Consider the following 57,056-nt stretch of genomic DNA (forward strand, 5'->3'; position numbering starts at 1 on the left):
CATCTAATATTTTCGGCTGATTTGGAATCGCGCTGCTATATATAATGAAACCTTACGTCTCATTATGGTTTCATCAATATAGTATTTTGATGAAATAACGTGGCTTCTATTTGTGATGCTGGCTCAACGGGTGAAACCATTTGGCTGGCAATAGAGCTGGTCAGGCCGAGATGGCCATCCTATCTGTATCCAGCAGATCGCGAACGGCGCTGATGATGGGGTCTTGAGTGCGGTTGGCGAGATGAGCGAAGAGAACGCGTGTCGATTTGCGGACTTCTCGCAGCAGAGCGATCTCTCCACTCGGGGGTTCGGTTCCTGCGCTGCTGACGTGAACCAGACCGATGCCAGCACCGCTTGCGATCAAGGCGCGTGTAATAGTCTCATCATCGACATTGATGATCCGGGCGGGTTGAATGCGGTTTTCCTTAAACAGGCGCTCCGCGATGCGTCCACAACACGAACTATAAGTGGGGTAGATCCAAGGCATAGCCTCCAGCTTGTCCCAGTCAAGGTCCGGACCCGGCGGGACCAGATCAGGAGCGGCCGCAAGGTAGACGCTGAAACGCGATATTTCGAGGGTTTCAAGGTCATTCTGGGCTTCGTCAGGGTCGATAAAGAAACCTGCATCCAGGCGACCATTACGGATATCGTCCAACACACTTGAAGATGTGCCATGTTGCAGGGCAACTTCGAGATCTGGAAAGTTCTTTGAAAGATCAGCGAGCAGGCGGCTCACCTCGGTCGACCCCAGGTTGCGCCCGGCGCCGACTCGCAGCTGGCCGGCCAAACGCCCACGCAACCGCGAGGCCTCTTCCAGAAATTTCTGATGATTATCAAGCAGCTGCCTAGCCTCTACCAGAAGCCGCTGTCCGTCGGTGGTGACACTCATCCCGCGCGGTGTACGCTGGAATAGTGTCAGGCCCAGCGTGTCTTCCATCGTTTTGATATGGGCGCTGACGGCCGGTTGACTGCGAAACAACAGCTCGGACGCGCGCGTGATACTGCCTTCCCTTGCCACTGTGACAAAGGTCTTGAGTTGACTGATATCCATGGTTACCCCTTCAAATGCCATAGGGCGCATCGAATGCCTGCGCCTCTATTAGATGGCGCGCCACCACCCCTGGCTGACGCGCGCGAGACAACTTTTATGCCCTCTTTGCGAGAAGTCAAAACAGAAACACCCGCAATGGATGAGTTGGGCTGTATTCCGCCGGTTAGGAGAGAAACGTCATGGCGAGCGCCTTTTTGCCTGCCCTGGATTGCGAGGGGTTCAAAACATTCCTAGCATGAGGCCGACCCGTAACAGTCAGATAACAGTCCGCGCGTTGTTGTTGTCAGCCGACGATCGCTGCACTGTTGCCCATCTTGCGCCAAAGGCTATTCAATGTGGGTTTGGTATTCTCGGTCTCGCGGTACAGACGAACCGAAATTGGCGTGACAAACGACTCTCCGCCGGCAAGCGCCAGACGCCCATCGCTCAATTCATCCTCGCACAGCTTGCGCGGCAGCCAGCCAAGGCCGAACCCCTCCAGGATCATCGCCTTGACCGAGTTCGCGAGAGAGTTCTGGTTTACAACCAGCAGATTTGGAGGCGAGATTTGCTGGCGCAAGGTGTGATCCAGAACCGATCTCAGCGCGGATGCGCTGCCATAAGACAGCAGCGGAATCTGTCGTTTGGTATCGCGGCCGAGGTGGAAAAGCGGGTGTCCACCTGCATCCGTTTTTGACACCGGGATGAATTCATCCTCTGATAGCGTCAAGTAATCGCATTTGCTGACCTCCAGCGGCGACAGGAAATCCATTGCGGGATGCCAGTAGGTCAGGATCACGTCGCAATAGCGCTGCTGCAAGGCAGTGACGAATTGATCTGCCGCCCAACTGGTGGAGTTGAGATCGACATCCAACCCGCCGGCCTCCATCAACGGTTCGATATGGTCCCGGAAATGGGTCATGTAAAGCGACTGAGATGACGCAAAGCGGATGACATTTTCCCCCGCAGCGTCAATCGTTTGGCAGCGTTCCAGCGTCTCGGAGTAGGTGCGTAGGATGATTTTGGCCTGCGATAGAAACACATCCCCAGCAGGCGTCAGCGACAGCGGGAAGGTCTGTCGATTGATCAGCTTCACACCAACCTCATCCTCCAGGGCGCGGATACGCCTGGAGAATGCGGGTTGGCTGACATTCCGCTCTTCTGCAGCACGCGAAAAATTCTTGTGCGTTGTCAGCGCTTCAAAGTCTCTGAGCCAGATTATATCCAACTTGCCTAGGTCCGTTCTGGGGTCATCCAGTGGGCCGGGGGTCCCGGTGTTTAGCCGTCGAGCCGGTTCTCTTCGACCGCGTGGCAGGCAACGGTGCTGCCATCTGCTTGCCGTAATGGACGCGGACGCGACTCGCGACATCTAGCATTCGCAAATGCGCAGCGCGTTTGAAAGGGGCAACCTTGAGGCAAGTTGATGGGTGTCGGGATTTCGCCCTGCAGCCGGATGTGACTTGGCCCTTCATCCTTGAGTTGTGGCACCGCGGACAACAGCGCCTTGGTGTAGGGGTGTTTGGGGTTTTCAAACAATGTCCGGGTATCGGCCAACTCACACAGCGTACCAAGATAGAGCACCGCAACGCGCGTCCCGAAATGCTCCACCACACTGAGGTCGTGCGTGATGAAGAAATAGGTCAGTCCCCGCTGGTCCTTGGCTTCCAGCATCAGGTTCAGAACCTGTGCCTGGATCGAGACATCCAGTGCCGAAATCGGTTCATCCGCGATGATGAACTCGGGGTCGACAGTCAATGCCCGGGCGATTGCGATCCGCTGGCGCTGGCCGCCCGAGAATTCATGCGGATAGCGGCTGGACCAGCTCGGATCCACACCAACAGACCGCATGACCTCCGACACTTTATCACGCACTTCGCCACGCGACAGCGACGGATTGTGGTGGCGAACGGGTTCTTCCAACGCCTGCTGGATAGTCATGCGCGGATTCAGGGAGGCATAGGGATTCTGAAAGATCATTTGCATCTTCTTGCGCAGGGGCATCATTTCCCCGCGGGAGCGATCGTCGATCCGTTCACCATCATAGTGGATTTCGCCGCCGCTAGGCGTCAGCAGCCCGGCAACCAGCCGCGCTACAGTAGATTTTCCGCAGCCGGATTCACCAACAATACACAGCGCTTCGCCACGGTCGGCGGTGAGCGAGACATTGTTGACCGCATGCACCGCGCGTTTCTCACGGGTGATGCGACCACCGCGCAGCTTGATGGTTTCTAGAAACCCGCGGTCCAATTCAAAGCGTTTCTCAAGATTCTTCAGCTCAAGCAAAGGTTTGCTGTCTTGTATCTGGGTTGTCATACGCTTGCCTCCTCAAGGCTGGTATTCTGCAGGCGGGAGACTTCGTGGCAGGCGACCTCGACCTGGCGATAGCTTACTGTTTCCGGCAACACCTTGCGGCAGTGGTCGACAGCATATTCGCAGCGAGGGCTGAAGGGACAGCCGGGGGGGATGGATGTCAGCCCTGGCATGTTGCCCGGGATCTGTTTCAGTCGTTGGCCGGGCAGGGTCTGTTGCGGCAACGCGTTGATCAGCCCTTGGGTATAGGGGTGTTGCGGGTCGTTGATGATCTCGCGCGTCGGACCTGCCTCGATCAGACGACCGGCGTACATGACGAGGGTGCGCTCGGTCATCTGACTGACCACGCCAAGATCATGAGTGATCAGGATCAGGCCCACCTTGTTGGACTGGCAGAGTTCCAGCAGCAACTCCATGATGTCCGCCTGAATTGTCACATCCAGCGCAGTTGTCGGTTCATCTGCGATGATCAGCTCCGGATCCAGAAGCAGCGCCATCGCAATGATGATCCGTTGCCGCATGCCGCCGGACAGCTCGTGGGGATATTGGTTCAGTCGTTCTTCGGGCGAGGGGATATAGACCTCCCGCAACTTCAGAATAGCGATCTGTTCCGCTTCAGACTGGCTGAGCGAGCGGTGCGCCTTGAGCGTTTCGACCATTTGCTGGCCGATCGTCAGGACCGGGTTCAGAGTGACCATCGGATCCTGAAAGATCATCGCCATGCGATTGCCACGGATCGTACGCATCTCGGCGTCGGACAGTTTGACGATATCCTTGCCACCAAAAAGGATCTCACCACTGTCGATATATCCGGGCCGGCTGAGAAGGTTCATCAGAGAGAAACCGGTGATGGATTTACCGGCCCCGGATTCACCTACGATGCCCAGACGCTCGCCTTTTCCAAGGTCGAAGGAAATCTGGTTCAATGCGGTGACGGTGTGATCACGCATCGCAAATTTGACCGTGAGGTCGCGAACGGAAAGCAACGACATCGCTATTATCCTTTGTAGAGTTTCGGGTTCAGCACGTCACGCATCCAGTCACCCAAGAGGTTGATGACAAGAACGAGGACAACGAGCACCACACCGGGGATGGCGGTGATCCACCAGCTGCCGGAGAAGATATAGTCAAAACCGGAGGAGATCAGCGATCCGAGCGAGGGCTGACTGGGGGGCATCCCAAGACCCAGGAAGCTGAGTGACGCCTCGGAAATAATCGCATTCGCCACCTGCACCGTCGAAATCACAAAGATCGGCGACAGCGAGTTCGGCAGAATATGCCGCACCATAATCCGCATCGGGCCGAAGCCCAGCACGCGGGCGCTGTCGATATATTCCTTCTTTTTCTCAGCAAGAACAGTGGCGCGTACCGTTCGGGCATATTGCGGCCATTCGGCGACGCCGATCACTGCAATCAGGAAGTAGATCGCATATTGGTTGAAGGTCTCACTGCCAAACATCGCCTGTGTCACCGCGAGGAAGATGATAGCGACCATCAACGTCGAGAAAGACAGCTGGATATCGGCAAAGCGCATCAGAAGGCTGTCGAGCCGCCCACCAACATAGCCGGCCACCAACCCGATTGAGATCCCGAGGAAGGCTTGCAAGGCGACGGCGCAAAGACCGATCAGCAGGGACAGGCGGGTGCCGTAGAGGATCGTCGACCACAGATCCCGTCCCTGATCATCGGTGCCAAACACGAACTGGGGGTCGGCTCCATCAATCCAGGCTGGCGGGTATTCGCTGTTCATAATGTCGATCTGGGCCGGATCATAGGGATCAAACGGTGCCAGCACCGGTGCCAGGATCGAGGCGAGGGTGATGACCATGAACACCGCAAAGGATACCATCGCCACGGGGTTGCGCCGGAAGCTGTAGCCCATGTTGGAGTTCCACAGGCGACTAAACCGCGACGGGGTGGTTTGGTTTGTACTAAGGCTGCTCATGCGCCCATCCTCGCAATATTGACTGTTGGATTGACGAGCCCATAGATCAGGTCGACGATTGTGTTGGTCACCACAAAGATGAAGCCCACAATGATGAGATATGCCACGATCAACGGGGTATCGACGCGGTTCACCGCCTCAAGGAACATGAACCCCATGCCTGGCCACTGGAAGACGGTCTCCGTCAGAATAGTGTAGGCGACCATAGTTCCGATCTGCACACCACCAACGGTGATCACCGGCAACAAGGTATTCTTCAGCGCATGCACAAAATAGATGCGTCCGGGGCGGATGCCCTTGGCGCGGGCATATTTCACGTATTCGCTTTGCAGCACTTCCATCATCTCAGCCCGGATCAGGCGTACGAACAGCGGCAGCATGATCGATGCCAGCGCGACTGAAGGCAGCAGGATGTGCACCCAGCCATCTGCGGTCGCAAAATTAGTTTCCCAATAGCCAAAGACATGCACCACATCGCCCCGCCCGTAAGATGGGAACCATCCGAGTTCCACCGAGAAGACAAAAATCATCAGGATTGCGGTCAGGAAAACCGGGATCGAGATACCGACAATCGAGACTCCCATGATCAAGCGGCTGAAGAACGCATTCGGTTTGATCGCTGTATAAACGCCCAAGGGTACGGAGAGGCCGACGATGATCAGGGTTGCACCCATAACCAGTTCCAAAGTGGCGGGCAGCTTCTTCAGGATCACGTCGAGTGCGGGTTCTTTGAAGAAATAGCTGGTGCCGAGGTCGCCCTGAAGGGCATTTCCAAGAAATCGGATGTACTGTGTCACGAAACTGTCGTTCAGACCCAATTCGTCGCGCAGTTGCTGGCGGACCTCTTCCGAAACGGACTGACCGACCAGTTCGCGCAGGGGGTCGCCGAGATTGTCCTGGATGGCAAAGCCGATCAGCGAGATGGCAAACATCACCGCGATAGCCTGAAACACGCGTTTCACGAGGTAGGCGAGCATGTTGGAGTTACCTTGTATCAGTCACTTGTTGATGGGCACAACGCCATTGACGCCCGACGGGCGGCAGGGACATGCCCATAAAGAAGTGGTGAAAATCTGGGAATTGGTGGCAAATCGGCCGGGGCAGCGACGCCGCCCCGGCCTAAGAGTTATCAGTCTACTTTCAGATCGCCGAAGTAGGGGAAGTTCAGAGCGTTCACGATCTTTTCAGCGTGGACACCATCACGAGCACCCCAGGCCAGATTCTGCCAGTGCAGCGGAATGAAGGCCGCGTCTTCATAAAGGATGCCTTCCAGTTTGCGCAGCAGTTCGCCACGTTTCGCCTGATCGGTTGTCGCATTGGCTTCAGCCATCAGAGCATCGGCTTCCGGGTTGCAGTAGTTGCCGGAATTGTACTGACCGTTGCCGGTGGCTTCGTCCGGGCAATGCGTCAGGAACTGGTGGAAGTTCGCGGAGTCTTCGGTGTCGGAGTGCCAGCCGATCATCATCATGTCGGCAGCGCGTTCGTCAAATGTCGGCCAGTACTGCGCTTTGGGCATGGTCTGCAGGTCAACTTTGATGTTGATCTTTGCCAGCATCGAAGCAACGGCCTGAGCGATTTTATCGTCGTTCACATAGCGGTTGTTCGGCGCCATCATGGTGACCGAGAAACCATCGGCGTAACCAGCTTCGGCCATCAGAGCCTTGGCTTTTTCAACGTCAAAGCGCGGGGTCAGGCTCTCGTCATAGCCGAGATAGCCGGCCGGGCTTGCCTGGGCGCCAACGGTGCCAAAGCCGCGCATAATGCGATCCACGATGCCGGCGTTGTTCACCGCATAGTCGATCGCCTTGCGAACACGTGCGTCTTTGAACGCTTCAACACGGTTCTGGTTCAGTTGGAACGTGATGATACGGGTGCCGGGTTCGGTGATCAGGGTGGTGCCTTCGTGTTCTTCGACACGCTTCAGATCAGTTGGCGGAACCGGTGCGATAAAATCAACGTCACCAGACAGCAGGGCTGCGACACGTGTCGGGTCTTCCTTGATGGGCGTCAGGATAATCTTGTCGACGTTGCCTTCGGAAGCGGTGTCCCAGTAGCCATCAAAGCGATCAAAGACGACTTTCACGCCCTGTTCACGCTCGGTGACAGTGAAGGGGCCGGTGCCGGACAGGTTGCGCGATGCAAAGCTGTCGCCGTGCTTGACCAGTTCGGCCTTTTCTTTGCCATCCTCGGTGGTGCCGGAGTAAAACTGGCTGTCCATCGGGAAGATGTAGGTCGCCGTGTGCAGGACCAGCGGATACGGCTCGGAGGTCTTCAGGTCGAAAGTCAGCTCGTCGATGACTTCGACGTCAGTGAAAGACGCGAAGATACCCTTGAAATCGGGGCTGGACTTCAGACGATCAAACGTCCAGTCAACATCTGCCGAGGTCAGCGGGTTGCCGCTGTGGAACGTGACACCGTCGCGCAGCTTGAACCGCATGGTGGTTTCATCGATCTGCTCCCAGCTTTCTGCCAGCCGCGGAGCGAACTGCAGATCCTTGGTCCAGCGGACCAGCGGATCAAATACCATATGCGACAGCTGCAGCGTTCCGCCGGAAAGCTGCTCATGCGGATCCAGCGAAACCGGATCAGCGTCATAGGCGACCTTGATGGTCACCTCGGCCATCGCGGCCGTGCTCAGGGTTGCCGTCAGAGTGGCAACAGCGAGCGTACTCGCAAAATGTTTCATTATTCGTCCTCCCGTTACTGTATTGTTACTTCATCGGTATCGCAGGGGTCGCGAACAATCCAATGCCGATTGCAAAGCGGCTATGCAAAATGCGTATAGCTTGTTTTTCAAAAATATTTCAAAAGCTTATGGGGCATTTGTTGGCTCAATCACCTCGGCGGATGCGCATTCTGCATAGCAAGAACCTATCAGAGGGTGGACGGGAATCGGCGGTTCTGACTGCTATACTGAGCACCCCAGCGGCGAAAAACAGCGCATCGAGGTGACGCATTGGCGCAGAAGACCGCCGGCCGAATCGAGATAAGAAAAACGACCTGAACTAAGAGAATCGGAGTTCCCTCTGGAGCGGAGAGCGCGGGTCGTTCCATGGTGGCATTGGAAACAGTCGCACGAAATTTCGTCGTTTGTACGCCGCAGACGCCCATTAACAGTCCGTTAATATGGTTAAGGCGCCAAATATTTGCCCGCAGCGCCGAATAAACCTATCAGCTTTTAGTCAAATCGTTCCAACCAGTGTGAAAGAGAGCCCACAATGGCAAATGTATTCGTTGCGTCGTTTCCAGGCGCATCTTCACTGAGTAACTATCTGGCCTTTGACAGCTTTGAAACCTCGCGCGACTCTTTCGGTACCGTTGTTTCTGCCACCGAGCTTGAACAGACGGGCGCCGATGGATCCGTGCTGCGCCTCGGCGGGGATTTTTCCAGCGAGGACCAGGCGGATTGGCAGATCTACTCGATGGACCACTCCCTGAACGGCGCCCCAATCGTATCAGTTTCCAATATCTCGATGACCTTTGATCGCTTTGCCTCACTGCCTGCCGACGATTTGGCCCGTGAGCTGCTCTCTGGTGACGACGAGATCACTGCCCTCCTCAACAGCAATGTGACTGCCATCCGTACCTATGGCGGCGGCGATCGCATTTCACTTGGCGCCGGAAACGACACGGTCGCTGCCGGCGGGGGTAATGATTTCGTGACGGGTGGTCTGGGGATCGACAACCTCCGCGGAGGCTCCGGTGCAGATACGCTCCACGGGAACGGCGGCGACGATATCCTGCGCGGCGGCATCGGCCGTGACCGTATCTTTGGCGGTCTTGGTGACGATTTCATCGGGGGCGGCCGGGGCAACGATCGTTTGATCGGTGGGGCTGGCAACGACACGATGCGTGGCGGCGCCGGTGTGGACCGCCTATTTGGCGGGGCCGGTGATGACGTGATGACCGGCGGAGCGGGGGCGGATATATTTATCTTCAATGAGGGCGATCACACTGATCGCATCACCGATTTTGAGGCGGGGGTGGACCGCATCAAGCTTGGCCGCGGAGCGGAGAGCATGCAGGATGTCGATTTTGGTCAGGTCGGCGATGACGCAGCAATCTATTTTGCCGATGTCACCGTGATCGTCGAAAACATGACATACACAGAGTTGCAGGACGCCGATCACTTCTTGTTCTGATATAATGACGCTCCAAGCTTCGCGCCTGGAGAGCGGTTCAGCAGATCAAGATGACAGATTCCAGGTAGACCCGAGGAGGTAAATGATGACTAGTGTTAAACGTAACCTGATTGCTGCGGCGCTGCTTTGCACTTTACCTGCGGTGACATCCGCAGACCCGTTGCCGCGCAGTGCAAAAATTGCCAATCCGCAGAAAATTGCAAAAATATACTCGGGAAAGACTGAACTCTGGACCAACAACTGCGGCGGAGGCATCTATTTCGCACCGGGCGGTCAGGCGCGCGCCTGGTGTGCCGACCAAAGCGACAACCTGGGCGCAGGAACCTGGGCGGTCGATGCAAACGGGCAGATGTGCCAGGATCTCGTTTGGTACTACCCAAGCGGACGCCGTGCCGGAGCCAGCGCGAACGACAAATCCTGCATCAGCCATGTGGTTGACGCCTGGGGTGTCATCTGGCGAAGCTGGCCGAACGATCCCGAATGGTGGCCGATGGGGAAAGATGCGGGTCTCGTCCGTGGATATAAATTCCAGGCCCAGGTTCAACAGACCCGGTCCAAACTGGGGTTCTGATTGATCCGGGTAAGAAGCCGTTTCAGGGGTCAGCCAAAAAAAGGGCCGACCCCTCGCTTTTGACTTGCACCCCCGCGCCGCTACGCTTAAACCCCGCCGCAGTGGACCGATAGCTCAGCTGGATAGAGTACTTGACTACGAATCAAGGGGTCGGGGGTTCGAATCCTCCTCGGTCCGCCACTTTCCCCATTTGTATGACGTCAGAGGTGTTTGACTTTTCCGTCACATCATTGACCCAACAGAGTCCCGGCCGAACTCTTCCGCCGCAACATTCACCCAGCATCCGAACACTGCTCGCTGGCGTTCCGTGTTGTCCTAAAACTTGCGCTGCGTTATTGTGCCAACATGCGTCAGCCCACAAAACAACAGTTAGATCGACATGAACGCCTCAGGGCCGATCTTCGCGTCCGGGGAAGCTCTCTCGCAAAGATCGCCCGCGAATTGGGCGTGACTGACTCTGCTGTCACTTTGGTAGGAAAAAGAATGTGTCGATCTGCGAAGATTGAGCAGGCTTTGGCGGACGCTTTGCAAACTAAGCCAGAGCAGCTTTTCCCTGATCTTTGCGAAGAGAGATAGAGCGGCCATTAGATTTGGCCCGAGAAATATGGACAGTTGAGCTAGGTGGATTTTCCGCTCCTGATCCGGCAGCGTGCTGGGACGAAGGAGCCCGAGATCGATGTCAAATCGTTGCACGCGAAGATAGGCCAGTTGACGCTGGAAAACGATTTTTTAGGCGAAGCGCTCGCCAAGGCCAGTCTGCTGAGAACGCTTGCTGTGACACGGCCAAACCAGGTCTGGGCGATGGACATTACCTACATCCCCGTGGCGCGCGGATTTGTTTATCTCGTTGCGGTGCTGGACTGGTTCAGCCGAAAGATTCTGGTCTGGCGATTGTCGACAACGCTGGAAACCGGCCCGGGCATCGAGGCTTTGAAAGATGCCTTGCGCGGTCATGGCAAGCCCGAGATCATGAACACGGATCAGGGCAGCCAGTTCACGTCCATCGACTTCATCAAGACGCTGAAGGACGCGGGCATCCAGATCAGCATGGATGGCAAAGGTGCGTGGCGGGACAACGTCTTTGTCGAACGGCTGTGGCGGACGATCAAATACGAGGAGGTCTACCTGCGCGCGTATGAAAGCGTGTCAGCAGCCCGCGAGAGCCTGTGCCGATATCTGGCGTTCTATAACAGCAGGAGGCCGCACTCATCGCTGGACGGGCAGACGCCCGATCAGGCCTATCTCAAACCGTTGCGACAAATCCCGGTCGCAGCATAATCGAGCGGGAAATCTACCTACGAAACGGCCGGAAACTGTTCAAACGACCCGAACCACCTCTGCTTAGGGTGTCCAGTCGCTTGAAGAACCTTAGAATGCGTTGCAGCTGTGCGGCTCCTTTGACTTAGAACGCTCGCTAAGCTTGCTGCAGCGCAGTAAAGCGCAAGTGATTACCTACGTTCTGAATGGTCAACAACTGAACAGCACGATGGATGTCGGCTTCAGGCATTTCGTGAACCCTTGGTTTGCAACCGCAAGCTGTGACCAATTCCATGGTGGATATCCTCAATTATGGACCGTCTCGCTGAATCTACCAGTCTGATGTGCAGACTCCGACCCCGAAGCTGGCGCCCCGGTGTCGGAATACTTGGTATATTGAGACCTGAGCTTATTCGGCTGCTTTAAGCTCGGTGTCGATTTCGATGGTCAGCTGGCCCACCGGGATGCTGCTGCCGACGCCGAAATCTGCCGGGTCGATTGTGCCCGACGCGGAGAATGCCACCCAGTCGCCTTTGTAGTAATCAAAGAACTGACCGACCGGATGCGCGCCAAGGTGTGTCAGGCGGGCCTCAAGCACCACCGGTTTGGTGACACCGTGCAAGGTCAGATCGCCGGTAATCTCGGCTGTATCCTCACCGGTGAGTTTTACACCGGTGCTGGTAAAGGTGATCTCCGGATAGGTGCCTGCGTCCAGGAAATCCGGACTTTTGGCATGTTGATCAAGCGCTTCGACGCCGGAGAAGAAGCTGTCCGTTGCGATGGCCGCTGTGACGCTGGCGGTCTCCGGGTTTGCAGGATCCAGTTCCAGCGTGCCGCTGACCGCAGTGAATTCGCCGTGCTGCATTGAGACGCCGGCGTGGTTCCAGCCCACGCGAACCTCAGTGTGGCCAGGATCTGTCTTGTAAGTTGCTGCAGCGGCTGCGCCTGTCATGATGGCAAGAGCGGCGAGGGTGCTGAGAAGGTGGATTTTGGTCATTGCGTATCCTTTCCGTTGGACGTGAAGTTAAAGGGGTTGTGAATCAAAACATGCCGTTGCCGTGGGCGAATTCGGCGGGGATTTCCTGCACCGCGTCCCAATGCTCGGCGATCAGCCCGTCCTCGACGCGCCAGAGGTCATAGAAAGCGGTGGGTTTGCCGTCGTAGATGCCTGCAGCTTGGGTCATTACGAAATTGCCTTCAGCCACCACGTTGTGCAGTTCGGTGTAGCCGAAGGAGATTTCGTTCTCGGCCAAATAGGCGATGAACCCCTTCAGCCCGTCGCGGGTGTCTGGCACATAAGGATTGTGCTGCATGTAATCGGCGCGGATGTAGTCGTCGATCCTGGCAAGGTCGCCGCCCATCAGCACGTCGGTGACGAGGCCGGTAACCAGTGCCTTGTTGGCTTCGGTCTTGTCCAGATCTGTGATTTCGGTGGTGCCATCAATCATGGAACGGCCGCTGGCGGTTTCAGTCACTTCATCCTGGATCGCATCCCAATGCTCAACCAGTTTACCGTCTTCAAAGCGGAACAGGTCGATGATCACCTTGGGGCCGAAGAATTCCGCTGTCTGATGGATCACCACAAAGCTGTCATCACCGAACACCCGGATGGGGTTGACCTGCACGGGCGGATCCAGCGTTTCAAGGAAGTCCACAAAGCCCAACAGCCCTTCGCGCCCATCGGCGGCTTGCGGGTTGTGCTGGATGTAATCCTCGGCGACATGCGCGCGGATAAACTCGCGGTCGCCTTTAGCGAGGCCCTGCTCAAGAAGAGTCCGGGCGGTGGCCTTGTTTTCTGCGGGATCAGCGGCTGCAGAGGTTGCTACGGCTGCGGCCAGCACCGCTGTTGTTGCCGCTTTCTCGAAAATGGTCATTCAAGTCTCCTTCGTGGCTGTTGCCTGAGTCGGTCACATAAGTTACTATTAAGAAGTGTAGTTCCTATGTGGAAGAAGGCACTTTTTAGTAACTAAGGAAAATCCATGAAGCGGCGTGAGGAAATCGAACGAGAGCTGGGTCTGGATCTTTGCCCGATCCGAACCGTGCTGGCGCAGATCAGCGGCAAATGGAGCCTGCTGGTGATCCTGTTGCTGCGGGACGGGGAATACCGGTTTTCAGAAATTCAACGGGCAATCCCCGATGTTTCGCAGCGGATGCTGACCCAGACCCTGCGGCAGCTAGAACGCGATGGGCTGGTGGCGCGCAAGGTCACACCGGTGATCCCGCCGCGGGTTGACTATGCCATTACCGAGCTGGGCCGATCCTTGTTTGACCCTATCGGCGCGATGGCCGCCTGGGCGGTAGAGAAGCACCCGGAAATCATGACTGCACGGGAACGCTACGACAACGCAGGATAGGGCCGGGGCTGCGGCCCCGGCCGCCCGTTCAGGTGAACACCACTTGGATATCGGTGTATTCTGCCAGTCCTTCCTCGCCGAATTCCACGCCGAGCCCCGAGGATTTCACCCCGCCGAATGGCGCGTTGGGCTGGATTGCCCCGTGCTTGTTGATCCAGACTGAGCCGCACTCCAGTCGTGCCGCCACTGTTCGCGCCTTGGCAATATCGCTGGACCAGACCGATCCGCCCAGCCCGTTGGGGCTGTCATTGGCGGCTGCAATCGCCTCCTCAACGTCGCGGAATTTGATAACCGGCAGGGCTGGACCGAACTGCTCCTCATCCACCAGCGCATCACCATTGGTAAGACCGGCAATGATGGTCGGCTCAAAAAACAGCCCTTCACCAGGGTTGCCGCCCAGCAGCAGTTGGCCTTTATCGCGGGCCGCTGCTACGAGACGGGACACCTTGGCGTGCTGCATGGGATTCTGCAGCGGGCCAAGGATGGAGGACTCGTCGGATCCCGGACCCACCGGAATGGTGCGGGCAAATTCCACCAGCGCGGCGCAGACTGCATCGTGAATGTCTTCATGCACATAAAGGCGCTTCAGCGCGGCGCAGGTCTGGCCGTTGTTGATGAAGGCGCCCCAGAACAGCCCCTCGGCGATTGCTTGCGGATCGGCGTCCGGCAGCACGATGCCCGCGTCATTGCCGCCCATTTCCAGCGTCAGCCGCTTCATCGTCGGCGCGGCCGAGGCCATGATCTTCGCGCCCGTTGCACAAGAGCCGGTGAAGACAATTTTGCGGATCCCCGGATGGGCAGACATTGCTGCCCCCAGATTGTCAGCCTGGTCGTCGCTGGCGACACAATTTAGGACTCCCGCAGGCAGCACCTCGTTCAGCAAAGCCACAAGCCGCAGGGTGCTGAGCGGAGTCAGCGGGGAGGGTTTTATCACCACTGTATTGCCGGTCCGCAGCGCGGGCAGAATGTGCCAAATCGCAATCATCACCGGGTAGTTCCAAGGGGTGATCGAGCCGACGACACCAAGCGGTTTGCGATGCAGCTCAATCCGACCTTCGGCGTCTTCCTGCAGAACTTTGACCGGCAGCGACAGCTGAGCGGTGTAACCGGCCCAGGCCTGAGCTCCGCCCATCTCAAAACGTGATCCGAGGCCATTGAGCGGCTTGCCCTGTTCGGCGGTGATTAGCTGCGCGAGCTCCTCAGCGTGCTCCGCGATCTTGTCCGTGACGGCTTCGCAATAGCGCCGCAGTTCGGTGTCGGGCAGCTGCGACCAGCTGGCAAAGGCCTCCTGCGCGGCTGCTACCGCACGGTCTAGGTCCGCCAGTGTTCCGTTTGGTGCTCGGCCTGCCAGCCCGCCTGCCGGGTTGGCAACGTCGAAACTGGCGGCAGCTGGCGCGGGCGCGCCGCCGATTGTCATCTCAAATGTCATAGGGTGTCCTCCTTGGCTGCAGGTCAGGCGGCGGGCATGAAATAGTCCATATGGACCTTCCAGCCGTCGTCACCGTTCTGCCAGACAACCACATAGGCCAGATGGATATCGCCTGCGCCCTCGGCCCGCGGCGTCAGTACCACGCGGCCTGTCTCAATCGCGCTGCAGCCTTCTTGCTGCACCGATGTTGTTGAGAGCTGGGCCAACTTCATGTCTTGCACCGCACCCAGGAAGTAGGCTGAGGCACCGTCGCGCCCGGTAAAGGTTCCGATCCCCTGGCCAATCACCACCGGGTCGGCGGTGTAGTAGCCCTCCACCAGCGCGGCGACATCGCCAGCGGCAAAGTCCGCCTCGAACTGGCGCGACTTCTCGGCGATCACGTCTTTCAGGGTTGCAGTCATGGTGTAATCCTCCCTTGGATTTGCGCATGCCCTCGGCAGTCCCGGGGCGCTGACGCCAACGCTAGCCAGGGAAAGGGAGGTGCTGTATAGTGCAGATGCACTATGTGTTTGGCAGCTTGGCGCGGGATACCCGGACCTCATGAACCGCTATGATCTGAGTGAATTTGTACTGAGCCTGATGGACAAGGCCAACACCCACACGCCGCTGCATTTCCAGCAGTACATGATCGGGCTGATGCGCGGCATTACGGTGTTTGATTCCGCCTGGTGGGGCTGGTCGGTTTTCCGGGGCGGCAAGATCGCGATGGTCCATACGATGGTCAGCGGTTTGCCGGAGGGGTTCGAGCCCAAGGTCAAAGCGCATCTGGTGAATGACCCCTTTGTGCGTACCGGCCGTTCCCTGAAACGGTACGCCCGGTCGCTGTCGGTCGAGGATGCTGTGACAGATCCCGGGTTTAAGGTCTTCGCCGAGGAATTCGATCTGACCCAGATGCTGAACGGCCATTGCAAGGTGCGCGAAGGGCCGTTCAACTTTTTCATGTCGCTTTACCGGCATGGCCAGAAGCCAGCCTTTACCGACACAGAGACTGCGGATTTTCTGGCCATCCTACGGCATCTGGAGCAGGCGTTGTCGATGTGCTTACAGCTGGACCTAGGATTGCGGGTGGATCCCTGCAACGAATGGGCGCTGCTGGACCATGAGGGCGAATTGTTCTTGTGCTCTTCCGGCTTCAATGCGGCGGTGAAAGACGGGCTTGAGCCGGGGCAGAAGCCGACGGCCATGATGCGGGAACTGGCGGGTCATACTGTGATCACCCCGCCCTCCGGGACGACCTTCGGCCGCTCCCGTTACTCTGACGACCTTTGGCTGATTTCGGCACAGCCGGTCAGCCCCCTGAGCCGCCTGTCCCCGAAGGAACGCCATGTTGCGGAGCTGCTGATTTCCGGCGCGACGATGCGGGCTATTGCCGAAGACGTCGGCGTTTCGGTCAATACCGTGCGGAATCAGGCGGCCTCCGTTTACCGGAAAACTGGCGTTCACAACAAAGTCGAACTGCTCCGCTTGGCGGGCGGCCTGCCGCGCTAGAGCTGCGCCCGGCCTTTTGCGATTGAGTTGAATCCGGGACTAGACTGCTGATTTTCTGCAGCTTCTTTCTGTATCCGCAAGCGCTGCAGGGTCGAACAAAAGCCCGCAGCCGGATAGTGCATCTGCACTATGTCTGGCCCGTTCGCCCTTCCGTACCGTTTTGGAAAAGGGAGGATCACCATGACCAGAAACACATCTTTCAGCCGTCGCAGTTTCCTGGCCGGAACGGCCGCCGCAACCGGCACACTCGCGATGCCGTCCATTGCCACCGCCGCCTCCAAGAAGGTGCGGATCGGATTCATCTCGCCGCTGAGCGGACCGCGCGCCTCGTTCGGGACATCGGATCAGTGGATGGTCGACAGCATCCGCAAGCAGCTGGAGGGCGGGCTGAACTCAGGTGGCAGCTCCCATGAGGTGGAGATCATCGTGAAGGACAACCAGTCCAACATGAACCGGTCGATCTCTGCGGGCAATGAGCTGATCCTGCGCGATCAGGTCGATATGCTGCTGATCAACGACGGCGATGCGGCGGTGGCATTGGGCGAGATCGCTGATATCCACGGCATCCCGACGATGAGCACGATGCAGCCCTGGCAAGCCTGGATGTTCCCGCGCGGCTCCAACCCGGAACAGGGCTTTCCCTGGACCTTCCATTTCTTCTGGGGGGCTGATGACGCCATGAGCACCTTTGTGCGGCTTTGGGATCAGATCGACACCAACAAGAGCGTTGGCGATTTCTATCTCGACAACCCGGTCGGACAGGCCTTTGCCGATCCGGCGATGGGGTTGCCGGGCTTTATCGAGAGGGGCGGGTATTCGCGTACCGATGGCGGCATGTTCAAGATCGACGCGGATGACTATTCCGCCCAGGTCAGCCGCTTCCGCGACGCAAGCGCCGATATTGTGACTGGCTTCGGCTTCCCGCCGCATTGGATCACCTTCTGGAATCAGGCGGGGCAGGCGGGCTACACCCCAAAGGCCTGCACCTTTGCGGCGGCTTTTCTGTTCCCGCAGGCGATCGAGGCGATGGGCGCGCGCGGCGATGGCATGACGACTGAGGTCTGGTGGACCCCGAATGTGCCCTTCGCCTCTTCCTTCACGGGGCAAAGCGCCCGCGAACTGGCCGGTGCCTGGGAAGCAGACAGCAACGCGCAATGGGTGCAGACGCTGGGCTACAGCCATGCGCTGTTCGAGGTGGGTCTGAATGCGCTGGTACAGTCCGGCGCCCCCAAGGACCGCGCCGCAGTCCGCGACGTGTTTGCTGCCACAAAAATGGACACGGTTGTGGGGCCGGTGGATTTTGCCTCCAGCCCTGTCAAAAACGTGGCGAAGACCCAGCTGGCGGGCGGCCAGTGGCGCAAGTCCTCGGGCAAGCATGCGTTTGAACTGGTGATTACCGAAAACACCCTCGCGCCTGACATTCGCGTCGAAAGCGAAACCATCGCACTGCCCAAGGTCTGAGCCATGTTGGAAGCACGCAATCTCAGCAAGGCGTTTGGCGGCCTGCGGGTGATCGAGGATGTCTCGGTCACCGTCGCACCGGGCAGCTGCCTTGGGATCATGGGGGGCAATGGCGCGGGCAAGAGCACGTTCTTTGACCTCCTGACCGATGTTACACGCGCCGATGGCGGATCGGTCCATGTGGCAGGGCGGGATGTAACCGGGCTGGACACAGCCGGGCGGGTCCGTGCCGGGCTGGCACGTGCCTTTCAGGTGCCGCGCGCATTTGCCTCTCTCAGCGTTCAAGAGACACTCTATCTGGCCCAGCATGCCAGCCACGGCATCGCGCCCACGGCCGCACGGGCAAGGGTGGAGGAGATCCTGGAGATCACCGGTCTGGGACCACACCGCAACAATCCCGGCACCGCGCTGCGGTTGTTGGACCGCAAACGGCTCGAACTGGCGAAGGCACTGGCCTCTGATCCCAAAGTGATCCTGCTGGACGAGGTGTCCGGCGGGCTGACCGATCAGGAAACCGCCGAGATGGTGCTGCTGGTCAAGCGGCTGAAGGAAGCGGGGCTGGCGGTCCTGTGGATTGAGCATATCGCCCACGCACTGCAGGAAGCGTCTGACAGGATCATGATGCTGGCGCTGGGGCGCAAGCTGATTGAGGACCGCCCGGAGGCGGTTGCCGCCGACCCGCAGGTGCGCGCGCTGTATCTGGGGGCGGCGGCATGACCCTGTTGCAGATGCAGAACCTGACCGCGCGCTATGGCGATTTCCAGGCCCTGTTTGGAATTGATGCGCATGTAGCCAAGGGCGAGACCGTCGCGCTGATCGGTGCCAATGGCGCGGGAAAGACCACGCTGCTGCGGGCGATTGCAGGCTTGGGCACACGCGAGGCGGGGCAGCTGACCTTTGCCGGGCAGGACATTCTGGCGCTGGATCCCGGCGCGCTGGCGCAGCGCGGCATTGCCATGGTGCCGGAAGGCCGCCGGCTGTTTCCCAGCCTGACCGTGGCGGAAAACCTGATGATCGGCGGCGATGTCGGACGGCGCGGCCACTGGACCCTGCCGCGGGTGCTGCAGCTGTTCGACGAAATCGCGCCGATGGCGCAGCGGCCTGCAGGTCTGCTGTCGGGCGGCCAGCAGCAAATGGTGGCCATCGGCCGCGCGCTGATGACCAACCCGGAGCTTTTGCTGGTGGATGAGGCCTCCCTCGGGCTGGCGCCGGTGATTGTTGATCGGGTGTATGAGGCTTTGGCCGGCCTCAAGGCGCGCGGCACCACAATTGTGCTGGTCGAACAGGATATCCGCAGGGCGCTGGCAGCCTCTGACCGTTTCTACTGCCTGCTGGCAGGGCAAGTGTCGCTGGCAGGCGCTTCGGATGGTGCCTGTTTCGAGCAGGTGAGTCAGGCCTATTTCGGAGAGAACCAATGAGCACAGCCATAGAAATCCTGATGAACGGGCTGTTCCTGGGCGGGCTCTATGCGCTGTTCGGGCTGGGGCTGTCGCTGATCTTCGGTGTCATGCGGATTGCCAATATTGCTCATGGAGAGCTGGCCATTGCCGGCGCGCTGGCGCTGTTTACCCTCAGCGCGGCCTGGCCCGTCAGCCCATTTCTGCTGATGCCGCTGGTCTGCGCGGGCGCCTTCGCCTTTGGCTGGCTGCTGCAGACCCAGCTGCTGAACCGGGTGCTGAGCCCCGATCCGATGCCCGCGCTGCTGGTCACCTTCGGCCTGTCGGTGGTGATGCAGAATGCGATGGTCGGCTTATACGGCGCCAACAGCCGCAGCATCGACCTGGGCGCGGTCAAAACCGCAAATCTCACCATTGCTGGCCAGACAATCGGCTGGCTCCCGCTGGGCATCTTCCTGCTGTCGCTGTCGCTGTTCGGCGGGCTGCATCTGATCCTGAGCAAAACCCGGCTGGGCCGTGCCGTGCGCGCAACCTCTGATGATGCGGAAACCGTGGCGCTGTTTGCAATCCGCCGCCGACGCATCTTTGCCATTGCCATGGCAGTCTCCGCCGCCTGTGCGGCGCTGGCAGGAATGCTGCTGGCCTCACGCAGTTCGATCACGCCGTTTTCCGGTGCGGAGCGGCTGCTCATCGCCTTTGAGGTGATCGTGATCGGCGGCCTTGGCTCAATCTGGGCCAGCTATCTTGGCGGCATCGCCCTGGCGCTGGTGCATGTGGCGGGCTTCTACTTTGATCCGGCGTCGGGGCTGCTCTACGGGCACCTCATGCTGCTGGTCTTCCTTCTCATCCGCCCGCAGGGGCTTGCCGGAAAGGTGGTGACACGATGACCCGCTCATTTCTCGCCCTTTTGCTCACTGCACTTGCTGCCGCGCCTTTTGCGCTGAATGCAGGCGGGCTGGCGCTGCTGACCGAAATGCTGGTGCTGCTGGCCATCGCACAAAGCTGGAACCTGCTTGCGGGCTATGGCGGCCTCCTGTCGCTTGGCCACCACGCCTTTGTCGCCACCGGGGCGTACCTCTTGTTTGCTGTCACACGGGACCTGCCTGTCTCTCCCTACATCATGGTCCCGTTGTCCGGGGCCGGGGCGGCGCTGCTGGCGCTTGCCCTGACCCCGGTTCTGTTCCGCCTGCGCGAGGTCTATTTCGCCATCGGCATGTGGGTGGCGGCAGAGATCATAAAAATCGTTGTCGGCCGGCTGGACTACTTCGGAAGCTCGTCCGGCCTGCCGCTTTATGCGGCTCGGCGGATCGACACCAGCTGGCTGCCCGCGTCGGCGCACTGGTTTGCGCTGGCACTGTCCGCGGGGCTGTGTCTGGGGCTGTGGCTGCTGCAGCAAAGCCCCTATGGCCTGCATGTCCATGCGATGCGCGATGACGAAACCGCCGCCCGCTCGCTGGGGGTGAAAACCCGGCGGATCAAAGGGACCATCTTTGTCCTTTCGGCGGCGGGGTGCGGCATGGCCGGCGCCATCAGTTTTCTTGGCACGCTCTATGTCTCGCCAATCGCCGCCTTCGACATCAACTGGACGGTGAACGCGATCTTTATCTGCGTTATCGGCGGGCTTGGCACCATCCGCGGCCCGGTGCTGGGCGTGCTGCTGTTCGTTCTCCTGCGGGAGGGGCTCGCCGCCTATCCCGGCTGGAGCCAGATTGCCCTCGGCCTCATCGCGGTTGCGGTGATGCTGTTGGCGCCGCGGGGGCTGAGCGGCCTGCTGGACCGCCTGCTCCCCAATATCAGAAGGGCCGTCTGAGGCCTGCAAGACCATACCTTCAGGAGGGGAAAATGAAGAAGAGTTTGACGCTGGCCGCCTGGCTGGCCGGATCACTGCTGCCTGCCGCTACCCGTGCTCAGGATGCGCCGCCACCGGACGCCTACGGCTCCTTGTTCCGCAGCATCGCGGGTGACGGCCTGGAAAAGAACCACCGTATTGGTGTCTTGGGCTGGGTGGATGCAACCGCCATCACGGCGTCCAGCACTGGCGTGGACGGAGCGCTCGGCAATGGCGCGTTCTTCTCCGGCGAGGAGGGGCTGAACCTCAACCAGCTGGGATTGGTGTTCTGCCGCGGCATCAGCTGCCCCGGTCCGCTGGCCGGCCGCCCGCAAGGCGTTATCGCCCGGGTCGGCCCGTTTCCGGGGCCGCGCGGCGAGCAGGTGGAGTTCGGTTTCAATATCACCGCGACCTATGGGAGGGATTCCGACTTCTTCCGTACTGCGGGGTTTGACGACTTCACCTCCGATCTGGACGATGACAACAAGCTGGCCTTCCCGCAGGCCTATGCTGAGGTCTATCTGCCGGTGCTGGGCGGCACCACGGTCTTGGCGGGGAACTTCCTGTCGCCAGTCTCTGGTAAGGAAATCGGCCTGCCGTTCACCCCGCCCAACTGGTTTTCCACCCATACCTACAGCCTGCAGCATGGGCCTGGGACCCATACCGGCGTGCTGATCAGCTCTCGTCTGCCCACGCGGGAGGGAGCCGGACTCTGGGGCTTTGAGCTGGGCGCCGTGACCGGCTGGAGCACGGTGGAAGACAGCCGCCTGACGCTGATCGGCGCGCTGCGCTGGCGCAGTGCGGATTTCCGAACCTGGGTCGACTTCGAGGCGATCTATGGAAACGGCGAGGGCGATGCCTACGGCCCGTCCCGCGGCGGTTCCGCCTATATCGCGCTCAGCAGCACCGGTGAACGGCTCGACCGGGCGGCGGCCTACCTGACGGTTGGCCATCAGGTGAACCCTGATCTGTCCCTGGCTTTTGAGGCCAGCTACGGCTTTCAGGAGGGCGGCGATATTCCGGCCCCCGGCGCGATCACCCAGAAAAGCGAATGGTACGGCCTCAATGCCCAGGCCCGTTACCAGCTTGCGGACAATCTGCACCTGAACGGGCGTGCCGAATGGTTTCGCGACGACAACGCCGCCAACATCCTGTGGGCCGCGAACGGCGCCACCGGCGGCAATGTCTATGCGGTGACGGCGGGGCTGGAGTGGCAGGCAACCCCCGCGCTGCGGATCCGGCCAGAGCTTCGCTACGACACCTATGACGGCGGCGGCACACTGTTTGGCGGCGGCCGCAACGACCAGTTCACCGCGCTGCTGAACGCAACGCTGCGCTTCTGAAACCTGCACATCGAGGAGAGACGACAATGCCGGGTACAGGATTTTACTTTGACGAGCATTGCCTGTGGCACACCACTGGCGAACACGCGCTGATCATGCCGGTCGGGGGCTGGGTGCAGCCGCCCGCTGGCGCCGGTCACGCGGAATCGCCAGAATCCAAGCGGCGGCTGAAGTCGCTGATGGATGTGTCCGGACTGACCGCCCAACTGGGCGTGCAGTCCGCCCGGCCCGTCACCGAATGCGAAATGGCGCGGGTCCACAGCAGTGACTACATTGAGCGTTTCAAGGCGCTCAGCGATGCGGGCGGCGGGAATGCTGGTCTGTTCTCACCTTTCGGAGCTGGCAGCTACGAAATTGCCGCTTTGTCGGCCGGGCTGGCGCGACAGGCGGTTTTCGATGTGCTGGACGGAACCTATCAGAACGCCTATGCCCTGTCGCGCCCGCCGGGGCACCATGCTGGGCGGGATGGTTCCATGGGGTTCTGCCTCTTGGCTAATATCCCGATCGCGATCGAGGCCGCCAAGGCTGAAAAAGGGCTAGGCCGCGTCGCAGTGCTTGACTGGGATGTGCATCATGGCAACGGCACCCAGGACATATTTTATGAGCGCGATGATGTTCTGACGGTTTCGGTTCACCAGCAAAGCTGCTTCCCGCCGGGCTCCGGCTTGGGGGAGGAGCGCGGCGCGGGAGCAGGAGCCGACTGCAACTTGAACGTCGAGCTGCTACCGGGCGCAGGCCACCAGTCTTACGCCGATGCGATGGAGCTGCTGGTGTTGCCCGCGCTTTACGAATTCAAACCGGATCTGATCATCATCGCCTGCGGGCTGGATGCCAATAACTTCGATCCGCTCAGCCGAATGACGGCCCACAGCGGCACATTCGCCTATCTCACCCGCGCGGTGATGAAGGCCGCGCGTGACCTGTGCGGTGGCAGACTGGTTGCGGTTCATGAAGGCGGCTATGCCGAGGCAGTGGTGCCTTTCTGTGCCCATGAGGTGATCGCCACCATGGCAGGCATCAAGAGCCATGTCGAAGACCCCTTCCGCGGCGTTGCCGAGGCCAACCAGCCCGCAGCCGATTTCGTCGAATTTCAGCGGAACCGGCTGATAAAGTTCGCGGAGCAGATTGCATCAACATAGTCAGGAGCTCTAGCTCACGGCGCCGGCCGGTTTCCTTGTCTTCGCCTCACCGCTCAATTGCAAGACTGCCGCGCCATCACACGCGACAGTTTGTTAAAAAGTAACTGCGACCGATTGGGCTTCAAGCGGGGTATTCTTGCCTCGCTTGGAGCTTTCGAAAAACGTCGAGCTGCTTCGTCACCAGACGTAGACCTCCATCTTGTCGGCGGCTATGGAATAGCCCGTTTGGCCAAGCGCGGTAGATTGCAGTTGCGTGCGCAGTGTTCCCGTAACCCAAACCGGATCCCAGAGCTGATCCCCCGGCCATGGTTCTGTCGCGGTGACCATCACAAGCTGGTTTGCCGGGGGCGGGGGCGTATGGATGCAGGCGCCGACATAGGGCACCAGCATGAACTCCGTCACGCCCTTTGCTCCGACGTCGAAGGGGATGATGAAACCTGGCATCTTGATATACACACCGTTCAGCTCTTCATTCAGCTTCGTCGCATTTGCGTCGTAGATCGGCCGCCAGGTGTCATTCTCAACGTCCATATCGCCTTCGCCGGTGATCTCCGAATAGGGAACTCCCGGCGGGATCAGGTCATCCCACATGATCTCGCGCGGCGTCGCTGCAGAGGCCACCGTTGGGGCAACCACTGATCCAGACAAGAGCATCAACGCCGTTCTGCGGTTCATCATTTGGTCCACCTCGCTTAGTCCACTACATCCTTACCATCATACCATCGGCAACGGACATTCTATAGGCTCTCATCGCAGGTATGAGGCTGACAACCATGCCGGCACAGATAACGCTCAGAATGACCCAAAACTCGCGCAGTGTTGGCGCATCAATCGGCAACCACAAGCCAAGCGCGCTGTCGAGAAGGGGTTGGGAGATGATCAACCCTACATATACCAACCCCAATCCAAGTGTTGCCCCGAGAGTGGCCATCATCATCGCTTCCAACACCAGCAGGCTAAGTATTGTTAGCGGACCTGCACCCATCGCGCGAAAGATCGCCATTTCGCGGCGCCGTTCATTCAGACTGGAAAAGATCGTGGCCATCATTCCGATCAGCGCGGTCACAACCACCATAGCCGAGACTGCAACAAGCGCGGTTTCGGCTATGCCAACAATACCCCATAGCTCTTGCAAAGCCACACCCGGCAGGATCGCCAGCAACGGCTCTTCGCGATATTCGTTGATGGAACGTTGCAGAGAAAATGTCTGGAGCGGGCTTTTGACACCGACGAGGGCCGCCGTTATCGCTTTCGGTGTCAGGTCCATCTGACGGATGACATCCACCGGCGTCGCCTGACCGGGGATCTGTGCGCCACTCTGCCAGTCGACATGGATGGCTTCTATCGCCTCCATGCTTATGATGACCGTGCGGTCAACCGGCGTACCGGTCTTTCCCAGAATTCCAGAGACCCGGAATGGCTGATCTTTGTGTTCGGTGAAAGACGCAAGGCCATGCGCCACGATGATCGGATCGCCGACCTTGTAACCCAATGCGGACGCGACGTCGGCCCCAACCACCGCATCAAAAAGATCATCCATGACGGCGCCATTTGCCAGCGTCAACGACCTGCCTTGCCGATATCTATAATGCTCAAAAAACTCTTGGGTGGTGCCCATCACACGGAACTGCCGGTGGCTGTCGCCAAGGGAGATCGGCACAATCCAGTCCACATCAGACCGGCCCGCGATGTCCTGATAGCTTTGCCAGCTGACGTTGTTTGTCGCATTCCCGATACGAAATACTGAATAGAGCAACAACTGCACAGATCCCGAGCGGGCGCCGACAATCAGATCGGTCCCGGAAATCGTGTCGGCAAAGCTCGCCTTGGCCCCGGTTCGCACCTTTTCGACGCCAAGAAAAAGGGCGACCGACAAAGCGATAGCGAGGATTGTCATGCCCACCGTCAGCGCACGCGCAAACAGCGACGCAATCGCCAGCCGCAAAATCATGATACACCTTTCTGAACTTCGGCGATGTCCTCAAGGGTGATGACCCGGTCGAACCTTTTGCCCAGACGGGGATCATGGCTCACCATCAATAGTGAAGAGCCCGTAGACGCAGTCTGTGTGAACAGCACATCGAGAAAGGCGTACTGGGCGTTGCTATCGAGGGCAGAGGTCGGCTCATCCGCGATGATAAGGGGGGGCTGGCCAATCAAGGCACGGGCCACCGCGACGCGTTGTTGCTGACCCACGCTGAGCGTCCTGGCCTTTGCGTTGATAAGATGCTCCGGCAGACCCAGGGCAGAACACAAGCGTGCTGCCTCCGCGGCGGGCTGGCTGACCCGCCTGCGGCGTGAGGGCGCAAAGCGGAGGGGCAGCAGGATATTGTCGATCACGGATCCAAATGGGAGCAAGTTGAACTGCTGGAAGATAACGCCGATATGCTCCGCCCTGAACGTATCTCTCGCGCCTCCGCTCAATCGGGAAATATCTCTGTCGGCAACAGAAATCTCGCCGCGATCCGGCAGGATTGTACCGCAGATCAATGACAGCAGCGTTGATTTTCCCGACCCGCTTTCGCCCAGAAGCAGGACTGTTTCACCCGCTGCAAGAGAGAATTGCGGGACACTCAGCGAGAACCCGGTTCGTCCGCGCCAACGATAGGCCAGTCCAGTGATTTCGAGCGTTGCATCCGTCACCTACGTTCAACGCTCCAACGTCAGGATCGGGGTGCCACGTTCGACCTGATATGCGTGCGCGCCGGATGCACCGACCAGTTGCACCTGAACCTTCTGCGCGTTGGGAAAGGCGTCGAAGTAAGCGAAGCTGATATTCGTCAGGGATGCAGGTTCGGCGCAGTTTAGTATGTAATTTGCATTAAACTCGGCGTGATCTGCTTTTTCGGTGTGATGCTCAGCATGGCCTTCATGCTCATGGTCATCATGCTTGTCGTTCGCGTGGCCTTCGTGGTCGTTATGACCGTGTTGGTTGTTATCATGCCCGGCATCTTCGGCATGATCCTCATGCTCATCTTGACCGTGGTCACTGGCAGTCTCCAGCTTTGCGCTCGCCTCGCCAACGCTGCACCGAGCGGCGTCCGGCATAATGAACAGGGCCAACGGATCACTGAGCCGGGCGATTGCAGCATCAACTGCTGAACGATCCGCGGCACTCTTTGCGGCATGTTCAAACCCGACCAGGTCAGCACCGGGCGCCTGGAACTCCATCAATACCGTGCTCCCGTCGATCGCAATGTTCAGCGTGCCAACGCCGTGTTCATGCGCGCCAAGTTGACGGGTGCCCTCGGCCAACGCCGGCAAGGCAGTAACGATTGCGAGAAGAGAGAGAGTTCGTTTCATAACAATGTCCAATGTGGAAAATGATCAGGCAGCACAGGTGCCACATAGGCCGTGGATTTCGACGATATGGCGCAGGGCTTTAAAGGCATTTTTATCGGTCAGTTCTGTAAGCTTCGGAAGCAGGTCACTGCCGTCGTGTTCCTCTACCGATCCGCAGTCTTCGCAGATGGCCAGAACAGGCACGCTTTCAGCATGGTCGCAGCGACAGGGGACAAAGGCGTTGATTGACTCAAGGCGATGCGCACGCCCCTGATCGGTCAGAGCCGACAGCGTACGATAGACTGTTGGCGGCGCAATACTTGGCTCGCTCACCTGAAGCTGTTCAAGAATTTGATATGCCGTCATCGGCCTGTCGCAGGACTCCAACACGGTCAGGACATCTGATTGGCGTGTCGTTGCGCGTTTTCGCATGATGGCCCCCTTTGTTGCTCCAGTTTATTATTTTATAATATAACAAACCGCAAGACTTAAAACACCAGACACCGGGACAGCCATACGCAAATCCCGGATCGCTCCTGTCGTTAATGGTTGGTCTCGCCCCGCTTCACGCTGAAAAAAAAGTCGCTCCCTAAGGGGCGTTCGGCAACCTCGTCAGGAATAACCTCGGGGCCGCTCAGAAACACGGTGGTGCAGAAATGGGCGTGCATCCTCGAGAGTTTTCGCAACTTTTCACCTGTGATGTCCTGAAACAGCGCAAACATATCCTCGCGCGCTTTGAGTTCGCTGATCCTCTCGCGATGCCTTCGGCAGCAGTCCTCATGCGCAGCGGCAATGTCTGGATCCGTCAGCAATCGGGCCAGTTCCTCCTCAAGCGCAGGCATCATGCGCTGGATCGAGCGATCGTCTTCGGCGTTGTTGTTCATTCTGAACCAGTAGGACAATCCCTGATCGCGCTCGACGTGATTCACCCGGCCACGGTCGCGTTTGACCAGAAAACTCTCTGCACTGCGCACCGCGTAATGGTTGAGCTGGACTAGGTCGTATCCATAGGTCGCGATGGTCGAGCGCCAGCCATTGCGAAATATGTCCCGTGGCATCGGGCGACCCGATCCGTTGACCCATCGAATGTCCTGCCAGTGCTGTGATTGCAGCCCCTTTGGCCGGTGAACGCCGAGACGTTTGAAGACACCGTTATTTCGAAACAGCGTTTTAAAGCCCCAAGCCTGATGCGGCCTGCGCGTGACTTCATGGGCGCAGCGCGTAAACTCTCGTGTGACTAACGCGCCGGAGAACCTGGACACATCATTGTTTCCGAACAAGCGCCAGGTCATAGCGATCATATTCGCGTCACCGATCGCAGCATATAGGTCGCTGAGCCGCCCATTTCCGCATCTGATATTGATGAATTCATCCACATCCATACAGACAAGCCAATCCGCGGTGCGAACGACAGGTTCTTCTTCCGCCGCTTGAAACGCGGCGTGCTGCGGCTTCAGGTCGGTTCCGCGATATGGGTTATCCCTGTGCTGGACGTAGCCCTTGTCCTGTAAAACCCGCAAAAGACTGTCGGTGCCATCGCTGCAGTCATTTGTATAAACAAGGACCTCATCGACGCCGATGGCACGGTGGTAGGCCAGCCACTCCAGCACGAAAGGCCCTTCATTCTTCATCGTTGTGATCACAACCGTCCGCGTTCCACTGCCGCCAGTGGGCAAAAGCTTTGCCTTGGGCATACGAACCGGATCTGCGCCGAAATGCTGCAACGACACATCTAGGAGTTCCGGCACCTCAACGAGGCCAGCCTTTGGGACAATTTGCGATAGCTTCTCAGTTGGATGGCGCAGGAGCATACTGCGGGAGAACTTGGCGATGCGATCCGTGTCGGGCGTCGCCCCTACGATCTGTGACTGATGCCAAATGCTGTCAGCGCGGCAGTCTTGCGGGGCGACGCACCAACGCAGGTGGCGTATGTCGCTATCAAACCGCGTACAGATATGATCGGAAAATGAGGCGTTTCTGCCGCGACGCACCCGCCAAGGATAGCTCTGCACCCCATGCAGGCACGTGTAGCTACCAGGGACCTGAACCGCGCGATCAAAAATCGTTGGACCTTTGTTACAGGCCAGCAGGTCGCATAAATCAAGATTGGCCACTGCACGGGCGCTGGCCAAAAAACGCGCCCGAATGATCTCATAGATCACGAACTCACCGAGCGGCGCCCTCCAGGGGTCATCCGGCGGCGCTGTCTGCCTGCGTTTCGGTGCACCCAACACATTCAGTGGATGAGCTTCAGCTGGCAGGCCTTTTTTGCCAAGCGGGCAGGCAGAATGAACCACGACCACGCGCACGAGCCCCTCAATCTCTTTAGCAAAGCCTTGCAAAGCCGCGATAAACTGCCGACTTTCATCAGGTGGCGCTTGATCTAGGATGACGGCTGCCTGCATCCCATGCTGAGACACATGGTAGGTCAGCCAGTCAAAGGCCGTTTCGGCACTTTCACCATTGCGCGTCGCTATAATCACGTTCAGCCCGGAAAAAAGGTCCGTCTCAGCAGCTTGGGCCTCAACACGGCATTCTTGACCGTTGACGGCGATAACGACCGGGCCCATCGGGCTATTCAATCCGAGATCGAGGGACTGAACGCAATCCGGGCGATGTCTTAGCGTGGTGTTTTCGTCGGAAGCCAAAACATCGTTGCAATGGGTCCCTGATTTGAAGAACAGCCTGGCGGCATGGCTGTTGCCTGCGGGGATCACTACGCAGTCTAGCAGAATGGTTTCACCAAACTGCTGCACACCCAACTGGCGCTCCAGAACTTTGTCCGATCCTGTCCCGAGGTCTGAATGCGTCATAGAAGGCCCGTTGATATTTGTCTTTGGATAGCACGAATTCATTCGTACTGCCCTGAAAAATCCGAACGCCACCAATCATGAACGGCCTCACCGCCCTCGGGTCGATCCTCGATTATGCGTCGCGCCTGTATCCTGAACCCGAGCGGCCCGGTGCCTATGTATCAAGGGCTCGATAGGAGCTGGTTGTGCCGCCTGTCCAGCGCCGGAAAGCACGATGAAAGTTTGCCGCAGAGGAAAATCCAAGATCCTGCGATATCTCTTCAATCGACTTCTGCCCGGCTCGCAAATCACGGATCGCGATATCGCGGCGCAGTGCATCCTTGATGGACTGGAAGGACGCTCCCTCAGCATCTAACCGCCGCATCAATGTTCGAGGTGTCACATTTAGCATTGCCGCAGCATCGCTCAGTCGGCAGTTTTCCCAGTTGGATTGGTAGAGGAATTCTCGGATCTGAAGCGAAAGCCGGTGCTCCCGAAAGCCGGTGAAGATCCAGTCACGCGGAGCGCGGTCCAGGAATTCCGCCAACTCCGCAGCAGTGCGGGGCTGAGGTGCGCCCAGCTGCTGGGCGTCGAATGAGATGGCCGAGCAGCCCTGAGAAAATGTTACGGCGGCTGGAAAGACGACACCATAATCCTGCGCGAATTCGGGGCGATCGAAGGCAAATTGCACGGCCTTCACCGGCACCTCGTAGCCCGCCAGCCAAGAGAGCAGACCATGCGCCAGCTTAAGCATAAGCATATGCCCGAACCGTTGGATCTCAGGCGATCCGCGGGGGACGATCTTGAGAATGAGATCTGTATTTTCAGATTTTAAATCAACTTGATAGTCATCAAGTATCAAATTCCAGAATGTGGAGAACCGATATAGGGCCGCCGGGAGGGTTCCAGCTGCACGCACCGTGGTCAACAGGTGTTGCAGCGCGCGAGGCCGGACAGTGCGGTCCCACAAACCGGTCATTTCATCACCAGTTTCAACGGCGGCAACCTGATAGAGCTGCACGATCTGGTCAAGGGTTACCCGCTGCGCGCCCATGTGTTTGACAGTCTCCGGCTTGACCAGCGGGGCAAGACCGCAGCGTTGCAGAATAGAGCTCATCTGATCTCCGTTACAGCAGGTCTGCAAAGCCAGAAGCCAGTCTTCAATGAATGGCAGAGATACGGTCGCCAGCGTGTCTGGATCGGAGTGTGTCATCACTGCGTCAGATTAGGTTGTTTTGTCACTTTCGGAAAGTCGTTTGTCAAATTCTGGAATGGGCAGCAAACTGACCGTACCGTAGATACGCGACAGCAGGTAGCACAGCAGCGAGGCGCCAATGACTTATCAAGCTCCAATCCGTGACCTGATGTTCAATCTCGAACATCTTTCCCAATGGCCGCAGATCGTGTCCTTGGACAAGTACAGCGAAATTGAACGCGCTGACGCTCAGGCTGCCTTGGAAGAATTTGGCAGGTTCTGCGGGGATCTCATCGCGCCGCTGTCACATGAGGCCGACACGGCGGGCGCGCGACTTGAGGGGAACAAAGTCGTTCTCCCAAGAGCCTATGAAAAAGCCTACGCGCAGTTTGTCGACATGGGGTGGCAAAGCCTGGCACACCCTGCGGACCATGGCGGAATGGGCTTGCCGCGAGCCGTCGGAGCTGCCGCGACGGAGATCCTGAATGCGTCGGACATGAGCTTTGGCCTGTGCCCACTTCTGACCGATGGTGCCATCGACGCGCTGGAGCTCTCCGGCACGGATGAACAGAAGGAAATTTATCTCCGGCCGCTGGTGTCCGGCAAGTGGAGCGGAACAATGAACCTGACCGAGCCTCAGGCCGGCAGTGATCTTGGTCGCGTGCGTTGCAAAGCTGAGCCGCGCGAGGACGGCAGTTACAGCATCAGTGGCACCAAGATTTTCATCACCTATGGCGAACATGATCTCTCCGAGAACATTATTCATCTGGTTCTCGCGCGCACTCCCGACGCGCCGGAGGGGCACAGGGGGCTGAGCCTGTTTCTGGTGCCGAAATACCTCGTTGATGAGAATGGCCACCCCGGCGACCGCAATCGTGTCAACTGTGTGAGCATCGAACACAAGCTGGGGGTACGGGCAAGTCCGACAGCGGTTCTGGAATATGCAGGTGCCACCGGATATCTGATCGGGGCAGAAAACCGCGGGTTGGAATATATGTTCACCATGATGAATGCCGCGCGCTTTGCCGTCGGCGTTCAGGGGGTCGCCTTGTCCGACCGCGCCTATCAGCACGCGCTTGCCTACGCCCAGGAGCGGGTTCAGGGACAAGGCATCGGACTGGACCCTGAACAGGTTCCGACCATCATCGGCCATCCCGATGTGCGCCGACTGGTGCTGCGGATGAGGGCTCTGGTCGAAGGTGGCCGGTCGCTCAGCATGGCAGCGGCTGGCTGGTTGGACCTGTCTCGGAACGGAACCGACAGCACGCGCGCAGAGGCAACGCCGATCGCCGAATTCTTCGTCCCTCTGGTCAAAGCCTTCTGCACGGAGCGAGCGGTCGAAGTGGCATCCCTCGGAGTGCAGGTCCATGGCGGAATGGGCTTCATCGAAGAGACCGGCGTCGCGCAATTCTACCGGGATGCCAGGATCTTGCCGATTTACGAAGGAACCACGGCAATTCAGGCGAATGACCTATTGGGACGCAAGGTGCTGCGAGACGACGGACAGACAGCGCGCCGGTTCTCGGCCATGATTGCAGAGACCGAAAGCGCCCTGAAAACTGGGAGCCCGAAAGCGCAGGACATCGCGAAATGTCTTGGCGATGCGCGGGAAGCGTTTGACGCCAGCCTGGACTGGTTGCTGGACAATGGCAGCGATGATCTCAGGTCCGCCTTTGCCGGCAGCGTCCCTTTCCTCAATCTAACCGGGACGCTTGCGGCCGGATGGCAACTGGCACGCGCGGCGCGTGCTGCCGAGATTGAGTTGGAACAGGGCAGCGATCCTGAATTCATGGCACAAAAAATCACCACCGCCCAGATCTTCGCCCGGCATGTCCTGGTCGAATGCGAAAGCGACCGGGCCCGGATCATCAACGGTGCATCGAGTATCCTCGACGAGACAAGCCGACTCTGACCTTCCGCAGCATACCCTCCCAGGGCACCCATTTAATCCGAAAAGGATCCCGCCATGTTGGCAAAAGACAGCTTCAGCTCCTATCAGAACCTCGCCATCGACGTGCGCGACAACGGTGTCTGTGTCGTAAAACTCAACCGCCCCTCGAAACGAAACGCGCTGGACACCGCAACCATTGAAGAGCTGGTTCAGTTCTTCAGCGGTGCACATCGCAACGGTGTAAAGGCGGTGGTGCTGGCCGGGGCGGGGGACCATTTCTGTGCAGGTCTGGACCTCGTCGAACATTGGAAAGAGGATCGCAGCCCGGACGAATTCATGCATGTCTGCCTGCGCTGGCACGAAGCATTCAACAAGATGGAATATGGCGGGGTTCCCGTCATCGCAGCCTTGCAGGGCGCGGTTGTTGGCGGCGGTCTTGAGCTTGCCAGCGCAGCCCATATCCGGGTGATAGACCAAAGCACATATTTCGCGCTGCCAGAGGGCCAGCGTGGCATTTTCACCGGTGGCGGCGCGACCATCCGTGTCTCTGATTTGATTGGCAAATCACGGATGATCGACATGATCCTGATGGGACGTGTTTATCAGGGACAGGAGGCCGTTGACCTTGGGCTGGCGCAATACATCACTGAAGGATCCAGCTTTGACAAGGCATTGGAACTTGCCGATCGCGCGGCGGAAAACCTGCCGTTGACCAACTACGCGATCTGTTCCGCAATCAGCCATCTCAACAATATGTCCGGTATGGATGCCGCCTATGCCGAAGCGGTGGTCGCCGGTGTTGTGAACACGCAGCCCGCGGCACGGGCACGGCTTGAAGCCTTTGCGAACAAAACGGCTGCACGCGTTCGTCCGAATGAATAACGCAGCATTCCTCTCGCCCATCCGGATCAGGGTGGGTGGGACCTACCATTCGGGGGGCAGCGGCCACAAAGGCAGTTCTCGCCTTGACTGGTCTGATCGAACTTATCAATAGTTGTGCTATGACTAAGGCCAGATCAGGAGCGGCACTGCTCTCCCTTTCACTGGATCGCGACGGACCAGAAACGTTGCAGGCACAGCTGCTGTCTCAATTGAGACGCCTGATTCTCGAGCATGTGCTTTCGCCAGGGTCAAAGCTCCCGTCAAGCCGGACATTGGCTGATGAACTCTCGGTGTCACGGGTGACGGTCTCCGCCGTGATCGATCAGTTGATCAGCGAGGGCTATCTGGAAGGGCGCGCCAGATCCGGTGTCTACGTCGAAGCAGAATTGCCCGAACAGCTGCCGGGATCGGCAGGAGCACCAGGCCCGCAGGATACAGACGCAGCCATGCCGGACGCTACTCCCGACATGCCCGCACAGTTACGAACCTTTGATATCTCCGCATCTGAGATCGCACTGTTTCCATACCGCCAATGGAGCCGCCACCACGACAAAACCTGGCGTATGCCCGAAGCCGCGTTGTTGGCGCGCGTCGATCCTTTTGGTTGGCCGCCGCTGCGCAGCGCGATTGCCGATCATTTGCGAGAATGGCGTGGCTTGCCCTGCACGCCAGAGCAGATCTTCATCACCTCCGGTGTCGTCGAAGCGATTGGCCTGATCGCGGCTGCCGTGTTAAGCGAAGGCGATGAGGTCCTGACCGAAGATCCCGGGTATATGATCCTCAATCGCGCCTTGCATCACAACCGGCTAATCCCAGTGCCGTCGCCGGTTGATCAGTCGGGCTTCGACATCAAGAGCGCACTGCTAGCCACACCGAGGGCAAAAGCGGCGATTGTGACACCGTCGCGTCAGTACCCGCTGGGCGTGACATTGCCGCTTTCCCGCCGACTGGAACTGATCGAATGGGCCGTCGCGAGACAGGCCTATGTGATCGAGGACGACTTTGACAGTGAGTATCGATTTCAGGGTCGACCGCTCCCGGCGATGATGAGCCTCAACAATCAGGATCGGGTGATCTACGTCGGCAGCTTCTCCAAGGTGGTCTTTTCTGCACTAAGGCTAGGGTTTGTGGTTCTTCCAAAACCACTTTTGTCGCAGGTCAGAGCCGTGCTGGAACAGACCGACCCGCAGGCGTCACTCATGCTGCAACCCGTGCTGGCCCGTTTCATGCAGAGCGGCGATTTTGCCACCCATATCCGGCGGATGCGACGCCTCTACGCAAAACGACATGCGGCGCTGCTGCGGGCGATCTGCGTCCATGCAGGCGATCTACTGGCCGTGGATCCGGTACCTGCCGGGATGCACTTGGTGGCAAGGCTCACATCTTCGCTCGAGAGCCGCATGAGCGATGTCGAGGCTGCACAGCGCGCCGATTTGGCCGGGGTTTCCGTTAGACCGCTGTCGTCATTTTTTGCACAGACGCCCAACATGCAAGGGCTGGTCATGGGCTTTGCAGGGTTCTCAGAAGACACACTTGACCAAGGCGTTCAGGATCTAGCGGCGGCCTTACGTGCATGAAACCAAGCCTGTCTTGTCAACTCAATCAATCCTATTTTTAACATAACTACCATTATCAATCATCTTGTGGGCGCAATTCCTCATCCCTCGGGCGCGGCATCCGCTGTTGATGGGATAAAATTGCGCCAGTGATCCCCGACGGTGGGCAGTTCTGTATAGGTCCGCCGTGCGTCGGCGGCGCGACCGATGAGATCGGCGGCAGACATGCCCATTTTGTCGCAATAGGCTTCCAGTTCATCCACCGCGTCCGTGATCACCCTCCAGCCGCGCAGCATCACCTCGGAGGATAGCCCTACGGCACTGCTACCAGCCAGCATCATCCGGGCAACGTCCCGACCATTTGTCGCGCCGTTGGTGCCAATCAATGGGCAGCCCGGACCAAGACGTCGTCGGCTTGTTGCCAACCAATGGCAAGTGATCGGCAGGTTCCAATACCCCCCGATACCGCAGCTTGTGTCCAGCACAGGTTTTTGTGTTTCAAGATCAGGCACCAACCCAAGCGACCGGCCTGCCATAACCACGCTTTGGGCGCCTGCGGAAAACGCTGCTTCAGCGAGGTCGCCTACGCGTTCGCTTTGACCTGAGATCTTGATCCAGACCGGAATATCTAATGCTTCAACCATCATTCCGGTGAGCCTTGCCACCCGTTCGGGGACCAGCTCCGTGCTGACAGCACAGCGCGCCGCCTGGCTGGCGTAGGGCGTACCGATGTTCAGTTCCAGCAGCTTCAGCCCGGCGGCCTGGATCGCGCGCGCCATGTCCAGGGCTGCGGCTGGCTGAGCCAGGACCAGTGACGGTACGAACAGACAGTCGTGTTGACCTGCCAGACGGTCCATACTCACAGCTTGCAAGAGCCAAGCGTCAAAGGTCAGTGACGGTAGCCCAGATCGGGTAAACACCGTCAGTCCGCGCGGAGCATCCTCGGACCAATCCACCTTGTTCCAGTCTCGATCCAGCAAAGTGTATTCAGCCTGCTGCAACTGGTGCCTGGCGGCTTGCGACTCGTTGATAGATTTGCCGACCACCGCACCCGCGCCGGCTTCAATCGCAGCACGGACCCCCTCGATATCAATCAGATGTTCTCCCGGCGCCGCGATCACCGGGTTCTTCAGGCAAAGATCTCCAATGCGGGTCTCAAGCTTGGCCATGCGTCACCCGCCGACTTCCAGCCGTTCCCCTGAGCACACAGTCTCCTTGACCTGCGGCCCTGGCGTCGACGCCCGCAATCCCAGAATGCGGCGTGCCTCATCTGTGGTCGCGACAGGACGCTCGTATTTTTCGCAGAGCGCTGTCACACGCTCCACGAGTGAAGCGTTCGACGGCGCCAGCGTATTGCGGTCGAGCCTGACATTATCCTCAAGACCCGTTCGCGTGTGTCCACCTGTCGAGATTGCCCATTCATTGACAACCAACTGGGCAGCGCCAATGCCGGCAGCGCACCACGGCGATGTCGGCGACAGCCGTTGCAGCGTTGCCCGGTAGATATCAAATATGGCTCTGTCTGCGGGCATCGCATTGCGCACCCCCATGACAAACTGCACATAAGGCGGGTCATGCAACTTACCCTCTTGCGCCATCGTGCACGCATTTACGATATGGCTAAGATCAAAGGCTTCAATCTCCGGCATCACACCGTAGGCCGCCATCTCGCTTGCCAGCCAATCCACCAGCTCGGGCGGGTTTTCGTAGACCCGTGTTGGGAAGTTGTTTGATCCGACCGAAAGCGACGCCATATCGGGCCGCAGTGACAGCATACCTCCCCGCGTCCGGCCAGACCCGGACCGGCCACCTGTGGACAGCTGGACGATCATGCCATCACAGTGCTTGCGGATTCCTTCCATCAGGCGCGCGAATTTCTCAGGATCCGAACTAGGTGTTTCGTCCTGGTTCCGAACATGACAATGCGCAATCGCGGCACCGGCCTCAAACGCGGCCTGGGTGCTTTCGATCTGTTCATCAACTGAAATTGGAACCGCCGGATTGTCCCACTTGCGGGGCAGTGACCCGGTAATTGCCACACAGATTATGCAGGGTGCTTGGTCGGTCATGGGCGGGATTCTTCCAGATTGGCCAAGGCCTCTATCGCCGCCCCTGCTCCGCGTGCATCGGCCTGTATGCCGAGCACCTTCAGAGCCAAATCAATGCTTGAGATCGCCCCCAGAATGGTCGGTGCATTGATGTGGCCCATATGCCCGATCCGTATCGACTTGTTGGCCCAGTCGCCCAGGCCCCGGCCCAGCGTAACACCGCAATGTTGCTTGCAGAAAGCGATGATCCTATGCGCGTGTGTGTCGGCAAAGTTCAGCACCGATACCGATGGCGCGCGAGCAGACGGGTCTATAATATTCGCCATCGCGCCCGCCGCCGACCATTGGCCAATTGCGGCCAGTGTCGCATCTCTAAGCGCTGCGTGACGTGCAAAGACCGCGCCGAGCCCCTCCCGCTCCATCATGTCTAGTGCTGCCGCGAGCCCGAACAAGAGCTGTTCGGGCGGCGTGCCACAGTATTTAGAGTAGTGATCACCCGTCATTCGCGCGGTCCAATCCCAGTAGCGGGACCGCAGACCCGCTGAGGCATGGGCCGCCAATGCGCGCGGTCCTGCCACCACGAAACCCAGTCCCGCTGGACACATCAGACCTTTCTGTGACGCTGATACCGCCACATCCACGTGCCATTCGTCGAAAGCAAATGGCATGGTGCCCAGCGACGCGATGGCATCCACCATCAGCAGAGCAGAATGACCAGTGACGTCTATGGCCTGCCGGATGGCACCGATCTTGTTGCAGGCGCCTGAGGCGGTATCGACCTGAACACAGAGGATGGCGGCAATCTCGTTCGCGCTGTCTTCTGTCAATCGCCGTATCAGCGCGTCGGTGTCGATGGGTCGGTGCCAGTCGCCCGGCAGGATCTCGACCTGTAATCCCATCGCCTCTGCCATGTCTCCCCAGCCAAGCGCGAACCGGCCGGATTCCAAGACCAGAATTCGATCTCCGCGCGACAACGTATTGCAGAGCGCCGCATCCCAGACGCCATGACCGTTGGCCGCATAGAGAAAGACCCGCTGCGATGTGCCGAATGCTTTCTGCAAGCCTGCCTCGCACCGGGCCGTCACGTCGAGAAGCGGCCCGGAATAGATGTCGATGGAGGGGCGCTGGATCGCCGTGCGCACGGCATCCGGAAGGATCGACGGCCCCGGGATCAGAATGGTTTCCGGTCCGGCGGCCAGTATTGGGAAAGCATCAATCATGGCTTAGCTCGATCTTGCCAAGCCGCCGCTCCCGCAGAAAGGCAGAGGCCACCACCGGGATGATCACAAGCCCCGCCAAACCCAGGATTTCATGCTTTTCAAGCGGGATGACCGTGTGCCCGGGGAGCGGCATGATGATCGCACCCGCAATGAGCAGCAGCCGGTCGTGTAGCTTCAGACGACCAACACCCGCCAGATAGCCCTGCATACCGCTGGCAAAGCACATCACACCCAAGACCGCGATGCTAAGTGCGATCACGATTTCACCCGGGCTGCCGACCAGAATTAACGCCGGATCCAGCACGAAGAAGAAGGGGATGAAGTAGATGACGCTGCCAAGTCTCATCGCCTCAACTCCCGTGGCCATTGGCGGTGCCTTTGCGACCGAGGCGGCGGCAAACGCCCCCAGCGCAACAGGCGGCGTGATGAACGACAGCATACCCCAGTAAAAAATGAACATATGGACGGCCATTGCATTCATTCCGGTCGCAACCAGTGCGGGAGCAAGAATAATCGCGAGAAAGATGTAGGCCGCCGTCACCGTCATACCGATACCAAGCACAAAGCTGGTCATCGCCCCGATGATCAAAAGCACCATAGGCGAGCCGCCAGCGATCGACAGCAGGTCATTCACCAACGTTCCGGCAAGCCCGGTCATCGAGAGGGCACCAACAATCAAACCAATCCCCGCCAATACGCTAACGAGTTCGGCAAAAAGCTTCGTCAGCGTGTCAACAAAAGCAAGCAGCTCGTCACGTCCCCAGCGCGTGTTCTTTGAGAACAGCTGATTGATGATCAGCAGCACTGGAGTTGCATAGAACGGCGCCAGCATTTCGCGGCGAAGGAAAAGCAGCAGATAAACAAGGAGAGCGAAGGCAAAGATATAGAACCACCCTTCTTTCAGCGTCTGTCGCACCGATGGCAATTCCGCGGCCTCAAGCCCCTTGATACCTTCGCGCGCCGCGCGCGCGTCGATCTGGATGAAAAGCCCGAAGAAATATAAGAACGACGGGATAATCGCGGCCATTGCAACACTGGCGTAAGAGACCTCGAGAAAATTGGCCATGATGAAGGCTGTGGCGCCCATAACTGGCGGCATTAGCACACCACCCGTTGAAGCGCAGGCCTCGACCCCGGCGGCAAAGGGTGCCTTTAGCTTGATACGGCGCATCGCAGGGATGGTCATCACACCGGTGGTCATGACATTGGTCACAACCGAGCCGCTCATCGAGCCCATCAGGCCGCTTGCTACAATCGCAACCTTCGCTGGCCCGCCACGAATATGTCCCAGCAGAGCAAAGGCAAGATTAATGAAGAATGTGCCCGCCCCGGTATGCTGTAGCGCTGCACCAAAGATCAGAAACCCGATGACCAGATTGGCGAACGCCCGCATCGGGATGCCCACAATGCTCTCGTTGCTCATGGCATGGTAACCCGCCGCAGTCTCCAGCGGGTAGGAAAACCCGCGAATGGGGCCGGGCATGGCATCGGCAAACAATGGATAGAGGGACACGACGCCCACAATAACGGCGAGTGCCGTGCCGCCGGCGCGGCGCGAGGCCTCAAAGATCAGGACCCAGAGTGCCATCGAAACATAGGTGGCGCGCGCGGGTGCCGCGAGTTCCCAGCCATTTTGCATCATGTTGAGCGAGTTTGCGATAAACCAGCACAGCACAGATCCGGTCAGGACCGCCAGGACGATATCGTAAAACGGCACCCTGGTGTCGGTCGCAGCCTTGCCAATGGGCAAGATGATGAAGACGGACGGGATGATCAAAAGCAAAAGCAGATACATATACTGATTTGCAAGAAGTGTATGGCCCACAAAGAAATGCAGATTGAAGGCCTGATTGATCGAAAGAAACACTACGGCGCAGGTGCTTGCCCGCAGCAACCAGAGCCAGGCATTGCCGACGGGTCGGAAACGGCTGACCGACGCTTCTAGGTCGTCCATCTTCGTACTCATGGATCAGTTATCCCAAACTGTCGGCATATTTGCCGCTCGCAGCGCATCTGCACGCGCGGCCATCCAGCGCTTCTGGAAGTCATCGGCGCTTTTGTCTTCCAGGTCTTGCCACGCATTTGCGATCACAGCCTGCCGGCTCAGAAGATACCGGTTGTGCGCTTCATTTTCGTCAGACCACAGGCCAACCGACTTCCAATACGCAACCGCTCCTTCATGATACGGCAAGACCCATTGGAAATTCTGCCGATCCTTGGCCCAGCCGCTGGCGGAGGGCTCGGCGGCGACAAATCTCTCGAACTGCTCGTCGATGCCCTTTGCCATGTTCATCACAAGCTCAGCATCGCGATCCGGCGCGGTCACGAGAATTGGATAGGGAAAGCCGCTGCATTGCAACGGGTTAGCATCCGAGATGTTGGTACCGGCCGTTGCGATCCGTTTGGCCATATGAGGGGCCACGGCCTGCATTCTCGCCCAATTTTCGGTTTCATCATGTGGAGTTTCAAGCCAGCGCAAACCCCGCGGAGACGCGTCAACTTCGGTGCCGCCGCCTGTGGTAAATGAAGTCATCGCATCGGCCTGATCATTCAGGATTGCTTTCCATGCCGCGTCAAACCCGCTTACCTCGACTTTGGTGACATCGTCCCAAGTCAATCCGCCATATGCGAGAAAGGCCGTCACATTGGTCTGTAGCGCGGGTGAACCGACAACCCAAGGCAACCGCTTGCCCTTGAGATCTGCCGCAGTCACGATATTCGCATCTGCCGCAGTTCCAAGCGCGAGACAGTTGTTGCCGGATGCGCTCATCACCATTTGCAGGGGCTGTGGTCCCAGTTCCGGTTTCGCCCACCCGAGGACGCCCTCAGCTGCATAGAACACGCCAGATCCGGCAGCGGCAAAATCGATCTGACCGCTCACCACTGGCACAACGCGAGAGACGTCATTTTTAGCTGGAACAACGCGCAGCGTAACGCCGTATTCGTCCTGGAGCGCCTTGCCGATAGCAACCGACTGGCTATAGCCCGAGCTTCCGACATTATAGGCTGTCCACGACAACGTATCGGGCAGCTTGGTCTCTTCCGCCGCGGCGGCACCGCCCAGGCACATCGCCAAAAGCGGACCCATAATTCTAAGCGTTTTGGTCATTTCTATTTCTCACACTTCCTAGTCGGTTACGCGGTCCGGTTTCCGCCCTTTGTTCTGGTTAGAACTCAGTCGCCCTGGCCTTTGCCCCATTGAAAACCCTTGGTCGAAAACCAGGACGAGCGTCTGAGTTAACCTGTGGTTTACTGTCAGGTCTTGCCTGCGACCTCTCAACGATTGCGCAGGGATGTTCCACTGTGTGGAACAATATGGTAAGCGTTCCGGACATCGCATAAGGGAGCAGGTTGTTGGTACGGTATACTCCGGTCAGATCCGTCGAGCGGGCGATGGCGGTGCTTGAGGAAATGAACCGCGTCAAAAGCTCCACGGTTGCTCAACTGCATCTCCGCACCAAACTCGCAAAGCCGACAATCGTGCGGTTGCTCCAGACGCTGGAACACATCGGTTATGTGAGCAGAGATGAACGCCAGTCGGGCTATGTTCTGACCTCAAAGGTCATGTCGCTTAGTGCCGGGTTTCACAATGACCCGCTGGTTGTCGAAGCCGGGCGAGCCTATGCCATTGCCCTGACAAAGCAGGTTACTTGGCCGGTCTCAATCGCCATTCCAGATCAGGGCGATGTCGTGGTTCGGTTCTCAACCATTCCCGACAGCCCGATTTCACCGTTTCACACAACGGTGAATATGCGCCTGTCATTGGATCTTCATGGGCTGGGACTTGCCTATCTGGCTTTCTGTCCCGAGGACGAGCAGCGCATTTTGTTGAAATCGATATTCGAACGCGGCAGGAGTGAGACGCCGCAATCAGGCGACACAGAAACCGGGCTGCAAGGGCGACTGGCCCTCATCAAGCAGCAGGGATTTGCGGAGCGGCTGCGCGCCGCCGGCAACGAAAGCTCCAACACGATCGCGGTTCCGATCCTTGGCGAAGGCCGCGTACTGGGGACTTTGGGTATTACCTATTTCCGCTCGGCCGTCCGGCGCGCGGATGCCGTTCGCGACTTTCTGCGCCCGCTACAGGATGCGGCCAAACAGATCGCCAGCAATGTCCGCGATCTGACCTGAGAGCTGTGTCAACGTGCTCGGGTTTCGTTCAACTCTTTCATCAGCGCCTCGAAGCGGGAATCCGCTTGGGCCTGCAACTCGGAATAGAGAGAATTGCCACGCACATCGACACCAACGGTCAAGGGGCCCAATTGCTTCACGCGCAGGCGCGTCAGCCGAAATTGCAGGATGAGATCTGTCCACGCCACGTCGATTACATCTTCGACCGCCTCTGACGTCAATGCGCTGGCCCCACCCACAAATGACAGATAAACACAGCGCATCTCGCGCATTGCCTCTACCGTCTGCGGACCGACACCGCCTTTTCCACCGATCGCCTTTACCCCACTGGCGCGAATGATCGCTGGCAGATGGGGCTCAAATCGCGTGCTGGTTGACGGGTTGATGTAGCGACATGTTTTGTCGGATCCACTCTGTTCGATATAAGCACCGACCTGACACAACATACCGTCTTTGAGGTCTATCGGCAGCTCAACCCCCGCTTGCAGACAGTCCTTCATCCGCTTATGCGTCGGCAGACCAACGGTTACAACGATATCCCCTGTGAGATAGACAAGGTCACCGATCCTAAGCCTGTCCAGACAATCCTGTTGCAGCGGCAAGGTCAAATTGTGGCTCTGGGATTGCGTATTGGTCATTCGATCCGCTCGATTTTGCCTGAGTTATAGAGGCGCGCGCGGGTTCTACGGTTGATCCAGCAGTTGAAGCACACTGCCACGGGGGTAAACCCATGACCGGCGGAATAATCGATATGGATGCCCAATGCTGTCGTATCGCCGCCCTGCCCCATTGGACCGAAACCCAGCTTGTTGATTGCCTTCAGCAAACGCTTTTCCATATCTGCCAGGATCGGCTCGGGGTTTGTCGTACCCATCGGTCGCAAGGTCGCATTCTTTGCGATTTTTGCAGCCTGATCGAAGGACCCGCCAATACCGACGCCAATCATGACGGGCGGGCAATGCTGCGAACCGGCCTTGATCACCGTCTTGAAGATGAACTCCTCAATATCGGCCAGTCCAGGATAAACAAAGATCTCCAGCGCCGCCCAACGACCTGAGCCGAGCGCCTTGGGTGAACATGTGATGTCAATGTAATCCGCGCCATCGACGATATCCCAGTTGATGATGGGCATATCCTTGCCCTGATAGGAGCGTTCGTTTGTCAGAGGGTTCTGAACAAATTTCAAAAGCGGCGGATCGATGCGCTCAACAAGATCGCCAAAACCATCGACGAAGGCAGATTTCACATCCCCTTCGAACCGTGCCTGACTGCCGATCTTAACAGAATAGACCGGCACACCCGCATCCGAGCACAAAAACCGGTCGTGTTCTTCGGCCAGCTCCGAACTGCGGATCATGAAGTTCAGCACCTTCTTAGCGTTCTCACCGGTTTCCTCGGCATAGGCTTCGGCAAGCCGTGCTTTCGTGTCCTCGGGGATCTTCTTTAATGACCAATCATAAAGATCGCCGGTCAGCCGCCGCAGCGCATCGTACCTGATCATCTCAATCCTGTTCTTTCTTGACGTAGACCCGAGGCAACTGAAATCGCGGCCCCATTTCGGCGAAATCCAGATAGCCCAGGCGACTGATGTGCCTGACCTTGTTGTAGTCCACCATCCCGTCGGTGAGGCAGGCATCGTCAATATGAACACCAACCACATGGCCAAACACGATCGTATTGGGGTTCTCAGGACGTTCAGTTGGCAAATGCAGCACCTCGATGGTCTTGCACTCAAACTGAATGGGAGAAGCCGCAACCCGCAACGGTTGGACCAGCCTAGACGGGACCGAAGCTAGCCCGACCTCGTCGATCTCGCTAACCTCGCTGCCCCAAGCAGTCGAGGACAGGTTGACCTCCTCGCGCAGATCATAGGTGGCGACATTGTAGACGAATTCACCCGTATTCTCAGCGTTGACCCAACTGTCCTTGGGCGTGCCGTCCGGCTTCAACCCATTGCACGAGAACATGACGGTGGGCGGAAAATTATGCACGAGATTAAAGTAACTGAACGGCGCAAGGTTATGGATGCCATCGGCACTCACAGTCGAAATCCAGCCAATTGGCCGTGGCGCAACGCAGGCAGAGATAGGGTTATGTGGCAAGCCGTGCCCTTTTGACGGTTCAAAGAACATCATTGCCATCCTTCAGAATTGCACCCGGCATGGCCGCGAAATCGCGATCTGCATACCCGGCATCCCGAAACTGGGTGAAGCTTTCAAGCGCAGCCTGCAAGGCTGGCGTCGCGACTCCGCCTTGGGCTGCCACCTCGCAAAACACCCCTAGGTCCTTGGCAATGCCGGCGACTGTAAAGCTCGCCGGGCTCTCTTTGCCCAAAATAATCTCGGACTTCCCGGAAAGAGCACCATTTGCTGCAGGGCCGCTTATCAGAATGTCCAACATCAACTCACCCGGCAGGCCGAGGCTGCGCCCTACCCCGAGCGCTTCGCGCAGCGACTGCCAATAGCTGGCCAGCATGATGTTATTGACGATTTTTGCCGCCAACCCCTGGCCCAACGGGCCGACGTGAAAAACCCGGTTTGCAAAGAATTCGGCCACCGGCACGAAGCGGGCCACATCAACAGGCTCACCGCCGATAAAGACGCCTGCCTGTCCCATCGAGACAACCTTGGGCCAGCCCGAAACAGGCGCGTCCAGAACCCCAGCTCCGGCAGCCGTGATCCTGTCGGCATATCCTTTCAGCGTGGCCGGATTAACCGTGCTGGTGTCGACAACCAGCTTGCCACGCAAATCACAGGTTATCAGCCGGTCCAGCACTGCCGCGACCGCCCCGTCGTCAAACAGCGACAATAGGACAATATCGACCTCCGCAACCAGATCGTCCAATATGGCAGGGGCACCAATTCCCCGCGCATCGGCCCAATCCAGGTCCACCCCGCTCCGCGTCCAGCCCGAAACTGAACAGCCCTGTTCAGCCAATCTTGCCGCAAGTGCCGCGCCCATCTTGCCAAGCCCAACAACGCCAACTCGTTCGTTCATCGCCATTTCCTTCAAAGACTTTTCCGATCCGGTCAGCCCGCCATCGGATAGTCAGCCGCATTCAACACCCAACCGGGTTTCAGACTGAAATCCTCACGCGGGGGACAGAAGACATCAACCATTGCGTTTCTGTCAGCACCCGTCGCACGACTGGTATGGATGACGGGCGGAGGAATAACAGTCACCGACGGGGCGCCCACTTTGACCTCCTGATCAGGGCGCCAATCCGCCATATCCGTGGTCCAGGGCCAGCGCAAATGATGCGAATAAGCGCCCTCAAGCACCAGTGAGCATTGTTCGAAATCATCATGATGATGTGGCGACATTTTGGTTGTGTCGCGTGGCCCGTAATAAGGATCAAGCACATTGACCATGAAGGTGGTGCATCGAAAAATCCGGCCAAATCGACCCGGCTCTGGCGGGACATCCAACGAGTAATGCCGGAGTTGCCACCCATCGGTGGGCTTTGGCCAGTCTTGCAAGGGCGGAATATGACTGCGCAGCGATTGATAAGCGTCACCATTGGTGCAAAGCGCCACCAGATCCATTGATCGGCTGGTGAACAGCCGGAAAAAACGCCCCCCTTCGGGAAGGATCACTGCGCTGTCGCCGGGTGGCACAAAGGCAATGGAGTTCCCAGGCACGTCGCAGGAATTACCGCCGACAGTGATCGTCGCGCCGTTCTCCGGCAGCAGGACAACATATTCGTCGCACTGATTTTGTCTGGTAAAACTGCCTCCCGGTTCCGCTTCGGTGCGCATGACAACAAAGTTCTGGCCTCTCAGGCACCATGTCAGGCCGTCGCTGCTGCGAACAGCGGGGTCGATCTTGTCGAACTCACCAATCTGCGGAATCGCTACTAGCCCCGTTCTGGGCTTGGCCGCGGCTTTTGTGCGCAGCGCCGACCGCGGGTCTGTCTTGTCATAGGCCATCAGTCACTCCTGTACTGCGGGAAGGGCATTGCGAAGCTCGGCAAGCCGCGCGCGGGCCGCATCGCGGATGAACGTCTGATCAGACGCGAGCACGAAGGCGGTCGCTCCCAGTCCGCAGAGCCATCCGGCATCCTTGGCCGAACCCGCCATGGCGCAGATCGCCACCCCGTGCGCCCGCGCCGTTGCGCAGATGGTTTTTGTCGCCCGCAATACAGGCTCTGACCCGGGCTTTGTTTCGCCATAGGCAACGGTCAGATCGCCGCGCCCGATAAACACACCATCCAGCCCATCGGTCGTCACTATCGCGTCAATCTGCTCGACCGCCAAAGGATCCTCGATCATCGCGATGACCAGGCCCCTGTTGTCTTCCTTTTCAACATGCTCGGCGAGCGTGACCTCCCCAAATCGACCCGCACGCGTCGTCGGCGAATAGCCCCGCGATCCGCCGCGATAGCGCGCGGCGGAGACGATCGCCCTGGCTTTCTGTGCTGTGTCAACATGCGGAACAAGAATCCCGTCTGCACCGCAATCCAAAGCCGACAGGATGTCCGCCGGTTCGGCGCTCTTTACCCGAACAAGACAGCCAATATCTGCCGCCTTGCAGGCCAGAACGATCCGATCCGTGGCCTCACGAGAAATCGGAGCGTGCTCCTCGTCGACCACTACAAAGTCATAGCCGACCACCCCGAGGATTTCCGCAGGCATGGTATGCGCAATCTTCAGAAAACTCCCGGTCAGATTGGTTTCGTGTAGAAACCTCTGACGAAATCCGCCCTTAACATAGGTCATATCCTGCCCTTTCACACGTCGGAGGCCAGCGGCAGACCAACAAGACGCGACGGGTTATCCCGCACCAGCAGGCGAATTTCATCCTCGCTGAAGCCGCTGACGAGGCACAGCTTGATCGCCTGTCGCATTCCTTCGACCGGAGTTGGATTGTCGATCTGACCCAAATCTGATCCGATCGAAGAATGTTCGACACCGGCAGCGCGGATGTGGTCAGCCAGAAGATGCGGTTCGAACACGTTAAAGCGGCTATCAACATACAGGCAGGCAGATTGCTCAACCAGCGCACCAAATTCGGCGATCTCGCGAATGTCGTCGTAGGTAAAGTGAAGCCCGTACATTGGGTGATTGACGATCAGTTTTTTCACCCCACGCGTTTTGGCTTCCTCAAACAGCTTCCATATCTCCCAGACGTGAAGATGCCCTGAGGACAGAACCGCATCGAACTCGGCAATTGAATCCAGTATCTCTTTGACCGGATCAATGATCGCCCCCCGATCGTCCACGACGGTCAAAAGCCGTGGAGGCTTGAGCTTCACATTCATCGCCAACCGCGATTTCCGAAAGGACGAACGGATATGATTGGCCGATTGCGCCGTCGGCATCCAAATCATCGTACCGCCATGTTTCAACTGGGAATCAACCACATGCGGGTTGAACCCCCCGGTCGTGTTGTTCAGAACCAACCCGCCATACATCGCTACGCCCAGATCCCCGACCAGACGCTTCATCATCGGCAGAAAGGGTGCAGCCGAGTAATGGTGGTCCTTGAACAGGATGCCACTCATTCCGGCAGCCGCCGCTTGCTCGACCGCCTGAATATGGTCGATCTGGCGTTCCATGATCGAGGGTCCTGAATGCACGTGGAGATCAACGGCACCGACCATTAAGCGGTCCACAACCACATCATCGACATCAGCTATCAACGCGCGGAACTCTTCTCGATTTTGGCTCTGTGTCATCTTGGTACCGTTTTTGTGGGTAATCGGGACCGATGATCGGGTAAATCCAGACCGGCATCCATGACGCCAGAGCCGTATTCCACGTGGTGGAATTCATGCGCCTCGCCCGCCAATACCGACTGGACCCGCTCCGGAATCATCGCCACTTTCGGCCCTGTAGGATGACCCCTCCAAGCACTCGGGATCGAAGATTGCAAAGACTGGCGAGGGGCCCAGGCCCCGAATGTCGATTCTGACCTGAATCTTGTCCGAAAGCGCATCGGCAAGATCCCTCGAATTCGCGGCAACTGGTGCGGCAAGAAACAGGAGCCCCCATGCGATACTCTGCGTTTGGACTGATCAAGGAAGCTCTGAGCGGGCACAAAGGCTGGCGCCCGCAATGGCGCGATGCAGCGCCAAAGCCCGCCTACGATTACGTCATCATCGGGGGCGGCGGCCATGGTCTGGCCACTGCCTATTACCTCGCCAAGGAGTTCGGCGGCGCGCGGATCGCGGTGCTGGAAAAGGGCTGGATTGGTGGCGGCAACGTCGGACGCAATACAACCATCATCCGATCCAACTACCTGCTGGATGGCAATGAGCCTTTTTACGAGTTCTCGCTCAAGCTTTGGGAAAACCTGGAGCAGGATCTGAACTACAATGCGATGGTCAGCCAGCGTGGGATCCTGAACCTGATCCACAGCGATGCGCAGCGCGACGCAGCCCGGCGCCGCGGCAATGCGATGATCCTGAACGGCTCGGACGCGGAACTGCTGGATACCGCCGGTGTACGCGCCATGTATCCCTTCCTGAACTTCGACGATGCCCGCTTCCCGATCAAGGGCGGGTTGCTGCACCGGCGCGGCGGTACGGTGCGCCACGATGCGGTGGCCTGGGGCTATGCCCGGGGCGCGGATCAGCGCGGCGTCGATATCATTCAGAATTGCGAGGTCACGGGCCTGCGTATCGACGGAGGCAAGGTGCGCGGTGTCGAAACCTCTCGCGGCTACATTGGCGCGGGAAAGGTGGGCGTGTCGGTTGCTGGCAATTCCAGCCGGGTCATGGCCCTCGCCGGGATGCGCCTGCCCATCGAGAGCCATGTTCTGCAGGCCTTCGTCTCCGAGGGGCTGAAGCCCTTCATTCCTGGGGTGATCACCTATGGCGCCGGGCATTTTTATTGCAGCCAGTCAGACAAGGGCGGGCTCGTCTTTGGCGGCGATATCGACATGTATAACTCCTACGCACAACGTGGGAATTTGCCAGTGGTCGAGGATGTGGTGGAAAGCGGCATGTCCCTGATCCCGGCTCTTGGTCGCGCGCGTCTCCTGCGCAGCTGGGGCGGCATCATGGATATGTCGATGGACGGCTCTCCCTTCATCGACAAGACCCATATCGACGGGCTCTATTTCAACGGGGGCTGGTGCTACGGCGGCTTCAAGGCCACGCCAGCTGCGGGCTACTGCTTTGCCCATCTGCTGAAAACAGACCGCCCGCATGAGACGGCAACCGCCTACCGGCTGGATCGCTTTATGACTGGCCGCATGATCGACGAAAAGGGCCAGGGCGCCCAACCGAACCTGCATTGAGGACTTGTCCAGATGATCATCAACCATCCGCTACTCGGCCCACGCGACGCGCAGGAATTCACCTATCTGGGCGATGCTGGCCTTATGAACCGCCCCTATTGGCTTTCGGAGACCGCGCTACAGCAATTCCATGATTACCTCTATCTGCGTCAGAACCCGGCAGGGGAGCATCGCGAATTGTGGTTTCATGAACAGGGCGATCGTTCCTGGCTGGTCGTCACCCGCAATACGGTCACGCATGAGATACTGAAGGTTGAACTGGCGCGGGATGTTGCCCTTGCGAACAGAGCCGCAAACACGCCGCAGGAGGCGCTGCAATGAGTTCGCACTCCCCACTGAAAAACCGTCTGTCCGGCGGACTGATCGACCACGACACAGGCTTGTCGTTCCAATTCGACGGTAAGAACTACCAAGGCCATCAGGGAGATACGCTGGCGTCAGCACTGCTTGCCAATGGCGTGCGCCTTATGGGCCGCTCCTTCAAGTACCACCGCCCGCGGGGCGTGCTGACCGCGGGCAGCGAGGAGCCGAACGCCCTCGTTGAACTGCGGTCCGGTGGTCGTCAGGAACCGAATACGCGCGCCACGGTTATCGAACTCTACGCAGGATTGGAGGCCCAATCGCAGAACCGCTGGCCATCGCTCGAACATGACGTGATGGCGATCAATGACCGGTTCTCGAACTTCCTGACCGCAGGGTTCTACTACAAGACCTTCATGTGGCCCAAAGCATTCTGGGAAAAGCTCTATGAACCGATCATCCGCAAGGCAGCCGGCCTTGGCAGCCTGACCGGTGAGGCGGATCCCGACGCCTACGACAAGGGATATCTGCACTGTGATCTGTTGATCATAGGCGCCGGACCAGCCGGGCTGGCCGCAGCATTGACCGCAGGGCGCGCTGGCGCTCAGGTCATTCTCGCGGATGAAGATAGTCACCTAGGCGGTCGTCTGCTAAGTGAAACTCAGGCTCTGTCCGATATGTCAGGCCCGGACTGGGTGGACCAGACACAGGCAGAGCTTGCGACGCTCCCGAATGTGCGGGTGATGCCTCGCACCACAGTCTTTGGCGCCTATGATCACGGTATCTATGGTGCGGTTGAGCGCAATGCCGACCATCTGCCAAAACCCGCAGCTGGCAAACCGCGTCAGACCCTTTGGCGGATCTATTCCAAACGCGCGCTGATCGCCACGGGAGCCATTGAGCGACCGATCGCCTTTGAAAATAATGATCGGCCCGGCATTATGCTGGCGGGCGCCGTGCGTGCCTATGCCAATCGCTGGGCGGCGACCCCCGGCCATTCGGTCGTGGTGTTCGCCAACAATGACGATGCACATCAAACCGCTCGTGACCTCATGGCAAAGGGTGTCGAGGTCCCCGCGATCATTGACGTGCGACCGGATGCGCCAGCCCTGCCGGGAACCGAAGTTCTGGCAGGTGCCGAGATTACCGACACCAAGGGGCGGCTTGGCCTGACGTCTGTCACCCTGCGCCTGGCAAATGGGCAAACCCGAACAATCGCCTGCGACGCGCTGGCCATGTCCGGGGGTTGGAATCCCAACCTGGGCCTGACGTGCCACCAGCGTGGTCGCCCCGTCTGGAACGAGGCCATCCAGTCTTTTGTTCCGGCCGCAGGGCTGCCAACCGGTCAGCTGGTCGCCGGGGCTGCTATGGGAGATATGACCACCGCACAGGCCCTTGCGGGGGGAGCCCAGAAAACGATCGAGGCGCTTGCCGATCTCGGCATCTCGGCCGGTGCAGCCGATCTGCCCCGTGCTGAAGACGCACCCGTCTCGCTGACCCCGTTCTGGCAGGTCAAAGGCGCAAAGCGCGCTTGGCTGGATTTCCAGAATGATGTGACGGTAAAGGACGTGAAGCTGGCACATCAGGAAAACTTCACCTCGGTGGAACATCTGAAACGCTACACCACACTTGGCATGGCCACCGACCAGGGCAAAACCTCGAACCTTGGCGCGTTGGCAGTGATGGCCGAGCTCACCGGCAAGTCAATCCCGGAAACCGGCACGACCATCTTTCGTCCGCCCTATACGCCGGTGGCGATGGGCGCTCTGGCGGGGCGAGCGGTGGGTAAGGATTTCCACCCAACCCGCCTGACACCCAGTCACAAATGGGCCGAGGAACAAGGCGCGGTGTTCGTTGAGGTCGGCAACTGGCTGCGCGCACAGTGGTTCCCGCGTGACGGTGAAACCCATTGGCGCCAATCCGTCGACCGCGAAGTGCTGCAAACGCGTAATTCGGTGGGCATTTGCGACGTAACCACTTTGGGGAAGATCGACGTTCAGGGCACGGATGCCGCGACCTTCCTCAACATGATTTATGCAAACGGGTTTGCCAAATTACCGGTTGGCAAGGTGCGCTATGGGCTCATGCTGCGTGAGGATGGTATCGCCTATGATGACGGCACTGCGGCCCGTCTTGCAGAGGATCATTTTGTCGTCACCACAACCACGGCCAATGCGGTTCTGGTCTATCGCAATATGGAATTCGTGCGTCAGTGCCTGTGTCCTGATCTGGATGTTCAACTGATTTCGACAACCGAGGCCTGGGCACAATATGCCGTCGCCGGGCCAAATGCGCGGAGATTGCTACAGAAGATTGTCGACCCAGAATTTGACATCTCAAACGAAGCGTTTCCCTTCATGGGCTGCGGCGAAATCACCGTCTGCGGCGGATGCCGCGCCCGACTGTTCCGGATCTCCTTCTCCGGTGAGCTGGCCTATGAAATCGCGGTGCCGACACGCTATGGCGACGCGCTGCTGCGGGAAATGATGGCCGCCGGTGAGGAATTCGACGTGACCCCCTATGGCACAGAAGCTCTGGGTGTCATGCGGATCGAAAAAGGACACGCCGCCGGCAATGAGCTGAACGGGACAACATCCGCACTAAACCTCGGACTCGGGCGCATGGTCTCAACCAGCAAGGACTGCATTGGCAATGTCCTCAGCCGACGCGAGGGGATGAATACCGAAGCGGCGCTGCATCTGGTAGGGCTTCGCCCCGTCAACAGCAGCGACAGCCTGCCTGCCGGGGGGCATCTGATGGCAGCCGACGGCCCCGTGGATGCGGCACATGATCAGGGATATGTCACCTCCGCGGCCTATTCACCCATCCTGAAAAGCGCGATCGGCCTGGCTTTTGTCAAAGGTGGGTCGGACCGCACAGGAGAACGGCTGCGCCTTGTGAACCCGTTGGAAAACCAAACAGTCCTGGTTGAGATTGTCAGCCCACATTTTGTTGACCCGGAAGGGGAGAAGCTCCGTGCATAAGCTCAGTCCAATCAGCCCACTTGGCAGCGATACGGCCCGGATTGACCGGGTCGGCGACCTGACCATCTCAGAGGTGACAGACCAGGCCCTGGCCTCGGTTACAGCGCGCAAAGATCAGGAAACGGCACTGCGGGCGGCTCTTGGTTCGGTGCATGGCATGACGCTTCCAGATGTCGGCACATCTTCAGACTCGGGGGGTATCTCCGTTTTTTGGACCGGACCCGCTCAATGGATGATCTCGGCCCCGCATGACCGCCATGAATTGCTGGCGCGTGATCTGAAACAAGTGGTGGGTGCGGCTGCCTCGGTGGTCGAACAGACCGATGGCTGGTGCCGTTTCGATGTCGCCGGTCCGACACTCTGCGATCTGTTCGAACGGCTCAGCAATGCACCTGTGCGCAATATGACAACAGGGCGCGTTATTCGGGGAACGTTGGAACATCTCGGCGTATTCCTCTGGCGCCGGGCAGAGGATCACATGGCAGTATTGGGACCGCGCTCCTCCGCGGCCTCCCTTCACCACGCGCTTATCAGCGCAGCTCATTCCATCGCATAAAACCCGCCTGTCTGCGGTGACCTATCCCGCAGGCAGGGCGTCGCCGCTTTTTACGCGGAGGGAGTTTTTCGCCCGGCGATCATTGATCGGCGTGACGCCAAAGCTCTCGCGGTAGATCCGCAGGAACGCGCCCGGCGTGCTGTAACCTACCATATAGGCGATTTCGGTGACCGAGGTGCTGGAATACAGCACCAGTTGCCGCGCCTGATTCATCCGCATCATCCGATAGTATTTCAGCGGGCTCTGACCCGTCGCCTCCTTGAAACTGCGTTCGAGGGATCGCGCCGATACACCAATGGCATTCGCTACATCGCTGATTTGAATAGGGTCTTCGATATGCTCGGCAAAATGTTCAATGGCCTGCGTCACCTTCTTGGGCAGCAGATCCTTGCTCTTGGCTGTTGAAAACGCGGGTGTCTTTTGCGACGTCGTGGCGCTGCGCACATATGGATGCTGAAACCAGCAGGCAACTTCGGCCATAATATCGCCGCCCAAATGGTCTTCTATCAGTGTCAACATATAGTCGAAAACCGCCGTCGCCCCGGAAATCGTGGTGAAAGCCCCCTCATCGCAGATCACTGTGCTCAGCCTCTCGATCTCAGGAAATTCCGCTTCAAAAGCAGCCTCATAGCACCAGTGAACCGAGAGCGGGTCGCTCCCGACCAAACCGGTGCGTGCCAGCGGAAACACCCCCCCGCTGAAGGCGCCAAGTCGGGTCTTGTTCCGGGTAAGCCGCTGGAGCGCAGCATTGGCACGCGCCGATTGATCAAAGCGCGCATTAGGACCCGCCGCAAAGAACAGATAATCGTGATCCGTAAGATCGGCCAGCATACGATCCGGGCTGAACGTCACCCCTGCCGAGGACGCGACCGGCTCCGTTGTTTCGGCAACAACAGTCCAGCGAAACGCCTCCTTCCCGGCGATTTCATTGGCAGCCCTCAGTGGCTCGATGCAAGACGTCAGGCAAGCCATAGGGAAACCGGGAAAGATCATAATGCCAAGCGTAAGCGGCGTCTTGGTTAGGGTCACGACAGGCCTCCTTTGGTCAATTCGGCAGCACAGCTCAGGATGTGTTTTTCCAGCAAACGGGCCGCAGGAGACAGCGCCGTATCGGTTTTCCGAAGCAGGTGGATCTGGCGAGTCGCAAGCGAATCAGCCAATGGTCGGAACGCCAGCCCCGTCGCATTCGCGGCTCGCGCGGCCATCTCCGGCAAAATAGTTACCCCGATTTCAGCCTGCACCATAGCCATGATGGAGGTCAGGTTCTGTGCCTTCAACAGCGCCCTGTCGTGCAGCTCTCTGGATTGCTCCGCCTTGATGCTGGCCGACAGGCTATTGGCGATCAGCCTTTCGTTGCGCAGCATCTCCCATTCGATTTTCCCCTGCTCCTGCGCCAGCGGGTGACTGGGTGCGCAGATCACTCCGAACGCATCCGACAGCAGATGCTGGCTGTGCAATCCAGAGCTGTTCTGGCCTAGTGTTGCAATGCCGATGTCGATGCGTTCACGGGACAGCTCATGCAGAACCGAGATCGAGTCCATATCTCGCAACTCAATATCTACATTCTTGAAATCGTTGATGTACCTGGAAAAGACCAAGGGCATGACGGTGCCGGCGACCGATGGAACCGTGGCTATGCGGACATGTCCGTGGGTGGCCTTGGCATAGCCCTCTATGGCTTTGACCATCGTATCGTATTGCTGCAACTCGCGCTCTGCTTGTTCCAGCACAAAGGCCCCAAGGGCGGTCAGCCTGTTCTTACGGTCGGTTTCAAACAGCGGTTCGCCAAGATGGGTTTCCAGCTGCTTGAGCATCATCGATACGGCAGAGGGCGTGCGCCCAAGAATACCGGCAGCATCACTCAGGTTTCCACTTCGAGCGACTGCAGCAAAACCGCGGAGCAATTCAATTTTCAAAGCCATGAGCACTAACTTCAGAGTTTCTGAAATGATGTTCAGTAATTTGAGTTTGATTGAAGTGGCCGCGCATGTCCATACCCATGGAAACTGAATTCTGTGTGAGGCCTCCGACCATGACTGATATCCAAAAGAACCTGATTGCCGGTGAATGGCTGGCTGGTGAGAGCGAAGTTGAGAACCGCAACCCATCGGATTTGAGCGACCTCGTTGGTATCTTCGCGCAGGCCAGCGCCGATCAACTGGATGCGACATTGGACCAGGCGCAGGTGGCCCAGCGTGAATGGGCAGCCTATGGGCTTGAGCGTAAGCAGGCCGTGCTGAACGCAATCGGCAACGAGATGATGGCCCGCGCCGAAGAACTCGGCACGCTCCTGAGCCGTGAAGAAGGCAAGCCGCTGGCCGAGGGTAAAGGCGAAGTTTACCGCGCCGGCCAGTTCTTCACCTATTACGCCGCCGAATGCCTCCGCCAAATCGGGGAAAACGCCGACTCCGTGCGTCCCGACATCGAGGTGGATGTGCGCCGGGAAGCGGTCGGTACGGTGGCGATCATCAGCCCTTGGAACTTCCCGACTGCTACCGCCTCCTGGAAAATCGCGCCGGCGCTTTGCTATGGCAACGCCGTGGTGTGGAAACCGGCCAACATCACCCCGGCATCAGCCGTCGCGCTGGCCGAGATCATCAACCGGCAGGATATCCCCAAGGGCCTGTTCTCGCTGGTCATGGGCTCCGGCCGTTCCATCGGCCAGCGTCTGGTCGAAAGCCCCAAAGTGAACGCGATCTCCTTCACCGGCTCGGTGCCGGTGGGCAAAGGGATTGCTGCCGCCGCCATCCAGAACCTGACCAAGGTGCAGATGGAGATGGGCTCCAAGAACGCGCTGGCGGTGATGGACGACGCAGATCTGGATCTGGCCGTCACGCTGGCCCTCGGCGGCGCCTTTGGCGGCACCGGACAGAAATGCACCGCCTCCTCCCGGCTCGTGGTCCACGCGGCCATTCATGATGCCTTTGTCGACAAGCTTGTCGCCGGGGCACAGGCCATGAAAGTGGGCCACGCGCTGGAAGCGGGCGTGCAGATGGGGCCGGTGGTCAGCGAACAGCAACTGAATGAGAACCTGGCCTATGTGGACATTGGCACTTCTGAAGGTGCTGAACTGGCCTGCGGCGGCCAGCGCCTGGAGATGCCGCACGAGGGTTTCTACATGTCCCCCGGCGTTTTCCTCAACACCACCAACGACATGCGCATCAACCGCGAGGAAATGTTCGCGCCGCTGACCAGCGTGATCAAGGTCGGCAGCTATGACGAGGCGCTGTCGGTGGTGAATGACACCAACTTCGGCCTGACCTCGGGCATTGTCACCCAGTCG

Annotated in this window: 53 protein-coding genes, 1 tRNA gene and 1 pseudogene (1 of these 55 running past the window's edge); 23 read left to right on the forward strand and 32 right to left on the reverse strand. The window is 58.7% G+C overall.

Features of this window, described 5'->3' with window-relative positions; genetic code table 11:
• Positions 1-160: 160 nt before the first annotated feature.
• The 7 genes from VWY34_RS00285 to VWY34_RS00315 form a co-directional block, all read right to left on the reverse strand.
• Positions 161-1,051, reverse strand: coding sequence for a LysR family transcriptional regulator (locus VWY34_RS00285; RefSeq protein WP_416544980.1), 891 nt, complete (start codon positions 1,049-1,051; stop codon positions 161-163).
• Between the two features lie 283 nt (positions 1,052-1,334).
• On the reverse strand, positions 1,335-2,258 hold the full coding sequence (locus VWY34_RS00290) for a LysR family transcriptional regulator (protein WP_340547636.1): 924 nt from the start codon (positions 2,256-2,258) through the stop codon (positions 1,335-1,337).
• Positions 2,259-2,308: 50 nt separating this feature from the next.
• Complete coding sequence (locus VWY34_RS00295) at positions 2,309-3,343, reverse strand: ABC transporter ATP-binding protein (protein ID WP_416544982.1); 1,035 nt, start codon at positions 3,341-3,343, stop codon at positions 2,309-2,311.
• A complete protein-coding gene (locus VWY34_RS00300; protein ID WP_260102075.1) occupies positions 3,340-4,332 on the reverse strand; it encodes an ABC transporter ATP-binding protein in 993 nt (330 codons plus the stop codon). The genes VWY34_RS00295 and VWY34_RS00300 overlap by 4 nt, the downstream gene beginning before the upstream one ends.
• Positions 4,333-4,337: 5 nt before the next feature.
• On the reverse strand, positions 4,338-5,285 hold the full coding sequence (locus VWY34_RS00305) for an ABC transporter permease (RefSeq protein ID WP_260102074.1): 948 nt from the start codon (positions 5,283-5,285) through the stop codon (positions 4,338-4,340).
• Positions 5,282-6,262, reverse strand: a complete 981-nt coding sequence (locus VWY34_RS00310) for an ABC transporter permease (protein WP_340547639.1) — start codon at positions 6,260-6,262, stop codon at positions 5,282-5,284. The genes VWY34_RS00305 and VWY34_RS00310 overlap by 4 nt, the downstream gene beginning before the upstream one ends.
• A 152-nt stretch (positions 6,263-6,414) precedes the next feature.
• Positions 6,415-7,971, reverse strand: a complete 1,557-nt coding sequence (locus VWY34_RS00315; protein WP_416537983.1) for an ABC transporter substrate-binding protein — start codon at positions 7,969-7,971, stop codon at positions 6,415-6,417.
• 532 nt (positions 7,972-8,503) lie between these two features.
• Here VWY34_RS00315 and VWY34_RS00320 point away from each other — a divergent pair.
• The 5 genes and pseudogenes from VWY34_RS00320 to VWY34_RS00340 form a co-directional block, all read left to right on the forward strand.
• On the forward strand, positions 8,504-9,427 hold the full coding sequence (locus tag VWY34_RS00320; protein ID WP_416544984.1) for a calcium-binding protein: 924 nt from the start codon (positions 8,504-8,506) through the stop codon (positions 9,425-9,427).
• An 85-nt stretch (positions 9,428-9,512) separates the two neighbouring features.
• Positions 9,513-9,998, forward strand: coding sequence for a DUF995 domain-containing protein (locus tag VWY34_RS00325; RefSeq protein WP_416539577.1), 486 nt, complete (start codon positions 9,513-9,515; stop codon positions 9,996-9,998).
• Positions 9,999-10,101: 103 nt separating this feature from the next.
• Positions 10,102-10,178 (forward strand) — tRNA-Arg (locus VWY34_RS00330).
• A 165-nt stretch (positions 10,179-10,343) separates the two neighbouring features.
• Positions 10,344-10,574, forward strand: a complete 231-nt coding sequence (locus VWY34_RS00335; protein ID WP_416544986.1) for a helix-turn-helix domain-containing protein — start codon at positions 10,344-10,346, stop codon at positions 10,572-10,574.
• A gap of 180 nt (positions 10,575-10,754) precedes the next feature.
• Positions 10,755-11,276 (forward strand): annotated as a pseudogene (locus VWY34_RS00340) (IS3 family transposase); the annotation flags it as partial.
• Positions 11,277-11,664: 388 nt separating this feature from the next.
• Here VWY34_RS00340 and VWY34_RS00345 read toward each other — a convergent pair.
• Entirely contained in the window at positions 11,665-12,252 is a 588-nt protein-coding gene (locus VWY34_RS00345; RefSeq protein ID WP_416539578.1) for a YceI family protein, read from the reverse strand.
• Positions 12,253-12,295: 43 nt separating this feature from the next.
• Complete coding sequence (locus tag VWY34_RS00350; RefSeq protein WP_340547644.1) at positions 12,296-13,129, reverse strand: nuclear transport factor 2 family protein; 834 nt, start codon at positions 13,127-13,129, stop codon at positions 12,296-12,298.
• A 105-nt stretch (positions 13,130-13,234) separates the two neighbouring features.
• Between VWY34_RS00350 and VWY34_RS00355 the strand changes: the two genes are divergently transcribed.
• Positions 13,235-13,609, forward strand: coding sequence for a winged helix-turn-helix transcriptional regulator (locus VWY34_RS00355; RefSeq protein ID WP_340547645.1), 375 nt, complete (start codon positions 13,235-13,237; stop codon positions 13,607-13,609).
• A 28-nt stretch (positions 13,610-13,637) separates the two neighbouring features.
• Here VWY34_RS00355 and VWY34_RS00360 read toward each other — a convergent pair whose 3' ends face one another.
• The gene (locus tag VWY34_RS00360) at positions 13,638-15,038 is read right to left on the reverse strand and encodes an aldehyde dehydrogenase family protein (protein WP_416544988.1); all 1,401 of its coding nucleotides are present in this window, start codon (positions 15,036-15,038) and stop codon (positions 13,638-13,640) included.
• A gap of 23 nt (positions 15,039-15,061) precedes the next feature.
• Positions 15,062-15,439 carry a nuclear transport factor 2 family protein gene (locus VWY34_RS00365; protein ID WP_416535450.1) on the reverse strand — a complete coding sequence of 126 codons (378 nt, stop codon included), beginning with the start codon at positions 15,437-15,439 and terminating at the stop codon, positions 15,062-15,064.
• Between the two features lie 139 nt (positions 15,440-15,578).
• Between VWY34_RS00365 and VWY34_RS00370 the strand changes: the two genes are divergently transcribed.
• The 8 genes from VWY34_RS00370 (at position 15,579) to VWY34_RS00405 (ending at position 23,694) form a co-directional block, all read left to right on the forward strand.
• Positions 15,579-16,526, forward strand: coding sequence for a helix-turn-helix transcriptional regulator (locus tag VWY34_RS00370; protein ID WP_416544990.1), 948 nt, complete (start codon positions 15,579-15,581; stop codon positions 16,524-16,526).
• Positions 16,527-16,706: 180 nt separating this feature from the next.
• A complete protein-coding gene (locus VWY34_RS00375) occupies positions 16,707-17,987 on the forward strand; it encodes an ABC transporter substrate-binding protein (protein ID WP_416544992.1) in 1,281 nt (426 codons plus the stop codon).
• A gap of 3 nt (positions 17,988-17,990) precedes the next feature.
• The gene (locus VWY34_RS00380; RefSeq protein WP_416544994.1) at positions 17,991-18,704 is read left to right on the forward strand and encodes an ABC transporter ATP-binding protein; all 714 of its coding nucleotides are present in this window, start codon (positions 17,991-17,993) and stop codon (positions 18,702-18,704) included.
• Positions 18,701-19,405 carry an ABC transporter ATP-binding protein gene (locus VWY34_RS00385; RefSeq protein WP_416544996.1) on the forward strand — a complete coding sequence of 235 codons (705 nt, stop codon included), beginning with the start codon at positions 18,701-18,703 and terminating at the stop codon, positions 19,403-19,405. The genes VWY34_RS00380 and VWY34_RS00385 overlap by 4 nt, the downstream gene beginning before the upstream one ends.
• A complete protein-coding gene (locus VWY34_RS00390; protein WP_416544998.1) occupies positions 19,402-20,271 on the forward strand; it encodes a branched-chain amino acid ABC transporter permease in 870 nt (289 codons plus the stop codon). The genes VWY34_RS00385 and VWY34_RS00390 overlap by 4 nt, the downstream gene beginning before the upstream one ends.
• A complete protein-coding gene (locus VWY34_RS00395) occupies positions 20,268-21,194 on the forward strand; it encodes a branched-chain amino acid ABC transporter permease (protein WP_416545000.1) in 927 nt (308 codons plus the stop codon). The genes VWY34_RS00390 and VWY34_RS00395 overlap by 4 nt, the downstream gene beginning before the upstream one ends.
• A gap of 32 nt (positions 21,195-21,226) precedes the next feature.
• Positions 21,227-22,555, forward strand: a complete 1,329-nt coding sequence (locus VWY34_RS00400) for an outer membrane beta-barrel protein (RefSeq protein WP_416537998.1) — start codon at positions 21,227-21,229, stop codon at positions 22,553-22,555.
• Between the two features lie 26 nt (positions 22,556-22,581).
• Positions 22,582-23,694 carry a class II histone deacetylase gene (locus VWY34_RS00405; protein WP_416545002.1) on the forward strand — a complete coding sequence of 371 codons (1,113 nt, stop codon included), beginning with the start codon at positions 22,582-22,584 and terminating at the stop codon, positions 23,692-23,694.
• 177 nt (positions 23,695-23,871) lie between these two features.
• On the opposite strand, the gene VWY34_RS00410 is transcribed toward VWY34_RS00405, so the two are convergent.
• The 7 genes from VWY34_RS00410 to VWY34_RS00440 all read right to left on the reverse strand — a co-directional run bounded on the left by VWY34_RS00410 (position 23,872) and on the right by VWY34_RS00440 (position 30,981).
• On the reverse strand, positions 23,872-24,372 hold the full coding sequence (locus VWY34_RS00410) for a DUF3299 domain-containing protein (protein WP_340547655.1): 501 nt from the start codon (positions 24,370-24,372) through the stop codon (positions 23,872-23,874).
• Positions 24,373-24,394: 22 nt separating this feature from the next.
• A complete protein-coding gene (locus VWY34_RS00415) occupies positions 24,395-25,645 on the reverse strand; it encodes an ABC transporter permease (protein WP_340547656.1) in 1,251 nt (416 codons plus the stop codon).
• Positions 25,642-26,337 carry an ABC transporter ATP-binding protein gene (locus VWY34_RS00420; protein ID WP_416545004.1) on the reverse strand — a complete coding sequence of 232 codons (696 nt, stop codon included), beginning with the start codon at positions 26,335-26,337 and terminating at the stop codon, positions 25,642-25,644. Before VWY34_RS00420 ends, VWY34_RS00415 begins: the two co-directional genes overlap by 4 nt.
• Before the next feature lie 6 nt (positions 26,338-26,343).
• A complete protein-coding gene (zrgA, locus tag VWY34_RS00425; protein WP_416545006.1) occupies positions 26,344-26,997 on the reverse strand; it encodes a zinc uptake protein ZrgA in 654 nt (217 codons plus the stop codon).
• A 24-nt stretch (positions 26,998-27,021) separates the two neighbouring features.
• Positions 27,022-27,408, reverse strand: a complete 387-nt coding sequence (locus tag VWY34_RS00430; protein ID WP_416545008.1) for a Fur family transcriptional regulator — start codon at positions 27,406-27,408, stop codon at positions 27,022-27,024.
• Positions 27,409-27,518: 110 nt separating this feature from the next.
• Positions 27,519-29,789, reverse strand: coding sequence for a glycosyltransferase family 2 protein (locus VWY34_RS00435; protein WP_416545010.1), 2,271 nt, complete (start codon positions 29,787-29,789; stop codon positions 27,519-27,521).
• Between the two features lie 154 nt (positions 29,790-29,943).
• Positions 29,944-30,981: an AraC family transcriptional regulator ligand-binding domain-containing protein gene (locus tag VWY34_RS00440; RefSeq protein WP_416545012.1), complete on the reverse strand. Its 1,038-nt coding sequence runs from the start codon at positions 30,979-30,981 to the stop codon at positions 29,944-29,946.
• Positions 30,982-31,102: 121 nt separating this feature from the next.
• On the opposite strand from VWY34_RS00440, the gene VWY34_RS00445 reads away from it, so the two are divergent.
• The 3 genes from VWY34_RS00445 (at position 31,103) to VWY34_RS00455 (ending at position 35,313) form a co-directional block, all read left to right on the forward strand.
• Positions 31,103-32,875: an acyl-CoA dehydrogenase gene (locus VWY34_RS00445; protein ID WP_416545014.1), complete on the forward strand. Its 1,773-nt coding sequence runs from the start codon at positions 31,103-31,105 to the stop codon at positions 32,873-32,875.
• 54 nt (positions 32,876-32,929) lie between these two features.
• Positions 32,930-33,736, forward strand: a complete 807-nt coding sequence (gene dmdD, locus VWY34_RS00450; protein ID WP_416535465.1) for a methylthioacryloyl-CoA hydratase — start codon at positions 32,930-32,932, stop codon at positions 33,734-33,736.
• A gap of 83 nt (positions 33,737-33,819) precedes the next feature.
• Positions 33,820-35,313 (forward strand): PLP-dependent aminotransferase family protein, encoded by a 1,494-nt coding sequence (locus VWY34_RS00455; protein WP_416545016.1) that lies wholly within the window; start codon positions 33,820-33,822, stop codon positions 35,311-35,313.
• Between the two features lie 80 nt (positions 35,314-35,393).
• Here VWY34_RS00455 and VWY34_RS00460 read toward each other — a convergent pair whose 3' ends face one another.
• From VWY34_RS00460 to VWY34_RS00480, 5 genes are read right to left on the reverse strand one after another with little or no spacing between them, the layout of a single operon-like run.
• Positions 35,394-36,461: a dihydroorotate dehydrogenase gene (locus tag VWY34_RS00460; protein ID WP_416538045.1), complete on the reverse strand. Its 1,068-nt coding sequence runs from the start codon at positions 36,459-36,461 to the stop codon at positions 35,394-35,396.
• A gap of 3 nt (positions 36,462-36,464) precedes the next feature.
• Positions 36,465-37,361, reverse strand: coding sequence for a 3-keto-5-aminohexanoate cleavage protein (locus VWY34_RS00465; RefSeq protein WP_416545018.1), 897 nt, complete (start codon positions 37,359-37,361; stop codon positions 36,465-36,467).
• Entirely contained in the window at positions 37,358-38,560 is a 1,203-nt protein-coding gene (locus VWY34_RS00470; RefSeq protein WP_416545020.1) for a pyridoxal-phosphate-dependent aminotransferase family protein, read from the reverse strand. The genes VWY34_RS00465 and VWY34_RS00470 overlap by 4 nt, the downstream gene beginning before the upstream one ends.
• A complete protein-coding gene (locus VWY34_RS00475) occupies positions 38,553-40,526 on the reverse strand; it encodes a TRAP transporter permease (protein WP_416539597.1) in 1,974 nt (657 codons plus the stop codon). The genes VWY34_RS00470 and VWY34_RS00475 overlap by 8 nt, the downstream gene beginning before the upstream one ends.
• 3 nt (positions 40,527-40,529) lie before the next feature.
• Entirely contained in the window at positions 40,530-41,669 is a 1,140-nt protein-coding gene (locus tag VWY34_RS00480) for a TAXI family TRAP transporter solute-binding subunit (protein WP_416538049.1), read from the reverse strand.
• Positions 41,670-41,914: 245 nt separating this feature from the next.
• Between VWY34_RS00480 and VWY34_RS00485 the strand changes: the two genes are divergently transcribed.
• A complete protein-coding gene (locus tag VWY34_RS00485; protein ID WP_416545022.1) occupies positions 41,915-42,691 on the forward strand; it encodes a DNA-binding transcriptional regulator in 777 nt (258 codons plus the stop codon).
• Between the two features lie 8 nt (positions 42,692-42,699).
• On the opposite strand, the gene VWY34_RS00490 is transcribed toward VWY34_RS00485, so the two are convergent.
• The 7 genes from VWY34_RS00490 to VWY34_RS00520 are packed head-to-tail and all read right to left on the reverse strand — an operon-like array spanning position 42,700 to position 48,368.
• A complete protein-coding gene (locus VWY34_RS00490; protein ID WP_416545024.1) occupies positions 42,700-43,329 on the reverse strand; it encodes a fumarate hydratase C-terminal domain-containing protein in 630 nt (209 codons plus the stop codon).
• Positions 43,326-44,192, reverse strand: coding sequence for a fumarate hydratase (locus VWY34_RS00495; protein ID WP_416545026.1), 867 nt, complete (start codon positions 44,190-44,192; stop codon positions 43,326-43,328). The genes VWY34_RS00490 and VWY34_RS00495 overlap by 4 nt, the downstream gene beginning before the upstream one ends.
• Position 44,193: 1 nt before the next feature.
• Positions 44,194-44,823, reverse strand: a complete 630-nt coding sequence (locus VWY34_RS00500; RefSeq protein WP_416539602.1) for a flavin reductase family protein — start codon at positions 44,821-44,823, stop codon at positions 44,194-44,196.
• Positions 44,813-45,688, reverse strand: coding sequence for an NAD(P)-dependent oxidoreductase (locus VWY34_RS00505; protein ID WP_416545028.1), 876 nt, complete (start codon positions 45,686-45,688; stop codon positions 44,813-44,815). The genes VWY34_RS00500 and VWY34_RS00505 overlap by 11 nt, the downstream gene beginning before the upstream one ends.
• Positions 45,689-45,720: 32 nt before the next feature.
• Complete coding sequence (locus VWY34_RS00510) at positions 45,721-46,620, reverse strand: hypothetical protein (RefSeq protein ID WP_416545030.1); 900 nt, start codon at positions 46,618-46,620, stop codon at positions 45,721-45,723.
• Positions 46,621-46,623: 3 nt separating this feature from the next.
• A complete protein-coding gene (locus tag VWY34_RS00515; protein WP_416545031.1) occupies positions 46,624-47,409 on the reverse strand; it encodes an HpcH/HpaI aldolase family protein in 786 nt (261 codons plus the stop codon).
• An 11-nt stretch (positions 47,410-47,420) separates the two neighbouring features.
• Positions 47,421-48,368, reverse strand: a complete 948-nt coding sequence (locus VWY34_RS00520) for a DUF6282 family protein (protein ID WP_416545033.1) — start codon at positions 48,366-48,368, stop codon at positions 47,421-47,423.
• A 314-nt stretch (positions 48,369-48,682) separates the two neighbouring features.
• Between VWY34_RS00520 and VWY34_RS00525 the strand changes: the two genes are divergently transcribed.
• The 4 genes from VWY34_RS00525 to VWY34_RS00540 are packed head-to-tail and all read left to right on the forward strand — an operon-like array spanning position 48,683 to position 53,773.
• Positions 48,683-49,933, forward strand: a complete 1,251-nt coding sequence (locus tag VWY34_RS00525) for a sarcosine oxidase subunit beta family protein (RefSeq protein WP_416535478.1) — start codon at positions 48,683-48,685, stop codon at positions 49,931-49,933.
• Between the two features lie 12 nt (positions 49,934-49,945).
• Positions 49,946-50,254, forward strand: coding sequence for a sarcosine oxidase subunit delta (locus VWY34_RS00530; RefSeq protein ID WP_340547678.1), 309 nt, complete (start codon positions 49,946-49,948; stop codon positions 50,252-50,254).
• On the forward strand, positions 50,251-53,217 hold the full coding sequence (locus VWY34_RS00535; protein ID WP_416545035.1) for a sarcosine oxidase subunit alpha family protein: 2,967 nt from the start codon (positions 50,251-50,253) through the stop codon (positions 53,215-53,217). Before VWY34_RS00530 ends, VWY34_RS00535 begins: the two co-directional genes overlap by 4 nt.
• Entirely contained in the window at positions 53,210-53,773 is a 564-nt protein-coding gene (locus VWY34_RS00540) for a sarcosine oxidase subunit gamma (protein ID WP_416548979.1), read from the forward strand. Before VWY34_RS00535 ends, VWY34_RS00540 begins: the two co-directional genes overlap by 8 nt.
• 21 nt (positions 53,774-53,794) lie before the next feature.
• On the opposite strand, the gene VWY34_RS00545 is transcribed toward VWY34_RS00540, so the two are convergent.
• Positions 53,795-54,802 (reverse strand): GlxA family transcriptional regulator, encoded by a 1,008-nt coding sequence (locus VWY34_RS00545; protein ID WP_416545039.1) that lies wholly within the window; start codon positions 54,800-54,802, stop codon positions 53,795-53,797.
• Positions 54,799-55,695, reverse strand: a complete 897-nt coding sequence (locus VWY34_RS00550) for a LysR family transcriptional regulator (protein WP_340547682.1) — start codon at positions 55,693-55,695, stop codon at positions 54,799-54,801. The genes VWY34_RS00545 and VWY34_RS00550 overlap by 4 nt, the downstream gene beginning before the upstream one ends.
• A gap of 110 nt (positions 55,696-55,805) precedes the next feature.
• Between VWY34_RS00550 and VWY34_RS00555 the strand changes: the two genes are divergently transcribed.
• A protein-coding gene (locus VWY34_RS00555) for an aldehyde dehydrogenase family protein (protein ID WP_416545041.1) crosses the window boundary here: on the forward strand, positions 55,806-57,056 show its 5' portion. It continues 201 nt past the right edge of the window; only the first 1,251 of its 1,452 coding nucleotides appear in the window; its start codon is at positions 55,806-55,808; its stop codon lies beyond the right edge, outside the window.

It is taken from the genome of Phaeobacter sp. JH20_02, assembly GCF_048056915.1.
In the GTDB taxonomy this organism is placed as follows: domain Bacteria; phylum Pseudomonadota; class Alphaproteobacteria; order Rhodobacterales; family Rhodobacteraceae; genus Phaeobacter; species Phaeobacter bryozoorum.

Coding starts and splice junctions, on each gene's coding strand:
- VWY34_RS00550 (WP_340547682.1), bottom strand. CDS start 55,695: ATGGCTTTGAAAATTGAATTGCTCCGCGGTTTTGCTGCAGTCGCTCGA.
- VWY34_RS00505 (WP_416545028.1), bottom strand. CDS start 45,688: ATGAACGAACGAGTTGGCGTTGTTGGGCTTGGCAAGATGGGCGCGGCA.
- VWY34_RS00300 (WP_260102075.1), bottom strand. CDS start 4,332: ATGTCGTTGCTTTCCGTTCGCGACCTCACGGTCAAATTTGCGATGCGT.
- VWY34_RS00475 (WP_416539597.1), bottom strand. CDS start 40,526: ATGAGTACGAAGATGGACGACCTAGAAGCGTCGGTCAGCCGTTTCCGA.
- zrgA (WP_416545006.1), bottom strand. CDS start 26,997: ATGAAACGAACTCTCTCTCTTCTCGCAATCGTTACTGCCTTGCCGGCG.
- VWY34_RS00520 (WP_416545033.1), bottom strand. CDS start 48,368: ATGACACAGAGCCAAAATCGAGAAGAGTTCCGCGCGTTGATAGCTGAT.
- VWY34_RS00305 (WP_260102074.1), bottom strand. CDS start 5,285: ATGAGCAGCCTTAGTACAAACCAAACCACCCCGTCGCGGTTTAGTCGC.
- VWY34_RS00350 (WP_340547644.1), bottom strand. CDS start 13,129: ATGACCATTTTCGAGAAAGCGGCAACAACAGCGGTGCTGGCCGCAGCC.
- VWY34_RS00530 (WP_340547678.1), top strand. CDS start 49,946: ATGATCATCAACCATCCGCTACTCGGCCCACGCGACGCGCAGGAATTC.
- VWY34_RS00370 (WP_416544990.1), top strand. CDS start 15,579: ATGAACCGCTATGATCTGAGTGAATTTGTACTGAGCCTGATGGACAAG.
- VWY34_RS00375 (WP_416544992.1), top strand. CDS start 16,707: ATGACCAGAAACACATCTTTCAGCCGTCGCAGTTTCCTGGCCGGAACG.
- VWY34_RS00335 (WP_416544986.1), top strand. CDS start 10,344: ATGCGTCAGCCCACAAAACAACAGTTAGATCGACATGAACGCCTCAGG.
- VWY34_RS00445 (WP_416545014.1), top strand. CDS start 31,103: ATGACTTATCAAGCTCCAATCCGTGACCTGATGTTCAATCTCGAACAT.
- VWY34_RS00380 (WP_416544994.1), top strand. CDS start 17,991: ATGTTGGAAGCACGCAATCTCAGCAAGGCGTTTGGCGGCCTGCGGGTG.
- VWY34_RS00360 (WP_416544988.1), bottom strand. CDS start 15,038: ATGACATTTGAGATGACAATCGGCGGCGCGCCCGCGCCAGCTGCCGCC.
- VWY34_RS00385 (WP_416544996.1), top strand. CDS start 18,701: ATGACCCTGTTGCAGATGCAGAACCTGACCGCGCGCTATGGCGATTTC.
- VWY34_RS00355 (WP_340547645.1), top strand. CDS start 13,235: ATGAAGCGGCGTGAGGAAATCGAACGAGAGCTGGGTCTGGATCTTTGC.
- VWY34_RS00285 (WP_416544980.1), bottom strand. CDS start 1,051: ATGGATATCAGTCAACTCAAGACCTTTGTCACAGTGGCAAGGGAAGGC.
- VWY34_RS00390 (WP_416544998.1), top strand. CDS start 19,402: ATGAGCACAGCCATAGAAATCCTGATGAACGGGCTGTTCCTGGGCGGG.
- VWY34_RS00435 (WP_416545010.1), bottom strand. CDS start 29,789: ATGACGCATTCAGACCTCGGGACAGGATCGGACAAAGTTCTGGAGCGC.
- VWY34_RS00410 (WP_340547655.1), bottom strand. CDS start 24,372: ATGATGAACCGCAGAACGGCGTTGATGCTCTTGTCTGGATCAGTGGTT.
- VWY34_RS00405 (WP_416545002.1), top strand. CDS start 22,582: ATGCCGGGTACAGGATTTTACTTTGACGAGCATTGCCTGTGGCACACC.
- VWY34_RS00345 (WP_416539578.1), bottom strand. CDS start 12,252: ATGACCAAAATCCACCTTCTCAGCACCCTCGCCGCTCTTGCCATCATG.
- VWY34_RS00415 (WP_340547656.1), bottom strand. CDS start 25,645: ATGATTTTGCGGCTGGCGATTGCGTCGCTGTTTGCGCGTGCGCTGACG.
- VWY34_RS00365 (WP_416535450.1), bottom strand. CDS start 15,439: ATGACTGCAACCCTGAAAGACGTGATCGCCGAGAAGTCGCGCCAGTTC.
- VWY34_RS00500 (WP_416539602.1), bottom strand. CDS start 44,823: ATGTTCTTTGAACCGTCAAAAGGGCACGGCTTGCCACATAACCCTATC.
- VWY34_RS00510 (WP_416545030.1), bottom strand. CDS start 46,620: ATGGCCTATGACAAGACAGACCCGCGGTCGGCGCTGCGCACAAAAGCC.
- VWY34_RS00440 (WP_416545012.1), bottom strand. CDS start 30,981: ATGACACACTCCGATCCAGACACGCTGGCGACCGTATCTCTGCCATTC.
- VWY34_RS00315 (WP_416537983.1), bottom strand. CDS start 7,971: ATGAAACATTTTGCGAGTACGCTCGCTGTTGCCACTCTGACGGCAACC.
- VWY34_RS00480 (WP_416538049.1), bottom strand. CDS start 41,669: ATGACCAAAACGCTTAGAATTATGGGTCCGCTTTTGGCGATGTGCCTG.
- VWY34_RS00535 (WP_416545035.1), top strand. CDS start 50,251: ATGAGTTCGCACTCCCCACTGAAAAACCGTCTGTCCGGCGGACTGATC.
- VWY34_RS00430 (WP_416545008.1), bottom strand. CDS start 27,408: ATGCGAAAACGCGCAACGACACGCCAATCAGATGTCCTGACCGTGTTG.
- VWY34_RS00465 (WP_416545018.1), bottom strand. CDS start 37,361: ATGACCGACCAAGCACCCTGCATAATCTGTGTGGCAATTACCGGGTCA.
- VWY34_RS00295 (WP_416544982.1), bottom strand. CDS start 3,343: ATGACAACCCAGATACAAGACAGCAAACCTTTGCTTGAGCTGAAGAAT.
- VWY34_RS00490 (WP_416545024.1), bottom strand. CDS start 43,329: ATGACCAATACGCAATCCCAGAGCCACAATTTGACCTTGCCGCTGCAA.
- dmdD (WP_416535465.1), top strand. CDS start 32,930: ATGTTGGCAAAAGACAGCTTCAGCTCCTATCAGAACCTCGCCATCGAC.
- VWY34_RS00325 (WP_416539577.1), top strand. CDS start 9,513: ATGACTAGTGTTAAACGTAACCTGATTGCTGCGGCGCTGCTTTGCACT.
- VWY34_RS00310 (WP_340547639.1), bottom strand. CDS start 6,262: ATGCTCGCCTACCTCGTGAAACGCGTGTTTCAGGCTATCGCGGTGATG.
- VWY34_RS00515 (WP_416545031.1), bottom strand. CDS start 47,409: ATGACCTATGTTAAGGGCGGATTTCGTCAGAGGTTTCTACACGAAACC.
- VWY34_RS00400 (WP_416537998.1), top strand. CDS start 21,227: ATGAAGAAGAGTTTGACGCTGGCCGCCTGGCTGGCCGGATCACTGCTG.
- VWY34_RS00320 (WP_416544984.1), top strand. CDS start 8,504: ATGGCAAATGTATTCGTTGCGTCGTTTCCAGGCGCATCTTCACTGAGT.
- VWY34_RS00470 (WP_416545020.1), bottom strand. CDS start 38,560: ATGATTGATGCTTTCCCAATACTGGCCGCCGGACCGGAAACCATTCTG.
- VWY34_RS00395 (WP_416545000.1), top strand. CDS start 20,268: ATGACCCGCTCATTTCTCGCCCTTTTGCTCACTGCACTTGCTGCCGCG.
- VWY34_RS00495 (WP_416545026.1), bottom strand. CDS start 44,192: ATGATCAGGTACGATGCGCTGCGGCGGCTGACCGGCGATCTTTATGAT.
- VWY34_RS00460 (WP_416538045.1), bottom strand. CDS start 36,461: ATGGCCAAGCTTGAGACCCGCATTGGAGATCTTTGCCTGAAGAACCCG.
- VWY34_RS00525 (WP_416535478.1), top strand. CDS start 48,683: ATGCGATACTCTGCGTTTGGACTGATCAAGGAAGCTCTGAGCGGGCAC.